Genomic DNA, 57,671 nt, shown 5'->3' with positions numbered 1-57,671 from the left:
GAGCTCCGGCAGTTGGATGCGGACGCCGTCGGACACCACCGCCGGATCAAGTTCGGTGCCGTTCAGCGTCACGCTGTGCACGGTCTCCGTGATCGCGTCGATAAAGCTCGAGGAACCCTCGACGGCGGAGAACTTCACCACCGTGGTGGAGCCGAAGACCGTGGCGCCCTTGGTCAAATCGAGGGTGACGTCATACGAGGTCACGGTGAGCAATTCTGCGCGCTGCCCGGCTTCGGCGCGCGTCAGGTTCAGGCCTGGCAAGGTTTGCCTCCAAGAATGGTTTCGAGAAGCCGGTTGGTTTCAGCCAGCTCCGGCGCTGTGAAGTCATTCTTTCACTTGATCCCGGCTTGGCAAGGAAGCTCGATCACAGTGTCGCCGGCGCGGGGTAGCGTTGGAAATATGGGAAGGATGCGCGACTCGTTGGACCTCCGGGCACTCCGCTTTGCGGTGGCGTTTCCGCTGCTGCTGGCCGGCGCGTTTGCTGTGTGCGCACTCATGCTGCGCAACAACCTTCCGGATCCTGTCGCCATCGCGTGGAACGCCGACGGCGGAATCAGCTTTGCGCCGTTCCTGGCCTACGTTTTCGGCGGAGGGGGGTTTCTGGTCGTCGCGGGTTGGCTGGTGTTCATCCAGGCTGTTCCCCTTGCCCGGCCCGTGATGATGCGCCGGGTCATGATGGGCATGGGCCTTATGGTGACCCTCTTCATCACCGCCGTGCTGGCCGCCGGCCTCGTGGGGCAAACCGGCCTCGCGGACGCCCGCAGCTCGCACGTGGATCCCACAGTCCTCGCGTTGGGCGCGGGTGCGGCGTTGCCCCTGGGCGTGGTCATGATGATGGCGTTCAAGCCTGACCCGCATTGGACACCGGAAGACGACGCCGCCCTCGAGGCCGAAAGGATCCTGACGGAAGACCCCGGCCTGGCGGAGGATTCCATGTTGCTGTGGGTCCACGCGCGGAGTTCGGTGTTCGTGATGATCTGCGTGGCCACTTTGTTCCCCGCCCTGTTGATCGCGATTGCGCTCCCGTGGTTGGGCGCATTGTTGGCGGTGGCCGCCGTCATTGGAGCGTGTTTCCTCTTCGTCCGGGTCCGAGCGGACAGGGGAGGGGTGCAGGTCTTTGTTGCGGGCGTTCTGCGGGTCCTCACGGTGCCTGCGGTGGATATCGCAGGCGCGGCCGCGCAGGAAGTCAGGGCAGCCGACTTCGGCGGCTGGGGACTCCGGCACCACGGAGGAGCCACGGCCATGCTCGTGAGCAGCGGTCCCGCCGTCGTTGTCCGCGAGGTCAGCGGCCACAGGGTGGCGTTCAGCGCCGGCACCTCGGCCACGGCGGACCGGCTCGCAGGAATCCTGAACCGTGTCGCGGCGCGTGCGCAGCGCGGCGAGCAGCCTCCGGCCCCCTGAGCGCCGGAAGGTCGTCCGGCCTGTTGGTTTCGTCTTAAGAGGTGAGCCGGGGTCCGATCCTAGTAACCTAGAACCGCATCCCTCACCGCCGCGCCCGGCTTTACCGCGTTCGCGCGCCAGACTGAATGGACTTCCTGTGACCACACCCCGCGTCCACATCGCTACGGACCACGCCGGCATGGAGCTCAGCGCCCACCTCGTAAGCCACTTGACTGCCAAAGGCTACGACGTCGTTGACCACGGCCCCACGGTGTACGACGCCCTTGATGACTACCCTTCGTTCTGCATCAACGCGGCCGCTGCCGTGGTCGCCGACCAGGAGGCTGGCGTTCACGCATTGGGCATCGTCCTGGGCGGATCCGGCAATGGTGAGCAGATTGCCGCGAACAAGGTCAAGGGTGTCCGGGCCGCACTGGCCTGGAACCTCTCCACGGCAAAACTTGCCCGCGAGCACAACGACGCCAACGTGGTTGCCGTCGGCGGCCGCCAGCACACTGTCGAGGAAGCCACCGAACTGATTGAGGCCTTCCTGGCGGAACCGTTCAGCGAGGACGAACGCCACGTGCGCCGCATCGGAAAAATCGCCACGTATGAGAACACCGGCGAAATCGTTGCATAGTGCCTGAAGGGCATTCCATCCATCGCCTGGCACGTCAGTTCCAGGATGTTTTTGCCGGCCAAGTGCTGGAGGTCTGCAGCCCCCAAGGCCGTTTCACCGCGGGTGCAGCGCTTTTGGACTGCCACGAGTTGCTCGAAGCGACGGCACACGGCAAGCAGCTCTTCCTCCGTTTTGACCACGGGGTGCTTCTGCATGTCCATCTGGGTCTCTACGGTGCGTGGAATTTCGGTGGCGATGAATCTTTCCGCGGGGCCTCGAGCATCGGGGCGCCGCGGCGGATCGGCGAACGCGAGACCTTTTCACAAGGCACAGAGCAGGATGCCGGGCCGGATGCAGGTCTCGGCGCAGGGAGCCCCGGAAGTAGCTACACAGGTCCGCCCGAGCCGGTGGGTGCAGTCCGTGTGCGCCTTGTTTCAGCGAACGGCTGGGCAGACCTGAGGGGAGCCACTACCTGCGCAGCGATCACCGAGGCAGAGGCCGCGTCCGTCCTGGCGCGCTTAGGTCCCGATCCCCTGCACAACCGCCCCGGCGACCGCGAGGAGTTCATTCGCCGCTTGCTGCGCCGTAAGACCGCCGTCGGGCTCCTGCTCATGGACCAATCGGTGGTGGCCGGGATCGGCAACATCTATCGCGCGGAGGTGCTGTTCCGCCAGCGCGTTGATCCGTGGACTCCGGGTAGCTCCCTGGACGCCGAAACCGCCGGACGCCTGTGGGATGACACCGTGGCGGCCATGTCGGACGGCGTCCGTGACGGGCGGATTGTTACGACCCCGGCGGCTTTGTGGAGCGACAGGAACGCCGGAGCGCTCGACGGCGAGGCGCACTTTGTCTACAAGCGGCAGGGACAGCCGTGCCGGCGATGCGGCGAAGTGGTGGGGATGGCCGAGATCGGTGCGCGCAAACTCTATTGGTGCCCGGGCTGCCAGAGCTAAAGTCCGGCGCAGGCGGGTGCGCACACCCGGAAACAGCGGGTGCAAACACACGGAAACACGAAGGGCCCCTCACCGAGGGGCCCTTCGTTCTTTGGAGGGGACGACGGGAATCGAACCCGCGTAATCAGTTTGGAAGACTGAGGCTTTACCATTAAGCTACGTCCCCGGGCAAGACTGCATGCACCTCTAGAGTGTTCCGCGCATCTTTCCGGTGGCTGTTGAAGCCGGATACAACTAAACCTAATTCAGGGGCCAAGTGTCAAATGTGCATTCTCCGCCGAGATGCCCGTAGACTGTCCTGTGCATTCACGGGGTGTAGCTCAGCTTGGCTAGAGCGCCTGCTTTGGGAGCAGGAAGTCGCAGGTTCAAATCCTGTCACCCCGACTCTGTGTGCCTGTCCCGATCCGGGACGCGGCAGAACCCCATCCCACAAAACCAGGAGTACTTAGACTGTGAAGAGCGCTGTCGAGAACCTCACCGCCACGCGGGTCAAGCTCAACGTTGAGGTTCCCTTTGAGGAACTGAAGCCGAGCATCGATGCCGCTTACAAGACCGTTGCTTCGCAGATCCAGGTTCCCGGGTTCCGCAAGGGCAAGGTTCCCTCCAAGCTGGTTGACCAGCGCGTTGGCCGCGGCTACGTCTTGGAGACCGCCATCAACGACGGCCTCAATGGCTGGTACCAGGCTGCCGTCCAGGAAGCCGGCCTCCGCCCGCTGAGCCGTCCCGAGGTTGAGATCACCGAGGTTCCGGACCCGTCCTCGACCGACGGTGAGCTGAAGTTCCAGGTCGAGATCGACGTCCGTCCCGAGGTTGAGCTGCCTGACTACGCCGGCATCAAGGTCGAGGTTGCCGCAGCCGATTCCTCCGACGCCGACGTCGACAAGGCCTTGGACGAGCTGCGCGGCCGCTTCGGCACCCTGAAGTCCGTAGACCGCCCGGCTGCCGATGGTGACTTCCTGACCATCGACATCACCGCCACGATCGACGGCGCCGAGATCGATTCCGCCACCGGCCTGTCCTACCAGGTTGGCGCAGGCACCATGCTTGAGGGTCTCGACGAGGCCGTCACCGGCCTTTCTGCCGAAGAAGAAGCAATCTTCGACACCACGCTGGTTGGCGGCGAGCACGCCGGCGAGGCAGCCCAGGTCAAGGTTGTTGTCAAGACCGTCAAGGAGCGCGAGCTTCCTGAGGCCAACGACGACTTCGCCCAGTTGGCATCCGAGTTCGACACCCTTGCCGAACTGCGTGAAGACCTTGCCAAGCAGGCCGCTGAGTCCAAGGTAGTCGGCCAGGGCGTCGAAGCCCGCGACAAGGTCCTGGACAAGCTCGTTGAGCTCATCGAGGTTCCGGTTCCGGACTCCGTGGTCGAAGAGCAGCTCGAAGCACACTTCAACCCGGAGAACGCCCACGGTGAAGGCGAGCACGACACCGAGGAGCACCGCGCCGAGGTCAAGGCCAACACCGCCCGCGCCTTCCAGAACGAGATCATCCTTGACGCCATTGCCGACAAGGAAGAAGTGAGCGTCAGCCAGAACGAGCTGATCGACTACATTGTCACCACGGCAAGCCAGTACGGCATGGATCCGAACCAGTTCGCTCAGATCATCGATCAGAGCGGCCAGGTTCCCATGATGGTTTCCGAGGTACGTCGCCGTAAGGCTCTCGCAGTTGTCCTCGGCCAGGCCGAGGTTGTCGACTCCGAGGGCAACAAGGTTGACCTGAGCGACTTCGTTCGCCCCGCTGGCGAAGAGGTCTCCGTCGAGGAAGCCGAAGAAGCAGCTGTTGTTCCGACCGACGACCCCGCTGCAGTGAAGTTCTAGTTTCAACTCTCGCCGCCCCCGGATCCTAGATCCGGGGGCGGCTTGGTTTAAGCCCGGGGAGCATGGAAAGCGCGCCCTTCCGCAATCGTGCGCCGTCAGCGAACAGTGCGATTTGGGAGAACAAATCGCCGTGGAAAACGGTTAGTGTCCAAGTAGTGAAGATCAGGGATGGCAAGTTCAGCAATGGCCCTGTCACCAGCGAGAGGTAAGTACTTATGTCACAGCACGCAGAGACGCCCAGGATGGCAACCGTCGATCCCGCGGCCCAGGACAACTACATCTACAACCGCCTGCTGAAAGAGCGCATCATCTGGCTCGGATCCGAAGTCCGTGATGAGAACGCCAACGCGATCTGCTCCCAGCTCCTCCTCCTCTCGGCTGAAGACCCGGAGAAGGACATCTACCTGTACATCAACTCTCCTGGCGGCTCCGTGACTGCCGGCATGGCCATTTACGACACCATGCAGTTCATCCCGAACGACGTCGTGACGGTTGCCACCGGGCTCGCGGCCTCCATGGGTCAGTTCCTTCTTTCCTCGGGCACCAAGGGCAAGCGCTACGCCACCCCCAACGCCCGCATCCTGATGCACCAGCCTTCCGGCGGCATCGGCGGAACAGCGTCGGACATCAAGATCCAGGCCGAGCTGATCCTTCACATGAAGAAGGTCATGGCCGAGCTGACGGCCGAACAGACCGGACAGACCGTGGACACCATCCTCAAGGACAACGACCGCGACAAGTGGTTCACGGCCGTCGACGCTCTCGAGTACGGCTTCTTCGACAAGATCGCCGCACACGCAGGCTCGGTTGCCGGCGGTGGCGGAACGGCCAATGCTTCGAATTCCGAGAATTCCGAGAAGTAACCGGCACCAAGAAACATTCAGATCAGGAGCAATAAAATGAACTACAACTTTGGATGGTCTGCCGGTAATCTCCCGTCCAGCCGCTACGTCCTCCCGCAATTCGAAGAGCGCACGCCTTACGGCTTCAAGCGCCAGGACCCGTACACGAAGCTCTTCGAGGACCGCATCATCTTCCTCGGCGTGCAGGTTGACGACGCTTCAGCTGACGACATCATGGCCCAGCTGTTGGTGCTCGAGTCCACGGACCCGGACCGCGACATTACGTTGTACATCAACTCCCCGGGCGGTTCGTTCACGGCCATGACGGCTATCTACGACACGATGCAGTACATCCGTCCGGAGATCCAGACCGTTTGCCTGGGGCAGGCCGCCAGCGCCGCAGCAGTGCTGCTCGCCGCCGGTACTCCCGGTAAGCGCCTCGCCCTGCCGAACGCCCGCGTCTTGATCCACCAGCCGGCTCTGTCCGGCGGACAGGGTGGACAGGCTTCGGACCTCGAGATCCAGGCGGCTGAAGTCATGCGGATGCGCACGTGGCTCGAGGACACGCTGGCCCACCACTCGGGTCGCACCTCGGAACAGGTCAACAATGACATCGAGCGCGACAAGATCCTCACCGCTGCCGAGGCAATGAACTACGGATTGATCGACCAGGTGCTCGATTCCCGCAAGATCAAGCCCCAGGCGATCGCCAGGTAACTGGCCAAAACTCGACGCCGGTGCGGTTCAGGAAATATGGACCGCATCGGCGTTCTGTTTCAACCCAAGCAGCCCATTGTGTCCTACAGTGGAAGTTGTCATGGTGGCGCCCCCGCTGCGATCTTCCGATCTTGGCGGATAGGTACGGGGCTGCACCACCCGCATGAAATGAAGGGATTCCCACATGGCTCGGATTGGCGAGAGCACGGATCTGCTGAAGTGTTCTTTCTGCGGAAAGAGCCAGAAGCAGGTTCGGAAGCTGATTGCCGGGCCCGGCGTGTACATCTGCGACGAGTGCATCGAACTCTGCAACGAGATCATCGAAGAGGAACTCGCGGAAGTGTCGGATCTTGGCAGCTTCGAGTTGCCCAAGCCGCGGGAGATCTTCGATTTCCTCCAGGAGTACGTCATTGGCCAGGAGCCCGCGAAACGTTCCCTTGCCGTCGCCGTCTACAACCACTACAAGCGCATCCAGGCGGGCCACGCGCCGAAGACCGGCCTGGGCGAAGGCGGACACCACGAAGACGTGGAGATCGCCAAATCCAACATCCTGCTGATTGGCCCCACCGGTTGCGGCAAGACCTACCTGGCGCAAACCCTGGCCCGCCGCCTGAACGTACCCTTCGCCGTAGCGGATGCCACGGCCCTGACTGAGGCCGGGTACGTCGGCGAAGACGTCGAAAACATCCTGCTGAAGCTCATCCAGGCCGCAGACTACGACGTCAAGAAGGCCGAACAAGGCATCATCTACATCGACGAGATCGACAAGATTTCGCGCAAGAGCGAGAACCCGTCCATCACGCGCGACGTCTCCGGCGAAGGCGTGCAGCAGGCACTCTTGAAGATCCTCGAAGGCACAGTGGCCTCGGTTCCGCCGCAAGGCGGACGTAAACACCCGCATCAGGAATTCATCCAGATCGACACCACCAACGTGCTATTCATCGTGGCCGGAGCTTTCGCCGGGCTGGAGGACATCATTGGATCGCGGTCGGGCCGCAAGGGCATTGGATTCGGCGCCCCGCTCAACGAGGTCAAGGGCAACGCGGACAGCTACGGCGAGGTGATGCCGGAGGATCTGCTCAAGTTCGGTCTGATCCCCGAATTCATTGGACGCCTGCCTGTGATCACCACCGTGTCCAACCTTGACCGTTCCGCGCTCATCCAAATTCTCTCCAAGCCCAAGAACGCCCTGATCAAGCAATACCAGAAGATGTTCCAGCTGGACGGCGTGGAACTTTTGTTCGACGACGACGCCCTTGACTCGATTGCGGACCAAGCCCTTGAACGCGGCACCGGAGCCCGCGGCCTGCGCGCCATCATGGAGGAAGTGCTGCTGCCGGTCATGTTCGACCTGCCCAGCAGGGACGACATCGCCAGCGTCGTCATCACTGCCGACGCCGTGGCCAAGAAGGGCCAGCCCACCATGATCGCGCACGAGGTTGTTGCGAAGCGTCGGAATAAGTCCGCCTAGCCTGGAGTTGGAATCATTGGTGCCGGACACCCTTTCGTCCGGCCAGCCGCGCCCCCTTCGTCCTATCCGAGGAGTTCCCTGTGCCCGAGCAGACCGCCAACAAGGTTGATTTCTGGTTCGATCCCATGTGCCCTTTTGCCTGGGTGACATCCCGCTGGATCGGTGAAGTGGAAGACGTCCGCGGCATCGAGACCAACTGGAACGTCATGAGCCTCTCTGTCCTCAACGAAGGCCGCGAGCTGCCTGCTGAATACACCGAGAAAATGAAGCTGGGCTGGGGACCCGTCCGCGTTATCATTGCCGCCCGGGAGTTGCACGGAGACAGCTACGTCAAGCCGTTGTACGACGCGATGGGTACCCTGATCCACCACGAAGGCATCAAGGATTTCGCCGAGGTCATCTCCAAGGCACTGGCTGAAACCGGCCTGCCTGCCGAGTTGGCCCGCTTTGCCGATTCCGAGGAATTCGATATCCAGTTGCGTGCCAGCCACGAAGCGGGGATCTCCCGGGTGGGCCAGGACGTCGGCACCCCGGTGGTCGCCGTCAACGGCACTGCCTTCTTTGGACCCGTCCTGACCCGTATTCCCCGCGGCGAAGAAGCAGGCCGGATCTGGGATGCCACGGTCACGCTGGCTGGCTACCCGCACTTCTTCGAGCTCAAGCGCAGCCGCACGGAAAGCCCCGAATTCAACTAGCCCGAGCCGTGGCGGCTCTTTGAGCCGCGGGCACAGCTATTTCAGGAACCGCGACGTTCTCCGGTCCGCCAGGATCTTTCCATTTGTCTGGCAGCCAGGGCAGTACTGCAACGCGGTGTCGGCAAAGGACACCTCGCGGATGGTGGTCCCGCACACGGGGCAGGGCTGTCCCGCCCTGCCATGGACCCGCATGGTGTTCCGCTTCGTGTCCTTGAGTTCGCTTGAGGCTTTCCCAACGGCGGCGGCCACGGCCGCACCCAGGACACTTTCGATGGACTCATAAAGGACTCGGGTTGTGTCCTTGTCCAGCGACTTGGCGATCGCGAACGGTGAAATCCTGGCGGCGTGAAGGATCTCGTCGCTGTAGGCGTTGCCGATGCCCGCGATGACGCTTTGGCTCCGGAGGAGTCCCTTGATCTGGTGCGAGCTACCGGCGAGGATTCCGGCCAGGGTTTCCGCCGTGAATGCAGGGCTCAGTGGGTCCGGGCCGAGTGTCGCGATCCCGGGAACGTCCAAGGGGCTGTGCACCACGTATACGGCCAGGCTTTTCTTCGTTCCGGCCTCCGTCAGGTCCACACCGACGTGCGTTGAGCCGTCGCTCTTGGTGAAGCCGAGCCTCGCGGCAATATTGCTGCCGCCCATCCGCAGCTGGGTCTGCGATGGCTGCTCCGTGTAGCGCAGCCAGCCGGCCTTGGCGAGGTGGAAGATGAAGTGGATGCCCTCGGCGTCGAGGCTGACGAACTTTCCGAAGCGTTCCACGCCGAGGATTTTCCGACCCTCCAGGGCCAAGTAGGGCGGATCGGCCGTCTTCAGCACGGCAAAAGAGGTGATCTGAATCTTCGTCAGTTCGGCACCGAGGAGATTCCTGCCCAGGAAGGCAGTCAGCCCGGCCACTTCGGGAAGTTCTGGCATAGCAACACTGTGCCACAAAGCACCCAACCCCAGAACCCCGGAGACTCGCCACGAAGCCCGCGAATTACATGCCAGTAGTTCCCGAAGAGGGCTTGTGCTGGCTGGGGTGCGGGTCAAGAATAGAACTTACCCACTTCGAAAGAAGAGGGACACGGAAACCAAAGATTCAGTGATATGTATCTGACGCAGCCTTCGGCAAAGTTGGATACAAGCTACCAGTGACGAGGTAGGAAGACCTGAAAGTCTGAGGATTCCGCCAGACCGCCAAGACGTCACCGGGCAGCCGAAAAGTCGAAGCCCCACCAACGGCTAAACGCTGATGGGGCTTCCCTTTTGCCCGGAAACTTCCCGGCGGGCCCGGAAAACTCCCGGGCTCTTCCAAACTAGGCCTGGGCGGGCTCCTCGGCAGGTGCCAGGACCACGTCGCTCACCGTGAGTTCGCCGTCGGCGGCCACCAGTGAAATCTCCTGTGCGTTGGCCGCGGCCTTCAGGTCTCCCAGTCCGGCTTCCAGCTGTGCAACAAACGACTCGGTGGCGCTGATGGTGGCGGAGAGGACTTCGGTGCGCTGCTTGACCTTTGCCTCGGACTTGGCCTTGCGGATGCCGCTCAGCGCGATGCCGACGGTGCCCAGCATGGTGGTGTCGCCGTCGACGATTTCCACGGCTGCCGGCCACGCCGCGCGGTGGACTGAACCCGTGCGCCACCAGCTCCAGACCTCTTCGGTGGCGAAGGGCAGGAACGGCGCGAACAGGCGGAGCAGCGAATCCAGCGTGGTGGCAAGGGCAGCAAGCACGGATGCCTGCTCGGTCTCGCCAGCCGCACCGTAGGCGCGGTCCTTGATGAGCTCCACGTAGTCGTCCGTGAACTGCCAGAAGAACGATTCCGTGATCTGCAGGGCGCGGGCGTAGTCGTAGTTGTCGAACGCCTTGGTGGCCTGCGCCACGACGTCGGCCAGCTGCGCCAGCAGTGCACGATCCAGGGGGTTGGTCAGGACGGACAGGTCCGCGCCGACAACCGAGTTCTCCGTAGCGCCCAGGTTCAGGACGAACTTGGAGGCGTTGAGCAGTTTGATGGCCAGGCGGCGGCCGATCTTCATCTGGGCGATCTCGTAGGCGGTGTCCGCACCGAGCTTGGCCGAGGCGGCCCAGTAACGGACGGCGTCGGAGCCGAATTCGTTCAGGACGTCGGTGGGAACAACCACGTTGCCCTTGGACTTGGACATCTTCTTGCGGTCCGGGTCCAGGATCCAGCCCGAGATGGCTGCGTGTTTCCACGGCGCGCTGTTCTGCAGGGCATCTGCCCGGACGGCCGAGGAGAAGAGCCAGGTGCGGATGATGTCGTGGCCCTGCGGGCGGAGGTCGAAGGGGTAGACCTTGCCGAACAGTTCCTCGTCACGGCTCCAGCCGCCCACGATCTGCGGGGTCAGCGAAGACGTGGCCCAGGTGTCCAGGACGTCGGCGTCTCCGATGAAGCCGTTGGGCTGCTCGCGCTGGGACTCCTCGAAGCCGGGTGCCGCGTCGGCGGCAGGGTCCACGGGCAGGGACTCGTCGGACGGCAGGACGGGGTTTGCGTAGTCCGGGTTGCCCTGGGCATCCAGCGGGTACCAGACGGGGATCGGCACGCCGAAGAAGCGCTGGCGCGAAACGAGCCAGTCGCCGTTCAGCCCGGAGATCCAGTTCTCGTAGCGGGAGCGCATGAAGGACGGGTGGAACTCGATCTCGTGTCCGCGCGCGATCAACCGTTCGCGGCGGTCCTCGTCCCGTCCGCCATTGCGGATGTACCACTGGCGCGACGTGACAACTTCAAGGGGCTTGTCGCCCTTCTCGAAGAAGTTCACGGGGTGCGTGATCTTCTTGGGTTCGCCTTCCAGCAGATCGGCGGCAATGAGAAGCTCAACCACTGCTTCTTTGGCAGAGAACGCCGTCTTGCCGGCAATCGCCGCGTAGGCTTCCTTGCCGGCGTCGGTGGTGATCCACTCAGGTGTCTCGGCGATGATGCGGCCGTCGCGGCCCATGATGGCGCGTGTGGGCAGCTGCAGCTCGCGCCACCAGGTGACGTCAGTCAGGTCGCCGAAGGTACAGACCATGGCGATGCCGGAGCCCTTGTCCGCCTTGGCGAGCGGGTGGGCTTTGACCTCCAGTTCGACGTCGAACAGGGGGGAGGTGACGGTCTTGCCGAACAGCGGCTTGTAGCGCTCGTCGTCGGGGTTTGCTACCAGCGCCGCGCAAGCCGCGAGCAGTTCGGGACGCGTCGTCTCGATGTGGATCTTCTCGCCGTCAGCGGTGAAGAAGGGGTAGCGGTAGTACGCGCCGGCAACCTCGCGGTCCTCCAGCTCGGCTTGCGCGACGGCGGTGCGGAACGTCACGTCCCACAGCGTTGGAGCCTCGGCCATGTAGGCGTCCCCGGCGTTCAGGTTGGCGAGGAAGGCGCGCTGGGACACCGCACGGGAGGTGTCGTCGATGGTGCGGTACGTGAGGTCCCAGTCAACGGACAGGCCGAGGGTCTGGAACAGGTTCTCGAAGACCTTCTCGTCCTCGACGGCGAGTTCCTCGCAGAGTTCGATGAAGTTCTGCCGCGAGACGACGTCGAAGTCGCGCTGGTTCTTCGCCGGCTGAGCCGGCGGGCGGTAGTCGGCGTTGTAGGGAATGGCGGGATCGCAGCGGACGCCGTAGTAGTTCTGCACGCGGCGCTCGGTGGGCAGCCCGTTGTCGTCCCAGCCCATCGGGTAGAAGACGTTCTTGCCGGTCATGCGCATGTAGCGGGCCTGGACATCCGTCTGCGTGAACGAGAACATGTGGCCCACGTGGAGCGAACCGGATGCGGTGGGCGGGGGAGTGTCGATCGAGTAGACCTGCTCCCGTGTGGTGTCCGGGTTGAACTTGTAGGTTCCTTCGTCCAGCCAGCGCTGCGTCAGGGCAGCCTCGAGGCCTTCAAGGGCCGGCTTGTCGGGAACGTTGATGGGGGCGGTGGCGGGCGTGTCTGTACCCTGCGTTGATTCAGCCATGGGCCAATTGTTTCATGGCGTCCTTTGTTCCGTGGCACGCGGACGTGCAGTAGCATGCGGGCCATGACGGAACTCAAGGATGTTTTGGCTATCAAGCGCATCTATGACGAAGCAAGCGACGACGACGGCTACCGGGTTCTGGTGGACCGGCTCTGGCCGCGAGGGGTATCCAAAGATCGCGCCCGTTTGGACCTATGGCTCAAGGAAATCGCGCCCTCGCCGCCGCTGCGCACCGAGTTTGCCCATATGCAGGAGCGCTTCGAAGGCTTCCGAAGCTCGTACCAAGCCGAGCTGGAACAGAATCCCGCCGTGGAGCAGTTGCTGGAGTTGGCGGCCGGCAAGAAGCGCCTGACGCTGCTCTACGGCGCCAGGGACCCAGAGATCAACCACGCCCGCGTGCTGCTGGAGTTCTTGCTGGGCGCCGGGGCGGTGGGCAAATGACGCCGCAGCACCCGCGCTTTGCGCGCGCTTACGCCAGGGTAGTTCCCGCTATGAACCTGCGTGGTGCCACCGAGCACCGCCGCAGCTTGCTCGCCGGACTGCGGGGCCGCGTCATTGAGGTGGGCCCCGGCGAGGGCTCGTCGTTCGGCCTGTACCCGGCCACCGTGGAAAGCGTCCTCGCGGTTGAACCTGATGATTACCTCAGGGGGCTCGCTGAAAGTAAGGCACGGTTCGCTGCTGTACCCGTCACGGTTGTTCCCGGAACCGCTGAGAACATTCCGGCAAGCGATGGCGAGGCGGACGCCGTCGTGGTCAGCCTTGTCCTCTGCAGCGTGGCGGACCAGGCGGTGACGTTGGCGGAAATCCGCCGCGTGCTTCGACCCGGCGGAACCCTGGCATTCTACGAGCACGTGCGCTCGGACAAGAGGCTTCTCGCGGCCGTCGAGGATCTGCTCACTCCGGCCTGGCAGCACATGGCCGGAGGCTGCCATCCCAACCGCGACACCCTTCAGGCGATCGGCGTCGCCGGCTTCCAGGTGCTGGACAGTGAGCGTTTCGGCTTCTCTGCCGGCCCACTGTCCCCGCCGATCGCCCACATCCTTGGCCGTGCGATCTCCCGGTGAACCACGTTAGGGTGGTGCCATGACTGAGGAAGTACAGACGAAGACCGCAGTAGTGACCGGCGCCAGCACGGGAATCGGCGAAGCCACGGTGCGGGCCCTCACCGCCGACGGATGGAAGGTATTCGCCGTCGCCCGCCGTGCGGAGCGGCTTGAGGCCCTCGGCGCCGAGAGCGGCGCTGTGCCGTTCGCAGCGGATATCACCAACGACGACGACGTCGCGGCGTTGCTTTCTGCCGTCACCGAAGCAGGGGGAGCGGACACGCTCATCAACATTGCCGGTGGCGCACGGGGCGCAGACACCCTGGCCAATGCGCAGACCGAAGACTGGGACTGGATGTACCAAGTCAACGTGCTCGGCACCCTGAAGCTGACCCGGGCCTTCCTCCCGATGCTGCGGGCCAACGGCGAGGGCACAGTCCTGAACCTGACGTCGACCGCGGGATTCACGGCCTACGAGGGCGGCGGCGGGTACAACGCGGCCAAGTTTGCCCAGCACGCCATGACCGGTGCCCTGCGCTTGGAGGAAGCCGAGAACAACATCCGCGTCATCGAGGTGGCGCCGGGGCTCGTCCGTACAGAGGAATTCGCGCTCAACCGTCTCGGCGATGCCGCTGCGGCAGCCAAGGTGTACGCCGGCGTCGAAAAGCCGCTCACGCCGGAGGACGTCGCCGACGTTGTCAAGTACGCGGTCTCAATCCCGCACCACATCAACCTGGACGAGATCATCATCCGCCCGGTGGCGCAGGCCGCTACCCACAAGTTGATCCGCAAGGGCTGAGTTCCCGGCGTCGCGCGCCCCATGCCCTCAAGTGGAGCTCGCGGCGCCGCTGCCGCTAGACTTGTGGCACAAGCTTTGACCCGGACATCACCGGTGAGCTTCCGGAAGAACGCCCCCGCCACCACGGGGGTCAGTAGAACCGGACGGGTAAGCCCGTCACAGCAGCAATGAGCGGCCGGCGCCGGATCAGCTCCTTTCCAAAAGGAGCAGAGTTGGTGCCGGTAAGTGAGGTGGTACCGCGGTACTTGCGCTGTTGGAGACAACGGCCTGGCGCCGTCCTCGCATCCTGAATGAAACTTTGTGTTCACCGGCTCAACCCAGGATGAAGAGATGACGTATTACCCCAAGGCCTCCGCAACTCCGTCCGGCACCTCAACAGGGGTGTCCGCCTCCGTGAAGTTCCCGGAGATCGAAGAGCGCATCCTCAAGTACTGGGATGAAGACGGCACCTTCCAAGCCAGCATCGACCAGCGCAGCGCTGATCTGCCCGGTGGCCACCCCGGCAGCAACGAGTTCGTCTTCTACGACGGTCCTCCCTTCGCCAACGGACTGCCCCATTACGGCCACCTCCTGACCGGCTACGCCAAGGACCTGGTGGGCCGTTACCAGACCCAGCGCGGCAAGCGCGTCGAACGGCGCTTCGGCTGGGATACCCACGGCCTGCCCGCTGAACTCGAGGCCATGAAGCAGCTGGGCATGACGGACAAGACCCAGATCGAAGCGATGGGCATCGACAAGTTCAACGACGCCTGCCGTGCCTCCGTCATGAAGTACGCAGACGAATGGAAGAGCTACGTCACGCGCCAAGCGCGCTGGGTGGACTTCGACAATGACTACAAGACCCTCAACGTCGAGTACATGGAGTCCGTCCTTTGGGCCTTCAAACAGCTCCACGAGAAGGGCCTCACCTACAACGGGTACCGCGTCCTGCCGTACTGCTGGAAGGACGAGACGCCGCTTTCCAACCATGAGCTGCGCATGGATGACGATGTCTACAAGAACCGCCAGGACCAGACCGTCACCGTGACCTTCCCCATCAAGGCAGGGGAGTCCGAACTTTCGAAGTCCCTCGAGGGTGTGCAGGCGCTCGCGTGGACCACGACGCCCTGGACGCTGCCCACCAACCTGGCGCTCGCCGTCGGGCCTGACATCTCCTACGCGGTGGTTCCGGCCGGTCCCAACGGCATCAAGGCCGCCTCCGCGGAGGCTCCGGTGACGGGCAGCTTCCTGCTGGCCGCCGATCTTCTCGGCACCTACGCCAAGGACCTAGGGTACGACGACGTAGCTGCCGCCGCCTCAGCCGTCACCGCCACTTTCACGGGCACGGAGTTGGCCGGCCTGGAGTACGAGCCGCTTTGGGATTACTTCTCCGACACCGAGAAATACGGCACCCAGAACGGCTGGCGTTTCCTCGTGGCGGACTATGTCACCACCACCGACGGTACGGGCATCGTCCACCAGGCCCCGGCCTACGGCGAAGACGACCAGAAAGTCTGTGAGGACGCAGGTATCCCCGTGGTGCTTTCCGTCGACGAAGGCGCCAAATTCCTCCACCTGTTCGCGCACGGACCCCTTGCCGAAATCTCCGGATTGCAGGTGTTCGATGCCAACAAGCCGATCACGCAGGCACTCCGTTCCGGCGGTCGCCTGGTTCGCCAGGCCAGCTACGAGCACAGCTACCCGCACTGCTGGCGCTGCCGCAACCCCTTGATCTACCGTGCCGTGTCTTCCTGGTATGTGGAGGTCACCAAGTTCAAGGACCGGATGTCCGAACTGAACCAGGAGATCAACTGGATCCCGGGCAACGTCAAGGACGGACAGTTCGGCAAATGGTTGGCCAACGCCCGCGACTGGTCCATCAGCCGCAACCGTTACTGGGGCTCGCCCATCCCGGTGTGGCAGTCCGATGACCTCGCGTACCCGCGCACGGACGTTTACGGCTCGCTCGCCGAGATGGAGGCCGATTTTGGCCGCCTTCCGATGAACAACGACGGCCAGGTTGACCTGCACCGCCCGTTCATCGACGAACTGACCCGGCCCAACCCGGACGACCCGCGCTCTCCCGAAGAGGGCCAGTCCACCATGCGCCGTGTCGAGGACGTCCTGGACGTCTGGTTCGATTCCGGTTCAATGCCCTACGGCCAGGTGCACTACCCATTCCAGAACGAGGAATGGTTCGACACCCACAACCCGGCAGACTTCATCGTCGAGTACATCGGGCAAACCCGCGGCTGGTTCTACATGCTGCACATCCTGTCCACGGCACTCTTCGACCGGCCGGCCTTCCGCAACGTGATCAGCCATGGCATCGTGCTGGGCTCCGACGGGCAGAAGATGTCCAAGAGCCTGCGCAATTACCCGGACGTCTCCGAGGTCCTGGACCGCGACGGCTCCGACGCCATGCGCTGGTTCCTGATGTCCAGCCCCATCTTGCGCGGCGGCAACCTCGTGGTCACCGAACAGGGAATCCGCGACGGCGTCCGCCAGGTCATCCTGCCGCTGTGGAACGTCTACAGCTTCTTCACGCTGTACACGAACGCCTCCAATGGTGGGGCCGGCTATGACGCCAAACTGCGCTACGACGGCTACGCCGACACCCTGGACCAGTACTTGCTGGCAAACACCGGCGACCTCGTCCGCAACATCACCTCCAGCTTGGACGAATACGACATTTCCGGAGCCTGCGATGAACTGCGCAGCTACCTGGACATGCTCACCAACTGGTACGTCCGCCGCAGCCGGCAGCGCTTCTTCGACGAGAACACCGACGCCTTCGATGCCCTCTACACGGCACTCGAAGCCGTCTGCCGTGTCTCGGCGTCGCTGCTGCCCCTTGTTTCCGAGGAGATCTGGCGCGGCCTGACCGGCGGGCGCTCGGTGCACCTGGCCGATTGGCCAGAGGCATCGCTGTTCCCGGCAAACCCGGGACTCGTAGAGGCCATGGACCGGGTCCAGCAGATCTGCTCCACCGGTTCCAGCCTGCGCAAGGCCGCCAACCTTCGCGTTCGCCTGCCGTTGCAGGAGCTCACGGTGGTGGCACCCGGTGCGGACGCGCTGGAAGGCTTCGCCGCCGTCGTCGCGGATGAGCTGAACCTGCGGTCCGTCCGGCTCCTGGACGCCGCTACGGCGTCGCCGGAGGAATTCGGCATCGAGCAGAAACTCGTGGTCAATGCCCGCGCGGCAGGTCCGCGACTGGGCAAGAACGTCCAGCAGGCCATCAAGGGTTCCAAGTCCGGCGACTGGTCTGTGCAAACAATCGACGGCGTTGCAGGAGTCGTTGTTTCAGGCGGCCTCGAGCTGGAACCGCAGGAGTACACCCTTGAGACTGTCGTGGCGGAATCTGCTGACGGTTCGTCCGCGGCCGTCGCTGTCCTTCCGGGCGGTGGCTTCGTGGTCCTGAACACCGAAGTCACTCCGGAACTTGCCGCCGAAGGCTTGGCGCGAGACATGGTCCGTGCCATCCAGCAGGCCCGCAAGGACGCTGGACTCAATGTCAGCGACCGCATCCACACCACGGTCCTGGCCGTTCACGACGTTGTTGACGCCTTGCGCGCCAATGAAGACCTGGTCAAGACCGAAACCCTGTCACTCAAGCTCGACCCCGTCGTCTCCGGCGACGCCGCCGAGCCGCAGATCACCGTTACCAAGATCGAGGCCTAGTACATGAGCGACGAATTCTCCGTAGAAAGCGTCTACGCCGAACTCCTGGGCCGCGCCCCGGAAAACAAAATGGAGCCGCGGCTGGCGCCCTTGTACCGGGCTATGGACGTGCTGGGGGAGCCCAACAAGGCGTTCCCGATCATCCACATCACGGGCACCAATGGCAAGACATCCACCGCCCGCATGATCGAGGCGGGACTTCGCGCCCACGGCTTGAGCACGGGCCGCTACACGAGTCCGCACCTGTCGAAGGTCACTGAGCGAATCAGCATCGACGGCGAGCCGGTTTCGGATGAGACCTTTGTCCGGATCTGGGACGAGATCCATCCGTACCTTGAAATCGTGGACAAGGAACTCGAGGCCGGTGGCCAACCGAGGCTCACGTACTTCGAGTGCCTGACCATCCTGGGCTTCGCGATCTTCGCTGACCAACCCGTCAATGTCGCAGTGATTGAGGTAGGTTTGGGCGGCATTACCGATGCCACGAATGTGGGCGACGGACAGGTTTCCGTGGTGACGCCGATTTCGCTCGACCACACGGATCTCCTGGGCGACACCACCGAGGATATCGCCCGCGAGAAGGCCGGAATCATCAAGCCTGGCGGCTTCCTGATCAGCGCCGCCCAGCCCGTGGACGCCGCGCAGGTGCTCCTGGAGAAGGCGCGCGAGGTTGGCGTGCCGTTCCGCTTCGAAGGCGTCGAATTCGGCGTCGAGTCCCGCAGCGTTGCCGTCGGCGGCCAAGTGCTGACCATCCAAGGGCTCGCAGGCCGCTACGAGGACCTGCTGCTGCCCTTGCACGGCGCCCACCAGGCCGAGAACGCCGCAGTCGCCGTCGCGGCCCTGGAGGCGTTCCTCGGCGGCGGCGAGAAGGAACTCGACGGCGACGTCCTGCGCGAAGCTTTCGGCAACGTCAGCTCGCCCGGCCGTCTTGAAGTGGTGCGCACCGCGCCCACGATCATCGTGGATGCCGCCCACAACCCCGATGGCATCCGCGTCTCGGCCGAGGCAATTGAGGAGGCCTTCAGCTTCAGCAAGCTGGTGGTGGTCCTCGGGATCCTGAAGGAAAAGGACGCGGAGGAAATCCTGAGGCAGCTCAAGGAATCCCTGGGTGGACTGGCGGAGGAGTTCTGTTTCACGCAGTCCAGCTCGCCGCGGGCCATCCCGGCCGCGCAACTGGCCGATCTCGCCGTCGACCTTGGTTTCGGTGCGGACAACGTCCACATTGCCGAGAAGCTGGATGACGCGATCGAGTGGGCCGTGGAGCGTGCCGAAGCCAACGACGACTTGGCTGGCGGGGTACTCGTCACGGGTTCCATCACCGTAGTGGCCGAAGCCCGCATGCTCCTTGGAAAGGCAGGTTCCTGAGCATGGCCAAACTCACCAAAGCCCAGCGCGAATGGCGGCCCGGGATGCCCAAGAAGCGCCGCTCCACCAAGGTGATGTTCGCTTCGACAGTGCTGCTCCTGGAGGCCTTCGTCGCGTTCTTTGCCACTTTGGCTGTCTTCGGACTGAAGCGTGGAGAGCCGGCGCTGGTCCTGGGCTTCGGCATCGCCCTGAGCGTCGTGTTGGTCCTGGCCTGTGCCGTGCTCAGCAAGCCGTGGGGCATCGGTGTCGGCTGGGTATTGCAGTTGGTCTTGGTTCTTTCCGGCTTCGTCGAGCCCACGATGTTCGTGGTGGGAGTCCTGTTCGCGGCGTGCTGGTGGTACGGCATCCGTGCAGGCATGAGGATCGACCGCGAGAACGCCCAGCGTGATCGTGAGCAAGCCGAGTGGAACGCCGCGCATGGGGAAGATTCCGCTGGGCAGTCCGCCTGAGCGAAACCCCGTAAACTGGCTGGGAAACCCACACACTCAACATTGGAGCAACCGTGAGCATTGAGCGCACCCTTGTACTGATCAAGCCCGACGGCGTCGCCCGCAACTTGAGCGGCAGCATCCTCGCCCGCATCGAGTCCAAGGGATATTCCTTGGCCGAATTGAAGAAGGTCGACGCCAGCCGCGAACTGCTGGAGCAGCACTACGAAGAGCACCTCGGCAAGCCGTTCTACGAACCGCTGGTTGAGTTCATGCTCAGCGGCCCGGTTGTCGCTGCCATCTTCGAGGGCCACCGCGTGATCGAAGGCTTCCGTTCCCTTGCCGGAACCACGGACCCGACGACGGCGGCGCCCGGCACCATCCGCGGCGACTTCGGCCGTGACTGGGGGCTGGCTGTGCAGCAGAACCTGGTCCACGGTTCAGACTCGGTGGATTCCGCCGAGCGTGAGATCAAGATCTGGTTCGGCGCGTAGCTTTCCGCCAAGACCAACGAAGGGGCCCATGTTCAACGCGAACATGGGCCCCTTCAGTTGTTAAGCGCTCAGTAACCAGACGTGCCGATGAAGACGTTGATGAAGGCAAAGAAAATGCTCGCGATCACGGCGACGTAAAGCAGCGCGGAAATGATCCAACCGGATTCGCCCAGGATCTTGGCCAGGCGTGCGGGCGCTGGAATGACCCCGTGCACCACGTTCCTGATGGTCACGAAGACGAAGAGCGGGATCATGCATGCCCACACCACCATGCAGAACGGGCACAGGATGTGAATGGCGTAAAGTGCCTGCGACCATAGCCAGACGATGAAGATGAAGCCCAGCGTGACGCCGGCCTGCAGTCCGATCCAGTACCAGCGGGCGAACTTGGCCCCGGCAAAGATGGCCATGGCGGTGGTGATGATCACGGCGAAGGCGACGATGCCGATGAACATATTGGGGAAACCGAAAAGGGAACTTTGCCATGTCTTCATGACACTCCCGCACGATACCCACGGATTGAGGTCGCAGGCCGTCACGTGGTTGGGGTCGATGAGAACCTGCAGCTTTTCCAGTACGAGCGCCCCGGATGCAAGCCATGCGATGGCGCCGGTGGCAAGGAGTAGCCACGCAAAGGGCCGGTCGCGGACCATGCGGGGCACGACTGCGTCTGCGGCGTTTTTCTGGAGGGAGCGGGCATCGTTGTTGGCCAGGTTCGGGCTGGCGGGGCTCGGCATGGTTGGCTGTCCTTTTCTGGAAGGCCCGGCGCAGGGCCGGGGACTGCTCTTGGGAGGATTCTATCCGCGGCGGCTGGAGGACGCGTCCAGCGAAGGTGGCGGCACGGAAGCTTTCAGGACGTGCTTCCTGCCGGGAGTGCGGGGGTGTGAGAGAATGAACATGGCCGGAAGCCGATCCACATGCGGAATCCGGTCCGGTATCTTGTTCCCAAGACCGCCAATCATATGCAGGGCATGCCCAGGATCCAATGATCCCCGGTAGGGCCGCAGTGACAATGGACGGCACCTGGTTGTGGCATTAGAACAACGGGTTTGGAGCGAAGCCGGCTTTCCGTGGATGCCGCACCCCCATGCTGGTGCGAACCGGAAAGACTACTACTGACTTCTGTCAACGCCTGCGGGTTTTGACAATATTGCCCCTCTGGGCACCGGATGTGGCGGTTGCGCAAGGGCAGGAGTGTTGCCACATATGGATAACGAGCAAGTTGTAGCCGCCGCCGAAGATGCGGCGTCCACCGAGACCACTGAAGCACCCAAAAAGGTCACCCGCGCCCGCCGCAAGGCGGCACCGAAGACGGTCGCCGCGGACGAAACCCCCGACGCCGAAGCTGCCGCAGCCGCCGTTGAGCCGCTCGCCGAGGCAGCGGACACCGAAGAGCCCAAGGCTCCTGTCCGGCGCAGCAGGGCTCGAAAGAAGGTCGAAACTCCGGAGCCGTTGCCAGGTTTCGCTGAAGAAGCTTCCACCGAAGGTGGCGAGGCGCCGAAGGCTGCCGCCGTCGTCGAAGCTGAAGTTGCCGCAGAGGCCGAAGCTGCCCCCGAAAAGCCGGTCCGCCGCCGTCGTACGACGAAGCCAAAGAGCGCCGAGCCCGTTGCCGAAGAAGCCGAAGTTGAAGCGCCGGCCGCGGAGATTGTGCCTGTGGAACTGCCGGCTGCGGAGATTGCGCCCAAGGAAACCACCGAAGAGCCGGCCGTCGAGGCGGAAGCTGCGAGCCCGATCGCTTCGTTGTTCCTGGAACCTTCCTCCATCACGTCGATGCTCTTCCAAGCACCGGACTTGAGCACGGTTGCCCGGCCGGCCGTCGTCGAAGAAGAACCGCAGGCCGATGCTGAGGAAGTCTCCGAGGACAACGAACTGGACGAAGCCGGCAGCCGCCGTCGTCGTCGCAGCCGTGGGCGTCGTGGACGCCGGGGCACCGAGCGCGATGAGGCCGGGGGAGAAGAAACCTCCGCGGAATCCGAGGACGAGGCAGAAGCCGGTACCGAGGAAGTCCTCGAAGAAGGCGTAACCTCCCGCCGTCGGCGGCGCCGTCGTCGTGGCGACGAGGACCTGGAGCTGACGGGCGGCGGAGACGACGATCCCCCCAACACGGTGACCCGTGTCCGCGCTCCCCGCGCACACGTGGAGACCACCAGCAGCTCCGACCGCGTCACCAGCGTCAAGGGCTCCACCCGCCTTGAAGCCAAGAAACAGCGCCGCCGCGAGTCCCGCGAGACCGGCCGCCGCCGCCAGGTCATCACCGAAGCCGAATTCCTGGCTCGCCGTGAGTCCGTCGACCGCCAGATGATCGTTCGCCAGCGCGACGACAGGATCCAGATCGGCGTGCTGGAAGACGGCGTGCTCGCGGAGCACTTCGTGTCCAAGACACAGCAGGATTCCCTGATCGGGAACGTCTACCTGGGCAAGGTCCAGAACGTCCTGCCGTCGATGGAAGCCGCGTTCGTCGACATCGGACGCGGCCGCAACGCCGTGCTGTACGCCGGTGAAGTCAACTGGGATGCAGTTACCCTGGAAGGCAAACCGCGCCGCATCGAAAACGCCCTGAAGTCGGGCGATTCCGTGCTTGTCCAGGTCACCAAGGACCCCGTAGGCCACAAGGGCGCGCGCCTGACGAGCCAGATTTCGCTTCCCGGCCGTTACCTTGTGTACGTGCCCGGCGGTTCAATGACCGGTATTTCCCGCAAGCTGCCCGACGTCGAGCGCAACCGTCTGAAGAAGATCCTCAAGGATCGCCTCCCGGAGAACGCGGGCGTCATTGTCCGCACCGCCGCCGAGGGTGCTTCCGAGGAAGAGCTGACGCACGATATCAACCGCCTGCGGGCCCAGTGGGAAGGCATCGAAAGCCAGTCCACGTCCACCAAGATCCTGGCCCCGGAAGTGCTGTACGGCGAACCGGACCTCACCATCAAGGTTGTCCGCGACGTCTTCAACGAGGACTTCTCCAAGCTCATCGTCTCCGGCGATGAAGCCTGGGACACCATCGAGGCCTACGTCACCTATGTGGCGCCGGATCTGGTGGGACGCCTCGAAAAGTGGACCTCGGATCAGGACATCTTCTCGGCATGGCGCGTGGACGAACAGATCCACAAGGCATTGGAGCGCAAGGTCTTCCTGCCCTCCGGTGGTTCGCTCGTGATCGACCGCACCGAGGCCATGACGGTTGTTGACGTCAACACCGGGAAGTTCACCGGCAGCGGTGGCAACCTCGAGGAAACCGTCACCAAGAACAACCTTGAAGCGGCCGAGGAAGTGGTCCGCCAGCTGCGCTTGCGCGACATCGGCGGAATCATCGTCATCGACTTCATCGACATGGTCCTGGAATCCAACCGCGATCTCGTGTTGCGCCGCTTGGTCGAGTGCCTCGGCCGGGACCGTACCAAGCACCAGGTCGCCGAAGTGACGTCGCTCGGATTGGTCCAGATGACCCGCAAGCGCATGGGCACAGGCCTGCTTGAGGTCTTCGGCGAGCAGTGCGACACGTGCGCAGGGCGCGGAATCGTCACGCACGACGAGCCTGTGGAGCACCGTCGGGCCAACGTGGTGGCCGCTGAACACCACCACCCGCGCACGGAATCGCAGCCGGCCGTCCGCCCGGAGCAGCGCAAGCGCCGCCGCGGCAGGGGCACGGGGCAGGGTACTGCTGAGCTCCCGATCACTCCTCCCGCGCCGGTCCACACTGTGGAATCCACTGATCCGAATCGCCAGGCGGCCACCCGCGCTGCCCTTGCCACGATCGCGGCTGCAGCCCACGCTGCCCACCTGCACGACGACGAGCTCCACCACGCCGCGGAATTGCTCGCCGGCGAGCACGTAGCGGATGCAACCCCGGTCCAGGCCCCCGCGGTCCCGGCCCAGGCTCCTGCCGCTGCTTCGAGTGGCGAGGAACGTTCGAAACCCGTGCTGCGATTTGGTGGCGAGGAAGTGGCGTTGCCCTTCGTCCACCACGAAGAGCCAGCGAGTGGCGCACCTGCCATGAGCCTGGATCTGTTGGCGCAGGCATTCGCGGGCCTCGGCGAGGCTCCCGACACTGCGAAGGCGGCAACCGAAGTCCAGGAAGCGCCCGCAGGGGTCCCCGCGGCCGTTGAAAGCGGAGAGTCCCCGGAGTCGGGTTCGCGTGGACGCAGAGGCCGCCGCAACCGGAGTGCCAGCCGGGCCCAGGGTGCCGCCAATGCCACCAACGTTGAGCACCACGAGGTTGCCGCGGCTGCCTCCGGTGGGGTTGCTCACGAGGCCAAGGCGCCGGACGCTGTTCCGGCTAAGTCGACGGCGGCAGCGGAACCGATCATCCTCGGAGTCGGCGTGCCCAAGTCCGAACTCTAAACGCAGTACCCTGTCCGAAGCCCCGGCCGTTCCCGCTCCTGTGGAAACCGCCGGGGCTTCGGCGTTGCCGGCCAATTCGCCGGATCGCCTCACAAGTGCGATTTCAACAGTGCGATTTCAATAGTGCGGTTGCAACAGGGCGATTTCAGCGGGCGAGGCGTGATCCGGGTTAAGCTAGGGGACTGACACGGGGTGCCGCGCACCAAGCCGGCTGAGACCAGACCCGTTGAACCTGTCCGGTTAGCACCGGCGAAGGGATGTCTCGTATGACTGTTTCGGCGCAATCAGCTGTCTACCCGCTCAAGGCCATCCAGCGCGCTATCCCCAGGGTCCTCAGCATTGCCGGCTCGGATCCTTCAGGTGGTGCCGGGATCCAAGCAGACCTGAAGAGCATTGCGGCCAACGGCGGCTATGGCATGGCCGTCATCACGGCGTTGACGGTACAGAACACGCAGGGAGTCACTGCCGTCCATGTGCCTCCCGTGGAGTTCCTGCGCCAGCAGTTGGATGCCATTAGCGACGACATCACGGTTGATGCCGTCAAAATCGGCATGCTCGGGGATGCGACCGTCATCCAGGAGGTCCGGCGCTGGCTCGGCGAGGCGCGCCCCGCCGTCGTCGTGCTGGATCCGGTGATGATCGCCACCAGTGGCGACCGGCTCCTGGCCGAGTCCGCTGAAACCGCCCTGCGGGAACTTCTGCCCCTGGCTGATTTGGTGACCCCCAACCTTCCCGAATTGGCCATGCTGCTTGGCGAACCCGAAGCCACCGACTGGGCATCGGCGTTGGAGCAGGGTAAGCGTTTGGCTGCTGCCTGCGGAAACACCGTCCTGGTGAAGGGTGGCCATCTGCAAGGAGCCGGCTGCCCCGATGCCCTGGTCAACACCGGGGGAGTCCTGAGCCAGGACGTGGTGGAGTTCGCCGGCCAAAGGGTGGAGACCCGCAACAGCCATGGCACGGGGTGTTCCCTGTCGTCGGCGATGGCGACGGCCAAGGCGCGGCTCGGCGATTGGGAGTCTGCCCTGCGCGTAGTCAAGCCTTGGCTTCAGGAAGCGCTGACCCAGTCCGAGGTGCTGGAAGTTGGAAAGGGCAACGGGCCGATCCATCATTTCCACACGCTCCAGCACGCCAATCAGCCGGGAGATTTTGCCGTCCGGATGTGGGACGCCGCCCAATCGGAACTTGCGGCCATTTACGGTTTGGATTTCATCCAGGACTTGCAATCCGGCAGGCTCAGCGAGGCGCAGTTCAGCTATTACCTGTCGCAGGATGCCATCTATCTCAACAGTTATTCCCGGGTCCTGGCACGGGCAAGCGCCCTCGCCCCGAGTGAAACCGAACAGCTGTTCTGGGCCCGCGGCTCGCAGATGTGCCTTGAAGTCGAGTCTGAGCTGCATCGGAATTGGCTCAGCGGACGCCAGGCAAGCACAGAGCTGGGACCGGTCACCAAGGCCTACGTGGACCATTTGCTGGCGGCGTCGGCGTCGGGCAGCTATGCCGTGCTGCTGGCTGCCGTGCTGCCCTGCTACTGGTTGTACGCCGAGGTGGGACAGCAGCTCCACCATGGCTATATCCAGGCGGGAGCGTCGGACGAACACCCTTACGCGGACTGGCTGCGCACCTATGCAGACGAGGCGTTCGCCGAGGCCACCCGCAGGGCGATCGACATCACGGATGCCGCCGCGCAGGCCGCAACACCCGCGGAGCGCACGGCGATGATGGAGGCGTTCTCCCAATCCTGCCGTTATGAAACAGCGTTCTTCGATGCTCCAAGGTTGCATGGCTGAGCCCGGTTCCCGGCCCGGAACTGGCGATGAAGGGCTGTTTCGGCGGGCGCCACTGCGTGTCGGGGCGGGGATCCGAGCTTTTCCCGGCCGGCAGGGTAAGGTGGACGGGCACGGTACCGGATGGCGGCATAGCCAGTCTGTGGCAGCCATCACGTGGCAGCCTCCGGACCTGGCCTCATTTGCAGCCGAAGGCGAAACTAGCGTAATCTAGATCTTCGGTGCTTACGCCAACACTTGGGTTATGCCCCTAGAAACCGTTCATTTGGAACTGACCTTTCATTTGGAACTGTTCGAGGGATGACTCATGGATTCCGTACCGGAGTCCACGGCGTTGAGGCACAGCGTGAACCAGGCCCGTTTTCGGATCGGGGTTCCGCACGCAAATTTAGTAATAAACGTCGAGAGAAGTGAGTGCCCAAGTGGTGTACGCGATTGTCCGCGCAGGCGGCCGCCAAGAAAAGGTTTCCGTTGGAGACTACGTAACCCTGAACCGCGTCCCCGGTGGAGCCGGCAGCACTCTTGAGCTGCCCGCACTGCTCCTGGTGGACGGTGACAAGGTCACCTCCGCTGCTGCGGATCTGGCCAAGGTCAAGGTTACGGCTGAGATCCTCGAAGACCTCCGTGGTCCGAAGATCGTCATCCAGAAGTTCAAGAACAAGACCGGCTACAAGAAGCGCCAGGGTCACCGTCAAGAACTGACCAAGATCAAGATCACCGGTATCAAGTAACCACTGGTTGCTGTTCAGGTTTTCAACAGATTCCCCAGAATTTAAAGGCAGGCATTTCAAATGGCACATAAAAAAGGCGCGAGCTCCACTCGCAACGGTCGTGACTCCAACGCCCAGTACCTTGGCGTAAAGCGCTTCGGTGGCCAGGTCGTTTCTGCAGGCGAGATCATCGTTCGCCAGCGCGGCACCCACTTCCACCCGGGCGCCGGTGTCGGCCGCGGTGGCGACGACACCCTGTTCGCCCTGCAGGCAGGTGCGGTTGAGTTCGGTACTCGCCGTGGCCGTCGCGTAGTGAACATTGTTGCTGCTGCAGCTGCAGAGTAATAACACGTTCTGAACGGGTGGAGCGGGCCGTATGGCCCGCTCCACCTGTCTTTTTAACCGCACTAGAATTTACTAGGGCGGGCGGCGCCGCATCAGCCGGCCAACGCACTTCAAGCAGTAATTTCCACATAGAGGAGAAACACGTGGCGACCTTCGTAGACCGGGTAGTACTTCACGTATCCGGCGGAACAGGCGGCCACGGCTGTGTCTCTGTTAAGCGCGAGAAGTTCAAGCCCCTCGGCGGACCCGACGGCGGCAACGGCGGCGACGGCGGCGGCGTCATCCTGCGCGTTGATGCCCAGACCACCACTTTGCTTGATTACCACCACGCACCGCACCGCCACGCCACCAACGGTGGCCCCGGCATGGGTGACTGGCGCGGCGGCAAGAACGGTGAAACCCTCGTGCTTCCCGTCCCGGACGGCACCGTGGTCAAGACGAAGGACGGCGTTGTCCTTGCTGACCTTGTAGGTGAGGGCACCGAGTTCATCGCCGCTGCCGGCGGCCAGGGCGGCCTTGGAAACTCTTCGTTGTCTTCGCAGAAGCGCAGGGCTCCCGGTTTCGCCCTGCTCGGCATCGAAGGCGACTCCAGCGACATCGTCCTGGAACTGAAGTCCATTGCAGACATCGCGCTGGTTGGCTTCCCCTCCGCAGGTAAGTCCAGCCTTGTCGCGGCGATGTCAGCGGCACGGCCCAAAATCGCCGACTATCCGTTCACTACCCTGATCCCCAACCTTGGCGTAGTCCAGGCCGGTGACGTCCGGTTCACCATCGCCGACGTTCCCGGACTGATCGAAGGCGCGAGCGAGGGCAAGGGCCTGGGCCACAACTTCCTGCGCCACGTAGAGCGTTGCGCCGCGCTGGTGCACGTGCTGGACTGCGGAACCTTGGAAGCGGACAGGGACCCGCTCTCGGATCTTGCGATCATCGAGCAAGAGCTGGACAGGTACGCGGTGGACATGAGCTACGCCGGTGTTGACGGCGAAGTGGTCCCCCTGAACGAGCGCCCCAAGCTTGTGGTCCTGAACAAGGTGGACCTGCCAGATGGTCGGGATATGGCCGAATTTGTGCGTCCCGAACTGGAACAGCGCGGCTACCACGTCTTCGAAGTCTCCGCCACGAGCCACGAAGGCCTGCGCCAACTGAGCTACGCCATGGGCGAGATTGTCATGGCGGCCCGCAAAGCCGTTGCCACTGCGCCTCCGAAGGTCGCAGCGCCCGTTCTCCGCCCCCGTGCCGTCAATGAGTCCGGCTTCAAGATCCGTCGCGAGGAAAAGAACCTCGAGCCGCTCTTCCGCGTGTTGGGGGAGAAGCCGGTCCGCTGGGTCAAGCAGACCGACTTCACCAACGAAGAAGCTATCGGCTACCTGGCCGATCGCCTGGCCAAGCTCGGCATCGAAAACGAGTTGTTCAAGATGGGTGCCGTTCCGGGTGACACCGTGGTGATCGGCGAAGAGGACGGCGTCGTCTTCGACTGGGAGCCCACCATGATGGCGGGCGCCGAACTCCTGGCGACGCCGCGAGGCACGGACATCCGTGTTGCCGACATCGGCGACCGCCCTACCCGTTCGCAGAAGCGAGATGAGCAGATCGAACGCCGCGAAGCCAAGGCTGCCGCGCGCGCCGAGCTCGAAGCCGAGCGCAAGGCAGGCATCTGGACTGAGTCCGTCAGCCGCCGTCGTGCTGCCCAGCCCCTGAAGGAAAGCGGCCTGGAAGCCGAAAATGACGACTAGCACGGCCCGCATCGCTGAAGCCACTGAAGGCGGCGATGCCGCCGAGCGCCAGGCGCTGGCCGGCGCCAAGCGGATCGTAGTCAAAGTAGGTTCGTCCTCGCTGACCAGCATCAAAGGCGGCATCTCGGAGAAAGCACTGACGGCACTCGTCCACGCCCTGGCCGAGAAGCGTAATTCCGGGACGGAGATCATCCTGGTCTCTTCCGGTGCCATCGCGGCGGGTCTTGCGCCGCTCGGCCTCGCCAAGCGTCCCAAAGACCTCGCCACCCAGCAGGCTGCGGCCAGTGTGGGCCAAGGGCTTTTGATGGCGCGCTACTCGCAGGCTTTTGCCGCGCATGGGGTCACGGTCAGCCAGGTCCTCCTGACGGCGGATGACTTGATGCGCCGCACGCAGCACAGCAACGCATACCGGGCGCTGGACCGTTTGCTGAACCTCGGCGTCGTACCTGTCGTGAACGAAAACGACACCGTGGCAACGCACGAAATCCGCTTTGGTGACAACGACCGGCTGGCCGCTTTGGTGGCGCACCTTGTGCGGGCGGATGCGCTGGTCCTGCTTTCCGACGTCGACGCCCTGTACGACGGTCCGCCGTCTCTGGGTGCCAAGCGCATTCCGCTCGTCGCCGGTCCCGCTGACCTCGTCGGCGTGACCATCGGCAAGGCCGGCAAGGCAGGCGTCGGTACCGGCGGCATGACCACCAAGGTGGAGGCGGCGTCGATCGCCGCAGGTTCCGGTATCCATGCCCTCGTGACGTCCACGGCAAATGCCGCCGCTGCCTTGGCCGGCGAGGACGTGGGCACCTGGTTCGCCATCAACGGCAACCGCAAGCCCGTCCGACTGCTGTGGCTCGCCCACCTCGCTTCGGTTCGGGGCCGTTTGGTGCTCGACGACGGCGCCGTCAAGGCCGTGCGCGACCGCCATACGTCGCTTCTGCCCGCCGGAATATCATCGGTGGAGGGAGACTTCGAGCCTGGCGATCCCGTGGAGATGGTTTCTGCCGAGGGCACCGTGATTGCCAGGGGCCTGGTGAACTACTCCTCGGAAGAGCTTCCCCGCATGCTTGGCCGCTCAACCAAGGAGCTCGCCAAGGACCTTGGCCGCGGATATGACCGCGTAGTTGTTCATGTTGACGATCTCGTACTGGTCCAGCCGTCCCGCTCCACTAAACTTGGAGAATGACTGAGGCCCTTACCCCTGATTCTCCTGTGATCACCGACTCCCTGACTTCCGGCAATGCCGCCCAGGCGCCGGAAACTCCGGAGCTGGGAACCGCGCCGCTCACCCACGAGCAAGTGGAGGCGGCCGTGCATTCGATCGCGGACCGCTCGCGGCAGGCTGCCCGGAGCATGGCTCAGGCGAACCGTGCTTGGAAGGACCGCGCCCTGCACGCTATCGGCGCCGCCCTCAGGGAACAGCAGGTGTCAATCCTCGCTGCCAACGCCAAGGATGTTGAGTCTGGCCGGAACAACGGAACCTCCGCTGCCATGCTGGACCGTCTGACCCTGACTCCTGCCCGCATCGACGGCCTTGTTGCGGCCCTTGAAAACCTGGCAGGCTTGCCGGATCCCGTGGGCAACGTAGTCCGAGGCCAGACCCTCCCCAATGGGCTGCGCTTGCGCCAGATCAACGTGCCCATGGGAGTGGTGGCAGCGATTTATGAAGCCCGCCCCAACGTCACTGTCGACATCGCCGGACTTGCCTTGAAGAGCGGCAATGCCGTGATCCTGCGCGGCGGATCGGCTGCTGCCCACACCAATGCAGCCCTTGTGACCATCCTCCGCGATGCGCTGGAATCCGTTGGGCTGCCGGCCGACGCCGTCCAGACCGTGGACCAATTCGGCCGCGAGGGTGCAAACGTCCTGATGCGTGCCCGAGGCCGGGTGGACGTGCTGATTCCCCGTGGCGGACGCGATCTGATCCAGACTGTGGTGAGCAACTCTTCCGTGCCCGTCATCGAGACCGGCGAAGGCAACGTGCATATCTTCATCGACGAGTCCGCCAGTGAAAAGATGGCCGTCGATATCCTGCTCAACGCCAAGACCCAGCGTCCCAGCGTTTGCAACACCGTGGAGACTCTCCTGGTGCACTCGAAATCCACTGTGCTGCCCGCCGTCGCCACCGCGCTGCGCTCTGCCGGGGTCACCCTGCATGTCGACCCCAGGATTCAAGCGGCGCTGTCCGGCTCCGTGGATACAGTCCCCGCCGACGACGTCGATTGGGCCACGGAATACATGGACCTCGACCTCGCCATTGCCATGGTGGACAACCTCGACGAGGCAGTCGCCCACATCCGCAAATGGTCGACGGGCCACACAGAGGCCATCCTGACGAACAATCTGGCGAACGCCGAGAAGTTCATCGCGGACATTGACTCCGCGGCGGTCATCGTGAACGCTTCCACGCGTTTCACCGACGGCGGCGAGCTCGGCCTGGGTGCCGAGGTGGGCATCTCTACCCAGAAGCTGCACGCACGCGGTCCCATGGGCCTCACCGAGTTGACCACCACCAAGTGGATCGTCCAGGGTGAAGGCCAGGTCCGCGGCTAGCGACGCTGTAACATAGAACAGAAGTCCTGGACGGTGGGAGGATCCGCCGTCGAAATCCTTTGAACCGCTAGGGGAGAAAATGCAGTTTCACCAGATCGCCATATCCATTCTCGCTCAAGGGGGCGAAACCGAGGCGCCGGCACCGTTGTGGGCCCCTCCCTTCGTCTTCGGGATCACCATTTTCTCCATCCTCCTGGTCCTGATGTTTGTGGCAGTCTCCTACACCAACCTCGGCAACCGTCACGACGCCGTCGATGAGCACTCGGATCCGCACCGCCAGCACCCGGCCAAGCACCCAGGGCTGGGTCACTAACATTTCCGCCGCAAAACCCTTCGAGGAAACGGGGCGAAGACTTCGCTTGGGCGTGATGGGTGGGACCTTCGATCCCATCCACCACGGCCACTTGGTTGCTGCCAGCGAGGTTGCTGCCAAGTTTCGCTTGGACGAGGTGGTCTTCGTGCCCACCGGAGAGCCCTGGCAGAAGTCGCACAAGCAGGTCAGCGAAGCTGAGCACCGGTACTTGATGACCGTTATTGCCACGGCCTCCAACCCGAATTTCACGGTGAGCCGTGTGGACGTGGACCGCCCCGGTCCCACGTTCACCATCGACACACTGCGGGATCTCCGGACCCAGCGGCCGGAGGCGGACCTGTTCTTCATCACGGGCGCGGACGCCCTGGCACAGATCCTGTCCTGGAAAGATGTCGACGAACTTTGGTCCTTGGCGCACTTTGTCGGTGTCACCCGGCCTGGTCATGTCCTTGATGGCATGGGCAGGGAGGACGTCAGCCTGTTGGAAGTGCCCGCCATGGCGATTTCTTCGACGGATTGCCGCGCCCGCGTGGGTGCAGGCAATCCGGTCTGGTACCTCGTGCCTGATGGCGTGGTGCAGTACATCGCCAAATACAAGCTGTACTCGGGCAAACCCGGCATGGGGGAGCCCCTGCATGCTATGACCGGACCAGAACACCAAGCCCGTACCGAGTGAGTTTTGAATGAGCCAGGAACAGCCCCCCATCCGTAGCCGGCGTGAGCTTCGACGAGCCCGGGACGAACGCCTGGAAGAAACCGGCGCAGGCCCGGCAGTAGCCGAGGCCGTTACCTCCGACGACGCCAACCACGTGTCCGGGGACGCTTCGGCCAATCGGGTGCGTCGGGTAGCCGATGCTCCGCTGGACGCTAAACCTGCTGCGGAACGTTCTTCGCAGGCGCGTGCACGCGATCGCGCCGCCCTCCGCGCCATCAAGGAACTCGCGGACAAGGAGCAGCAGCTTTCCCGCGGCGGTCCGCCCACGCGCCGTCAGTTGCGCCTGCAGCAGCTGCAGGAAGAAGTTGCCCCGGGCACATCAGCGATCCCCGTTGTCGCGGCACCCGGATCCGGGCCGAGGACATCCAGCATCCCGGTCCAGGCTTCCGGCAAGCAGCCTGGTTCGGCTCACACTGGAACACCGCCAGGCGGTGGTGTCCGCGTTACGGCAGGTCCGCCTACCGGTGCCCCGGAAATGACCGTGGAGCAGGCCTTGATGGCCCGTGAGCTTCTGGCTGCCCAAGCGAACAATCAGTCCAACAAGCTTGAGCACATCGCGGCAATGGAATCAGCGGTGCAGAAAGTCCCGGCCGCTGAATCTGAGGTTTCCGGCGCGGACGCTGAGCCGGAGGATCCAGTTGTTTTGGCCGAACAAATCGCCCAGGCCGAACGCGAGGCGATCCTCAACAAGAGGGCAATCGCCAAGCAGAAGCTCGCCGAGCAGAACAGCCGTCCTTCCGGTCCGGTCCGTGCGGAACCTTCTGTAGCCAGCAACCTGGCCATGGTGACGCCCCTGGAATTCGTGAAAATTCCGGGACTCGAGCGTCCCGTCATGAAGCCGCCCGGCACCACCTTTGTTCCTCTTGTGACCTCTCCTGCGCCGAAACTGAAGCCTGGGCAGTCGGCGTCGGGCAAGCCACGCAGCCTGCGCGGCCGGGCAGGAGTGCTGGCGCGCGCGGAGGCCGCTGCGAAAGCGGCAGGTCGACGCCCGGCGTCGGGCTCCGCATCCGATGGCGAGGCATTCGCGGAAGCGGCCGAACATCCGCCCATTTCGGCAAGTTCGGCTTACGGACTTGAACCGCTCGACGCCGCGACGGCGGGACTTGGGCGGGCGCAGCGTACCCGGCTTCTGGTCCTGGGACTCGTTGGCATCGGAGCCATCGCCCTGATTGCGGGCATCATCATGATCACCAGCGGACTTTCCCGCTGACCACAAAGGCTTTTGCCACCAAACAGGCTTCGTCCATTCTCGAAGCCGCATACAAGGAGTCCCGTGACTGCACATGAACAATCCGTCCTCTTGGCCCGCCACGCCGCCCGCGCGGCAGCGGACAAGCTGGCCGAGGACATCATCGCCCTGGACGTCAGCGAACGCCTGGCCCTGACTGACATCTTCCTGATCGCCTCGGCCCCGACCGAACGCCAGGTCAACGCCATTGTCGACGGCATCGAGGAAGAGTTGCTCAAGCAGGATCTGCGGCCGGTCCGCCGCGAAGGGCGTTCCGAGGGCCGCTGGGTCCTTTTGGACTACGCCGACATCGTTGTGCACGTCCAGCACTCCGAGGACAGGGTCTTCTATGCCTTGGAACGCCTCTGGAAAGACTGCCCGGTAGTGGAGCTGGAGCTCGGAGACGACGCCTCGGCGAAGGCTCCTGCCGTCGAGGAATCCTAGGCGCCAAGCCGCAAACCAACTGAATATGCCCGATTTGGAATTTTCGGAAATGCTGTTCTAAGATATTTGAGTTGCTTCGGAGGAATCCGAAAGCTGGAGGAGATTTTCAAGCCAGTTCAGGGTTCGTGAAGCAGCGAGAATATGGGGCTGTGGCGCAGCTGGTAGCGCACCTGCATGGCATGCAGGGGGTCAGGGGTTCGAGTCCCCTCAGCTCCACCATTTACCAAAAAGGGAACCACCAGATCTGGTGGTTCCCTTTTTTGGTGTCGGTGTGCCGCGAGGCGCGCCTGTCGAGGCGTCTATTGCCCGACGGGCATCGCGGATGCGGCCGCACCGATAAGCGGAGCGTCCTCGGGAAGCTCGGCGAGCCGCAGGGCCATTTGCGATAGTTCCGGACATGCGCCGATGAGGCCGGCCCGGAAAGGACGCTCAAGGATATCCCAGGAGCCTGAGATGGAGCCGCCGACGACGACGACACTGGCCTTGAAGGAAACAGCCCAGGGCGCCACCGCATCACCAAGTGCCAGCATTGAGGCGTCTATGACCGAGGTTGCCTCGGCCTCGCCAAGCCGGGCCAGCTGTGCGATCTCGTGGACGTCCAACGCCTTCCCGGTCAGCTGTCGATACCGCCCACGGATCGCTCGACGGGACACGGTTTCTTCCAAGGGCCGGCCGCGCCAGGTGATCAGGTGCGCGCTACCATGAGGGGGCACCTCTGGGCCCTCGTTCACGGGGACTCCGTGATCTATGAACGCCGAGCCGACTCCGGTGCCGAGCGTCAGGCAAAGGGCCCGTTCATGGCCGCGTCCGGCGCCGGCGGCACATTCTCCCATTCCAAAAGCATCGGCGTCGTTGAGGAACCGGACCGATAACGGGCGAGGGAGGATCGACTCGCTGAGGGCAGAACCCAGATCGAAACCGTTCAGTCCGTCGAACTTGCCGACATTTTCAAAGCGTCCGATGCCTCGTTCGTAGTTGAAGGGACCGGGCACGGCCACCCCCCATGGCAGGGATGCTGTCACTTTCAGCTTCGCGGCCGTGGCTGCCAGGACTGTCACCAACTCCGTGGCTGGGGCGTGCGCATTAAGCTGCGACCTGTATTGTTCAACAACGAATGGAGCTTTTTGGCCGATTGCGATCAGGGCCGCGGTTACGTGCGTGCCGCCGATCTCCAGAACCGGGATTTGCTCGATGGACCGGCTCATCGGATGCGTCCGTCGTGCGCAGCCCGGGCCAGTCCGCATGATGAGTCGGCTCGCGCGTACAGGGTTGCCTGCAGCGCGTGATAGAGGTCCGGCTTACCGGACCAGGTCTCGAATGCGGGCTTTCCAGACGAATCCAGCTCGTGCCACCAGCTTCCGGACTTGAGGTCCATGACGCTCAGGCTAATGTATGACCAAAACCTTCGGTACCACGCTTCATATGTCGGATCTGATGTGACCCGATAGAGGTATACGGCGGCTCCGACTGCTTCGGCCATGGCCCAATGCATTGTGTTGATATTGACTGGGTTTCCTCCCGAGTCGACCGTATAGACGATGCCGCCCGTTTTGACGTTCCAGCCGTCGCGCGTTGCGGCAGCGAACAACTGGCAAGCAGCCTCCGGAGCCCAGTTCAGCCTGGACCCGGGGAGCGCATTAAGTTGGAGGACGAGCCTGGCCCATTCGAACCAGTGACCGACTAGGGAGCCGTACGGGCGAAACGGATCGGCCCGGCCGTCGATGTTGTAGGCGGGATCCGCTACCCAGTTTTCATCGAAATGCTCAGGGATTCGCCATTTTGAGCTTTCACCGTTCCGCACGATGATGAGCTCGCTGATGCGTTCGGCGCGGCGCTGGAACTTGGAGTCCCCGGTGGCTTCGAAGGCGGCAATATAGGCCTCGGTCAGGTGCATGTTGGCGTTCTGGCCGCGGTAGCCCGGTTCAAGGACGGTCCAGTCTGCCGTGAGGGCGTCAACCACAGCACCCTCATCTTCCCTCCAGAAATGCTTGTCCAGGACTGCGTCGACGTGGCTAAGGAGGTTGGCTGCGCCGTCCAGGCCGGCTTGCGTGGCCCCTGCTGCTGCCAGCAAGACGAATGCGTGGGCGTAGGCGTTCTTGGTGGTGTCCAGTGGAGCGCCCGTTCTGGAAATGGAGTTGAACCACCCGTCGTTGTCGGTGTCTAGGAACGCCTCGGATAAAGCTTGGAGCCCGCGTCGGGCAATAGTGGCGGCGCCCGGTCGACCCATAAGGTGTGCCAAGGCGAAGCAGTACACGAGGCGCGCTGTCGCGTAAAGTTCGCGGGCGCCGTCAAGCAAAGGCTTGCCTTCGCGATCCAGTGGGGCGAAGCCGATGTCGCCGGCCAGAGCGGGCAGCTCGTGGAATTGAAGGAGACGCTCCTGTTCCCTCTTCAGCCATCTGTGATGGGCATCGAGGTCCATCCAAACGGGACCTCGTATGTTCACTGTCATGGATTTCACCCGACGGCCTTCAGGCTGGAAACAAAGAACCGTTGGCAGGCTATGAAGAGCACAACCGTCGGGAACGAGGCCACAATTGCAGCGGCGAGGGTGACGGGTGGGCCGAGACTGGCGAATCCGCCGCTGACTTCCGCTAGTGCAGCCATCACCGGGCGGCGATCTGGGCTGGTGGTTAGCGTGATGCCAAAGAGCAGGTCGTTCCAGACCCACGTGAACTGGAAGATGAAAGCTGCCAGGAGGGAGGAACGGATGAGGGGGAAATGAATGCGCCAGAAGACCGTTGCCCAGCTCGCCCCGTCCAATTGGGCCGCTTCAGTTATTTCAGTGGGTAACGTACTGAGGTAGTTGCGGACGATGAAGAAGGCAAAAGGCACGCAGATCGCGGCGTAGATCAGGATCATTCCGAGGTTAGTGTCGTAGAGACCAACGGCGACGTAGGCCTTGAACAGCGGGGCAAGGAAGATCTGCAGGGGGAGGAGCGTCCCGAGATAGATCAGCCAGAACCAAAGTGTGGGTCGCTTTAGGGGCATGATGACGACCGCATATCCCGCCAGCGCGGCAGCTAGGACTGCGAGGGCGGCAGCCGACAGCGAGTACATCAGGCTGTTGAGCAGCCCGTCACCGAATCCAGAGTCGGTCCAGGCAGTGGACAGGTTCTGGAAGAAGGCGAGACCGGTGGGCATCCAGGCAGGATTGCCGGAATATTGCTTTGCCGGTGTCATGGAATTGACGACCATCAGGTAAACGGGCATTAGCCATAGCAGGGCCAGGGCCCAGACGAGGGCGCTCCTGAGAGCACGGACGATCATGGTCAGCCTTTCTTAAGTTGCCGTTGCAGGTACAACCAGGAGGAGGCCACAACGATGATTGCTAGGACGACCGCCACGGCGGCGCCTGCGCCGTAGTCGCTGAGGATGAATGTTTGGCGGTACATGGTCACCGCCAGTGTTTCTGAAACACTTCCCGGGCCGCCCTTTGTCAGGAGCCAGATGAGGTCGAAGACTCTGAGGCTGTTGGCGATGGACATTCCGATCACCACGATCATGACGGGGCGAAGTTGAGGGAAGACGATGTGCCAGAACAGTCTCGCTCCGGAGGCTCCGTCCAGCGACCCTGCTTCGAGTGTCTCCGCTGGAATGGCCTGAAGGCCGACAAGGAAGAGGATGACGCACACTCCAGTTGCTTGCCAGGTGTTGGCGACGATCATCACCAGCGTGTTGTTCGGCCATTCGAGGAGCCAGCCGGATGAGGGCGGAGTCAAGCCGAAGAAGCGGATGGCCTGGTTGAGGGCTCCATCAGATCGGAGAATGAACCCCCAGATGACTGCCGTGGACGCCCCGGAGATCGCGTAGGGAAGGACGAACGCAAAACGGAGCCAACGGCCGCCAGGTATCGAGTTTGTCAGGATGGCTACAAGAAGACCCACTCCCACTGGCAGGATCAGTGTTCCTATGGTCCACATGAACGTATTCGCCAGGGACCGGACGAACGAGGGGTCATTGATCAGGTCACCGTAGTTTTGCAGGCCTATGAAGCTAGAGGTGATCCCGTTGTCGCTTGTGAAGCTCTGGTACACGGTTACAGCAAAGGGGACCAGCAACATGATCGCGACGAGTCCCAGCGCTGGGAGCAGGAAGGGGATGGCTTGCGCCCGTGCGCGTGAATGATTCGCCGCCCGGCGGCGGGAGATGGTCGCATCTCCCGCCGCGGACTTTGGAACTGTGGCGAGAGCCATCTATTTTCCTGCTTTCCACTTGGCCCATTCGCTGTCCGCGAGGGACTGGAGCTTATCCAGAGTGGGCGCAATGTTGGATTGGCTCGGGTTGACCATGAAGCTTGCCAGGATCTGCACGCCGCCCTCGATGAGAGCAGGGGGGCTGGCTTCCCAGTAGCGGTTCAGCTCGGTCGGCTTGGTGTTGGCGACCTGGTCGGTCACAGACTTGAGGGTGGGATCATCGGTGATTACCTTCGGGTTCGCCGATGTGTCCTTGATCTTATTGACCCAGGGGGTCTGGACATCAGGGTTGAGCCATTCATCCATGGTCTTAAGGGCCTGGTCTTTGTGCGGTGCTTTCGCTGCCACCGAGATCACTCCGGACTCCACGATGACGGACTGTTTGGCTCCGGGGTCAACCATCGGCAGGACGTAGGCCCCGTAATCCTGAGAGGTCATTCCGTTGCTTGTGAAGGTGCCGTTGCGCCATGTGCCCATCGGAACCTGTGCGACGGTACCCTTCTGGAAGAGCGAAGGCTCGCTGTCCCACGCGGTGTCAGCGGGGGTGAAGTATCCCTTGGCGGACATATCGCTCCAGATGGCCATGGCCTTCTGGGCGGTAGGGTCTGTGTACTTGGCATCACCCTTCATGAGTTTGGCGTAGAAGTCGGGGTCCAACTTTGAGAGGATCTCCTCGAACCAGATAAATGACGTCCAGCCCGCTTCCTGAGTGGAGAACAGCGGGGCTACTCCGGCCGTCTTGATCTTGTCGTTGTTCGACATGAATTCGGCCCACGTGGTTGGCGGTTTGATCCCGACCTTGTCGAAGACCTTCTTGTTGTAGAACATCACCCAGTAGCTCTTGTAGAGGGGCAAGCCGTAAACCTTGCCGTCGTAGGAGAAGCTATCCTTCGTCTCAGGAGAAACCCATCCCTTCTGGACGGCGTCGTTCCACTGGGTGGTCAGATCTTCAAGGCCGCCGGATCGGGCCAGGTCCTGGAGCCGGTAGCCGTTCCACCATTTGACCAGGTCGGTCGTGCTGTTCGTCTGCAGTGACGAGCGGATGACCTGCTGGTAGTTCTCAGTGGACGGAACGTTGCGGGGGTCGATTGTGCTTCCGCCGACCTTGGAGAGGGCGTCGCCTGCGATCTTGTAGGCCGCGACGAAATCCGATCGGTCACCGTTCAGTGTGATGGAGCCGGAGCCGGCATCCTTGGTGCTGGACGAGCCAGGGGTACAGGCCCCCAAAGCGAGGCTTAGGGTGACCGCAGCAGCGGTCACTCCTGCCCACTTGAGACTGATCCTCATACCGTTCAAAACATCCTCCTTGATGTGGACAAGCGCCGGCGCTGATGGTCGGAAGCTTGGGGGTTGTTAACGTTATCTAACGCTTTTGGTAACGATACCATTTTTGGTTTTGGGTGACTAGAGGTGAAACAAAGACGATTCGGCGAATCGGGACTATTTTGAGGTCGGAACTGTCATGCTCTGACCTGCGGCAACAAAAAGCTCGGCATTCCCGGTCACCGAGGCCGGGGATTCCTGATCGGAGAGATAGGCGGCCTGGCCTTGCTGCAGGACGTGACCGTTGAGGATGGCTTTTCCACGGGTGCAAACCGCGATTGCCGGGCCATGGAAGGAGACTGTCGAGTTGAGGGCAGGACCGTCGAATCTGGCCAGGGCATATTCAGTCACCGGCGGACGGAAGACCTCGATCCCGGCGGCTGTCGTTTCAGATGCTAGCCGAAGCGAAGAGGTTGGGATGAAGGTTGCAGTGTCCAGGAGAGCATCCACGTCCACGTGCTTCGGCGTCAGGCCGGCACGGAGCACATTGTCGGAGGCAGCCATGAGTTCGACGCCAAAGCCTTTCAAATAGGCGTGCACTACCCTGGCGCCGACGAACAGTGCCTCGCCACGTTTGAGCGAGATCCGGTTCATGAGGAATGCGACTGCAATACCGGGATCGTTTGGATAGACAACGGCCAGCTCGCGCACCGTTTGCCAATCTGACCCGGTTCGTTGCTGCGCCGCTTCAACAAGTTCATCGATCGCGGCTGCGGCTTTTCGATCGTTACTTAAGAGCCATCGCACTGTCTCTCCGAGGTGCTCCCCGGAACTGACGCTCTCGAGCAAGGCTTGCATGCCTTTGCCCCGTGAGGTCTCGGCCGCGAGTGATTCTGCCGATCGCTCTGCCGTGCGGAACCCTGCGAGTACGTCAAAACGATCGCTTAACGCCACTAGCATTTCGGGCTTGTGCATTCGGTCCTTGAAATTCCGCCTTGGCGCATCCAGTGCGATCCCGGCACGGTCTTCGCGGTCGAAGCCCTGCCTTGCTTGCTCCGAAGAGGGGTGGACCTGGAGCGAAAGCGCGGAATCTGCAGCCAGAAGCTTCAGCAGGAAGGGCAAGCGGCCTACTTGGTCGAGCGATTTCCATGCGGTATCTGGTGTGTCGATCCGCGAGGGACCGCCCGGGTGGGTGCCAAGCCACAGTTCGGCTTCGGGCTGATCAGTGGAGGGTCGGCCTTGTAGCGTGGCGATTGCTGATCGTGAGCCCCAGGCATAGGGGTGCGGGGTGTTCGAGATATCGAGATACATGATGCTCCAAGAGACGTAGGGTACTCGGAACCCTCAGCGCAGTAGCGGAGCCCAGTCCGGCTGTAACTACTTGTGGGGGCTGTTGGCCCCAGCGGTGAGGGAGGCGAACTTGGACTCGCGCTGCCGCCCGTGGTGCCCCTACTTGCCGAAGCCGGGGCGCTCGGTACCGCGGACGCTGGCTTTGAGGGTTCCGAGCTTTTGGCCTTCAGCCCCACCATGGGGTCGGATGATGTATTCGCCGACCTGGGCAGGAATGATGAAGGTCTCAGCGTAATGAACGATGAACGGTTCAAACCCGCCGGTCGGGCTCTCGACAATGGCTTCTGACCCCTCCACCAGGTTGATTACGTTGACGGTGCCCTGCGTGTCATGAAGGACCGGCTTCGTAAACCAGTGGCGACGGGTTTCGATGAACTCGAACTCGTGCAGCCCGGTGCGCTCTTCGACCCATCCGTCGCCTTCTTCGATCACTTGGACTTGGTCGACCAAGTTCTCGGTGGTCCATTTCGTGCCGCGGTCCCACTGGATGTTCTCCTTGGCGTGTTCAAGGTGGATTGGCCGTGGAATGCCGTCGAGACCCACGCGGTCCCAGTCCCACATTTTGAAGGTGAAGATGAACGGCGTTGCCGAGATTTCGAGCACCATGGAGTCGGCACCTGAGCAATGGACCGTACCTGCGGGGATCAAGAAGTGGTCGTGCTTTTTCGCCGGATACATGTTGACGTACTTCTCAGCGTCGAAGGATTCGACTCCCGTCGAGGCGGTTTCGAGCGCCGAAACCATCTCGTCAGGGTCGGTACCGTCCTTGACACCCAGGTATACAACCGCATCTTTGGCCGCGTCCAGCAAGTAGTAGCTTTCGTCCTGGGTGTAGTTCATCCCGAACGTGTCTTTGATGTACTCAGTCAGTGGATGGACCTGCAGTGAGAGGTTCCCGCCTTGCATTGTGTCGAGGAAGTCGAAACGGATCGGGAATTCCGCGCCGAACCGAGCAAATGTCAGTTCGCCGAGCAGTTCGCGCGGATGCCGGAAAACGAGGTCGATGGAGGGCAGCTCGAAGTGTTCCCCCTCGACCTCCAGCAAAAGGCTGTTCTCTTCGGGGACGCAGTCGAAGCACCATGCATAGTTTTCTTCGTCATCGTTCAGACCGCAAACATCCTTCATCCACTGTCCGCCCCAGACGCCGGGATCGAAAAACGGAACCACCCGAAATGGCTTGGAGGCGGTAAGCGCAAGGCCTTCGCGGAACGTGTCACCAGTGATTACTTTGGCTTCCGTTGTCGACGCATTGGTGTCGATCACGAAATCGAGTTTCGAGAACAGATCCTGCTTGTGCCGGTCGGCGACCCGCCATTCGATGAAAAAGCCCCGCTTGTACTTGCGCAGATTGTCTTCGTCGAAGTTCGTACTGCGCCAATTCGGGAGGCCTTTGCGCTGCCTTTGCTGAATTTCCCAGCGGGCCAGATCAGCCAAAGCGAGGACATCGCGGTTGGGCGCTGCCAGGGCCGCCCCCCACCCAAAAATGACGGTCGGGCCCTGAGTTGCGATGCGGGCGATTTCCTCGAGCCGGTCCTCGACATAGAAGCTTGTCAGGCGAAGGTGGCTCATGACACCGAACACGCGGTCATCGGTCAAATTCTGGTCGATCATCGCGTCGATCTCAGCTGTCGGCCTGGCTGCGTGTTTTTCGACATCGATGACCGTGTAGCCTGCGAAGGCAGCGCCCAATTCCTTGTGCAAGGTTTGGATGTCTGTTCCTGGGTAGCAGTCGACGACGATTGTGGGAGCAGCTGAACGGGACTCGGCTACTCGTCGGATCTCTGCCCAGGCCGCCTGACCGCTCCAGATCCGATGCGAAATTCCCATCCGCGTGGCTGGCCATTTGTCGTACTTAGACGCTGGCATTCAGGTCTCCGTTTCTTCTTCCCGATTGATAACGTTATCAAAATTGCCGAAACCGACATGCCAGAGCATGTGGTCGTAATTGTTGGTCTTTGTGTACCGCGCTAGCCGAGAAGGCGAGTCGGGAGCTGAATGTGGCGGACTTCGCTGTCGTCGTCCTCATGTTCGAGGCGGTGCAACAGTAGCTTCCCGGCCTGGCGTCCGAGCTCACGGGCGTCATGGTCAATGACCGTCAGTGCAAAGGGCATCATGTCTGACAGTTCGAAGTTGTCGAATCCAACCACCCGTAGGGTTTTCGAGGAAGCGGTTGCTGCGGCGCCGCGGAGGATTCCGATTGTGCTGCGGTTGTTGGCGCTGAAAACCGCGGTCGGTGCTTCCTCCATGCTGAGCAGCTCCTCAATGGCTTGCTGCGCGGTTGTGGTGTTGTGCTGGCCGGACTTCACAAGATCCGGGTTGACTTCCAGTCCCGACTCCCGGTGGGCCTTGACAAATCCTTCGAAACGGCGCTTCCCGGTGAAGAGAGACGTGTTGCCCACGAACGCGATGCGCTTGTGACCTTCCGCAATGAGTTTCTTGGTTCCGAGGTATGCGCCGTTGATGTCGTCGATGAGTACGGTGTCCGCTTCGAAGCCTTCAAGTTCGCGGGTTGCCAGGACCAGCGGTGTGGATCCGAGGAACTTTTCCGTGAGGTGTTCGGTGGCTCCACCGGAGGGTACGACGATAAGACCATCGACCTGCCGGCCGACAAAGTCCGCCGTCAACTGTCGTTCGCGTTGCGCATCTTCACCGCTGTTCCCAACAAGAAGCCGCAGGTTGTGCGCGGCCAGGGTTTCCTCGATCCCGAGCTGGACCTCCGCGTAGTAAGGGTTCGCGACGTTGGTGATGATGACGCCAATCAATCCTGTGCGCTGACCCGGTCGGAGGCTCCGCGCGTTTTCGTTCTTGCGGTATCCCAGCGCCTCAATGGAGGCCAGAACGCTCTCCATCTTGGCCGGCCGTACGTTCTTCCCCCCGCCGAGCACACGTGAGACGGTCATGGTGCTGACCCCTGCGTGCGCGGCGACATCGTGGAGTGTCGGAACGGCTGATGAGCGACCTTGGCGGTTCGCCTGGGCGTTCGCTGCCATGCGCGTCTACCTGCTCTTCCCCCGGAAATCTGCCGGACGCCGATGTCTAGACCCCAATGACCGTTGGTCGGCTCCTCGGGTCACTCAATACATTCATGATCATGGCACACTTTGGGATCGTTATCAAACAATATTGTTAAGCGTTATCAACATTGGCCTGCCAGAGTTTTCCACTGAAGCGACCACGCAAAAGAGGAATCAAGGTGGAATTTGGGAGCACGGTCCCGCGGACATCCAGGACGGATTCACCGCACAGCAGTCCGACTTCGCGGGCGCAGTGGCCAGAAACCCTCCAAGGTCCCGACAGAACATGCCCGGCATGTCGTCGAGCTAGTCCTCGCGGCCTACCGCTCGGCCGCGGGGGCTTTGACCGTCGAGTTCGGGAACGTCCGCGCCTGAAGCCGACGGACGTTCCCGACTTGAGTAGGTCAGGACATCTGGTACAGCCGCACGCCGAGTCCTTCGATGTCGTCGGTGTACCTGCCCTTTGTCTTACCGAGGCTCCGGCGTTCGTAGAGCACCTGCACCGGGCCGTTCCCCGGTGCGGCGAATGAGACGGTGCGGGCTTCTTCGGACAGGTTGACCATGAATAAGTAGTCGCCGTTACCAAAGCGTCGCGTAGTCCACCGCAGCTCATCATTGCCAGCGACCCGGATCGACGGCGCCCGTTCTGTGGAGAGGATGACCGGTGAGAGCTCCCGGATCTGGGTCACGACCGTTTTCGCATTGTCCAGTAGCCTGCGGTACGGGACACCGCTGACGTCGTTCTCGATGTCGAATCGGGAGTAATACAGCAGGCCGGTCGCACCGGCCACGATGGCCTGCCACGACATGCTCCTGACCTCGGCCAGGTTCGGTGGACGCACCCCGAAGTGCTTGTAGTTGCCGAGGTTGTGCAGCTGGATGACCGGCCAGATCGCGGTGTTGGGCAACTCCCGCACGGTTGCTTCGGTGTGGGTGAAGACACGGCGCGGGATGTCGGTCGGCTTGCCGAAGATTGGATACGGGTCCGTACCGAAGGCGTCGGTGACATACTGGGCGTCGTCACCGGCCCACACGCGGTAGTCGACCGAGTAGCTCGGGTGGTTGGGATCGTTGTCAGTAACCGACGTATATCGCGGACGGAGGCGGCTGGCCTCGCCGTCAGCGGGGGTCTCGTCATTGATGTACCAGCCCAGGAGTGAGGGGTGGCTCTTGTACTGGTTGATCTGCTTGGCGTCGGCATTCTGATGATTGAACAGGGTCGTCATCCCGCGCGCTTGGGTCTCGTCGAGAATCTGCGGGGATGGTACGTGGTAGGACAGGACAGTGGTGAACCCCGCATATCTGAGATCGTCGAGGTTCTGCACGGTGGTCGGCCCGTTGTACGCCCCGATCGGGAAGTACAGCTCGCCATTGCGCCGAACCCTTCCGTGCGAGTCGAGATAGCTCGTTGGCACTTCATCCACACGGAGCTTCCGAAGGGCGAACGTCTTCTCCGAGGCGGTGGCGCCGTCGCGGTTGCGCACGCTCACCCGCAGTTGGTAGGACCCGTCGCGCAGCCTTGAGACCGGGCTGGTGTACCTCAGCTGGGGCGAGCCCTTGAAGGACTTGGAGTCGACGCGCTTGCCGGCGGCGTCACTGAGTTCGACCTGTACCTGGTAGTCGGTGGCACGGCTGCCGGACGGCGGGAACACGCCGATCCGTAGATCGATTTCCTGGTGTTCTCCGGGAATGAGCAGGCCGCGATAGGCCGGGGCCGCGAGGGTCGCCCGCAGGAGGCGCGGCGTGTATTTGGTGATGGTGAGATCGTCATACCAGGCCGTCCCCGTGGCGCCGCGACCAAGGAAGAAGATGGCTTTCATGTACGCGGCTCCAGTCGGTGCCACCTGCGGCGGGACCGTCAGCTGCACCCACTCGGTGGATTGGGTTGTGCCCGTGTAGCCGCCGGTGAGGAAGGTGCCGTCTTCGGCGTACCACTCCACGCAGACCGATGCCCCGCCGTTTTGCATGCCGGCGGTCTTCACCCAAACGGAGGCCGATACGGGAACGTACGCGTCGGTGGTCCCCGGGATCTTCCTCCCGGCAAAGACGTAGGTGGTGCTGTCTGCCCGGGTGTAGCGCAGCGAGGCAGCGCCGGTGCGGTGCTGTGCCGAGTCGTAAGCGGTGTAATCCGATATCCATTCAACGTCCAAGTCCTCGAACGAGGTCTGGTAGACGACCCCGGGCGTCGTGTCCAGCAAGTTCGCCCTAGGCACCGAGGCGGTCTCCTGGCTTGCTTGAGCGGAGCCTGGAAACAACGCCGGACCGATGAGCCCGAGCGCCGCGCCGCCGAGCATCAGCGTTCGTCGGGAAACTCCGGATTTCCGGCCTTCGTCGTCCGGGGTCGCGGCGTACGGGTGACTGGAGTCATTCACAATTTCTCCTGTGCGGTCGATATGGTGCGTTCTGTATGGGAGGTGCTATGGGTGCAGTTCGAAGTTCACGCTGGATCCTGCACATCCGGCGGTAGGCACGCGCAGCGTGAGCGTCCCTGTTGCGTCGCGCTCCAGTTGGACCCTCGCTGCAGAATTCACGCGCTTGAATTTGGTTCCGGCGAGGATGAGAACCACTTCGGCGGCAGATCCGGTCGGATCCGACACCGCGAGCTTGGCGATCCCCGGTGACTGCCAGCACAAGACGACGGCGGCTTTGTCGGAAGCGAGTTCTCCCACCTGAGCCGGCTGCCAGAAAGATACGGCCAGTAGTTTGCCGATTCTCGCGCCCTGGGCCTTCGCATCGTTGCGGAGTACTTGCGGCACAGTCCACGAAGCTGTCTGCTCCGGAGTTGCGCCGGGCATGAGGGCGTAGGCGTAGGACGCTCCTGTCGGCCCTGCACCGTGGTCGATGACCATCGTGGCGTACTCCCTATCGAGGATCTGGGTAGGGCCGTTGCTGTTGACGTCCCGCCAGGCGCCCGAGCGTCGCTCCCGCTGGACTGTCAGCGGCTCGGAGCCCAGAAGCAGATAGCCGCCGACGCCTTCTACGTGCGCCCAGCGGGCGGCTGGGTGAACTGACGGGGCGCCGGATGACGCTGGCAGCACTGCTCCGTCGATGGTGATCTTCCTGCCACCAGTTGCACCGAGGTTCCGATGCTCCACCACGCTCTCTACGCTGGCTCCGCTGCCGGTGTGGATGTCCGAGCCAAGGGCCAACACCATCTCGGGCGTGAAGAACCAGGACTTTCGCGCGCTCAGTCCTGTCCCTCCCGGTCCCACGAGATGGAAGCCGACGGCACCGAATCCGTCCCGGGATGCGCCGCCGGTCCATTCATTGGCGGGAGCCCTCGAAGCCCATTCGCCTTCGACTTTGGGTGGCAGCGGGGTGGTGTCCGCCGTGATGCCGGGCAGGCGGTTGAGGTTGGCGGTTGGCCAAAAGTTGTCGTCCCAGTGTCCTGCGTCGGCACCGTAGAGGTAGAGGAGTCCGGAGCCGGTGTGGTAGCCGGTGTTGTTCTCACCGTTTCCGCATTCGTACCATGCGATGCGGCGGCTTGACAGGCCAAGCGCTGTAACCCACCCGTCGCCGCGGAACACTGAGCGGTCCATGGCTGGGAAATATGTGTGGCCCGTTGGTTCCGGCTCGGCCACGGTCGTTGTGGCGAAGAGCTCTTTGATGAGGGCGACGCGGGTGATGCTGGCCCAATTCAAGGGACGAGTGACAGTGTTGCGGTGAAGCCAGCCCAGGCAAAGGGAGCGCCAACGTGCGGACGTCGCGGCATCGACACCGCGCGCCAGCCAGAGAATCGCCTCGATGGCCGCGATGCCATCGTCAAATCCGCGTGAATCGGCTCGGGAGATCGCCCGTCCGCGTACTGAGTCCATCATCAAACCGTCGTGGATGAACGGCGCAAAGGAACGTTCGACAACATCGAATAGGATGCTGCGGGAAGGGTCCGAAACAGGGTAGGCAGATGGTCCCAGCAGGGAGAACAGCCGGGCCAGCCCATTGAGCAGGACGACGCCGTACGTACCCGTGTATCCGAGCTTGAAGTGCTGGATGAAGGAACCGTCTGGATAGAAGCCGTCGCCCTTGGTGACGTATTGCCAGGTCGGGCTGAGCGCTGTGATCGCCGCCTGCAGTCGGGCCGTGTCCCCACCTACTATGGACCGGATGATGATTGCCCGGCAGATGTCCACACGGTTGGCGCCCTCGGAGATCACCTTGCCGCGGCTGTCCGGGAACTGAAGCGTCGGGTCCGGGATGAAATGATCTATCGCCGCGCAGTATTGGGCCACCTGCGCTTCGCTGACATGTTCCCGGACTACTGCCAGTGCGTCCGCGAGGGCATTTGGTGTGCCGATCTCCCAGTTCCACCAGTTCCCGAATTCCTGCTGACTGTCGTTGTAAACAAGCCGGTGACCGTCTTGAAGCCCGGCTAGGATCTCGGCCAGCACCGTGGGGCTGCCTTGATGCCTAGAGCCGGGCGTGGCCCAGGCTGTGGCCATCTGTGCCAGGCGCTCGTATGTAATGGTGATCTTTGGATCGGCGCTGAGGTCGGCGTCGGTGAAGATCCTGGTCCTGGAGTCAACGGTGACAAGCAAGGATCGCGAGCGATCCACCACGCTGTCCAGACGCCTCAAAGCGCTGACGAGGTCCTGGTCCGCCGTCGTTATCACTGTACGACCGGTCAGCTGGTCCACCCAGCGTTGCCGGAGCATTTCGAGGTCCGCGTCCGGAGCGGCGTTCGCGATCGGGGCGAAGGCGCTGCCCAAAGCAACAGCCAGGGCCAGGGTTCCGGTTCCGCGGAAGAGATTGCGTCGGGAGACATTTAGTTCAGACACGGTAACGCTCCTTGTTAGTGGTTGGAATCAAATAGTCCAGCCCGGTTACGAGGGAGAAAGAATAGGGATGCAGGGCTGGCTAAGCCGAGTAGGACAGGAATTCGGGCTTTACCTTGCCAAGTAACGGCCTTTCGCCAACGAACCGGCTGACTTCGCGGAAGGCTGCGTCCCCGAGGCGGCGGAGTTCATTGCCCTGTGAACCGGCAATATGGGGCGTGAGAAGCAGGTTGGGGGCTTCGAACAGGGGCGAATGCCTGGGAAGCGGATCTGGGTCAGTGACGTCAACGACGGCGTTTAGGCGCCCCGAATCCAGTTCGGCCAAAAGTGCATCGGAGTCCACCAAGCTTCCCCGTGCGGTATTGATCAGGGTTGTGCCTGAGCGCATCAATGAGAGAGCGGCCGAGTCGATCATGTGGAAGGTTTCAGGGATGGCCGGCGCATGAAGACTGACGACGTCGCTCGTGCGAAGCAGCTTATCCAAGGTCACGGGCCGTGCGCCGAGAATTTCGTGAGTGACGAAAGGGTCGTAGAACACTGGGTCCACATCGAAAGGTGCAAGCAGCTCGATGACGCGTCGTCCGATTCGTGAGGCACCGACGATGCCTACTTTGAGACCGTAATTCCCCCAGAAATATGGTTCCTCTTCAAAAGGCCGGAACTGCTTTGTTGTTCGGTAAGCGCAGGCCAGTTCGAATACTCGCTTGCCCGACATGAGAATGGCTGCGAGGGTGAATTCGGCCACTGGGAGTGCGTTGATGTCCACTCCTGAGGTAACCGTGATGCCGCGCCGGAAGAGTTCGTCGGTCGCAAAGCCCTTGACGGAGCCGGCCGTGTAGATGACCGCGCGCAATTGGGGCATTCTGGACAGCGTCCGTTCGTCAAGTAGCGGGCATCCCCACCCACCAATAAGCAGTTCAAGTTCATCCAGGTCCGCATCGGTAGCGATCTCCTGGGTAATTGGCTTCGGATGAAGCTGCAGCATGGCATCAAGGTCGTGTCGTACCTGCCGGGAAAACAAAAGCTCCGGGAGATGTGGGTGCATGGCCAAGGCGGCCTTCGGCCGCTTAATGGTCGCTAATTCGTTCATGGGTACTTGAGTGCTCCTTGTCAGTGCCGGATATGCCCGAGTAAAGCGACAATGCGACCAACCTGGCTTCCGGGGAGGCATGCACGAGGGGCTGTGTCCTGCCGCCCGGGGGCTCGTGTGGTGACGCGTGCGGTGAAATGCGATGTGGGGCTCTCGTCCGCTTCTTACACGTCCGTCTCGCCCCAACTTCATGGTGGTGACGGACGCCGAAGCGGTCAACCACAAACGATCAAACAATCAAATATGGTCTGAAATTAAATGAATTTATCCGCCGGTCGGGGCAGGTCCGACATGATCGTTTGATCGTTTCCGCTTGACCCGTTCATTATTTCCCGATCACCATGGGTGTGACTAGGGACACATCGAAAGGGGTCACTATGCGAAAATGTCGCAGAGCACTCATGATTGCCATCGGGATGCTTACAGCCGTGGTCGTGGCCGGCTGCTCCTCCGCTGGCGGGACTACTGACACTGCATCGAAAGAGACGACGGAAATTACGTTCTCTTCCTGGTTGAGGGGATCGAAACAGGTAGTAGACGCCTACAACAGCGCGCAGAACGAGGTGCACGTTACATTCAAGGAGGTGGCGAGCGCCGGGGATAACTACACCCAACTGACGAACCAGGTGAAGGCTGGAAATGCTCCGGATGTGGTCACGGTTGAGTACACGAGGGTCACTGAGATGGCAAGCCAGGGAGTCCTTAAGGACATCAGCAAGGAAGCCGGAACCCTAGTCAAAGACAGTTACCCTCCATTCATTCAGTCGTTGGTGAATTTCGGGGGCTCGACCTGGGCGGTGCCGTTGGACGCAGGCGTCCTGCAGCTTTACTACCGCGCAGATCTTTTTGAAAAGTACGGCATTTCCGTGCCGGCGACATGGGAGGAGTACAAGGCCGCGGCCAAAAAAGTAGCAGCTGCAGACCCGGAGGCGCGGATTGGCGCAAGCGCTGCCGGCGACTCCGTGCTCTATGCTGCACTGGCTTGGCAGAACGGCGCCAAGTGGGCTTCTCTAGAGGCAGATGGCTGGAAGATCAACATCGACACCCCGGAGACCCGGGAGGCGTTCAAGGTTCAGCAGGATCTGCTGGACGCCAATCTCGTATGGAGCGACAAAGGTCCGGTCTTGAAACAGAAGCAGGCCTCCGGCAAGATCCTGTCCGTCATCAGCGGATCCTGGTACGCAGCCGGTCTGCAGGCCAGCTTCGCAGATCAGTCCGGCAAATGGCGCGTTGCACCGTTGCCGTCCCCGACATCGAAGCCGTCCGCGGCCCTCTATGGCGGATCGACGTTCGGCCTTTCGCGGAACAGTTCAAAGGCCGATGCCGGGATGAAATTTATCAAATGGATGACCACCAACGCCGATGGGATCAAGGCACGCGTTGCCGGCGGTTCGTCCAGTGTCTTCCCTGTGAATGAAGAAGCTCGCAAAGCCGCAGCAGAAGCCTTCAAGACGGAATTCTTCGGTGGCCAGAACATCTACGAAGTTGCCACGAAAGGCATGGCCGCCGTCCGGGAAGGCTGGGTGTGGAGCCCTGCCTACGCCACCACGGCTGCAAAACTCGAAGACGAGAGCACCAAGGTGGAAAGCGGCGCATCCAGGTTTGCGGATATCTTTGGCCCCGCGCAGCAGGCAACGGTGTCCGACCTGAAGAACCGTGGCATCTCCGTAAGATAATCACTCCGCGTGGCTGCCGATCTGATGGTCGGCAGCCACGCCAAGGCACACCGGAAGATGCGCCTTCCGAAGGGAAATTCAATGCTAACCGCCACCACAACCACCCAAACCAAGGTCGCCCGCCGTTCGCGACGCAGATCGGGCACGCACGCTCTCCTGTTCCTCGCTCCGTTCTTTGTCCTATTCATTTCTTTTACCATCGCTCCCGTTGCCTATTCCGGTTTTCTCAGTCTCTTTACGGAGAAGACCAGTGGGCTGGGCTTTGGCGGGGCGACGAAGGCATTCGTCGGCCTGGCAAACTATCTTCGCGCTATTCAAGATTCCGGCTTCCTTTCGGGGTTCCTGAACATCGCCATGTATTGCTTGCTGTACATCCCAGTCATGATCGGTTTAGCGTTAGTCATTGCGCTCCTCCTGGATTCCGCAGCGGCACAGGCGAAATCGTTCTTCCGCTTGGCCTTCTACCTGCCAAACGTCGTCCCCGGACTCATAGCTGCAATCATCTGGATGTACCTGTACACCCCAGGCATCAGCCCCTTGGTCGATGTATTTGAAACAACCGGGGCGACGTGGGACTTGGGAAGCCAGTTGGCCGCACTGTTCTCCCTGTCCAATCTCGCCATCTGGCTTCACACCGGGTACAACGTCATTCTCTTCTACGCCGCACTGCAAGCCGTACCGGAGGATATCCTCGAAGCCGCAACCGTCGATGGTGCCGGGGCCGTCCGGATAGCCCTTGCCATTAAGGCGCGCATGATCTCAGGCGCAGTCACGGTTGCCACTCTGTTCACAGTCGTCGGAGCCATGCAGCTATTCGCGGAGCCACTCCTCCTCAAATCACTCTCGAGGGCCATCGACGGCGGCTGGACACCAAACATGTTCATCTTCCAGACTGCCTTCGACAGGCACGACTTCGGGTACGCAGCAGCCACCTCGCTGTTGTTTGCAGTGCTCATCGGAGGACTTTCCTGGGCTGTCACCAAACTCGGATCAAAGGTGAATTCATGACTCCCGCTGCCCTCACTACGCAAACGCCACAAGCGCGGCGAACCCCACCACGGGAGCAGGGGCGGGATTCAGCGTGGCGGCCGCAACGCGGCATGAACTGGTCGTCGAAAACGGTCGTCAACCTCGTGCTTGTGCTCTTCTGCCTTTACACCGTCCTTCCACTGACATGGCTGCTGATCGCAGCAACAAAGAACACCTCCGACCTCTACGGCACCCCCGGGTTCACCTTCGCAGATTTGAATCTGGTGGATAACCTGATCGAACTCTTCACTTGGGAGGGCGGTACATACTTTCGGTGGCTGCTTAATACCTTTGCCTACGCAGGCCTTGGGTCCTGCGCATCTGTGGCTGTATCTTTCCTGGCCGGCCACGCTTTCGACAAGTTCGACTTTCCTGGCAAGGAGCGCTGGTACGGGTTTGTCCTGGTGGGGGTTCTGGTTCCGGCCGCGGTCACCACCATGCCCTTGTATCTCATGGCGTCCGGCATCGGGCTTGTCAATACTTTCTGGGGAGTGTTCCTCCCCGGCATAGCCAGCCCATTCGGCGTATATATTGCGCGAATCTTCAGCTCAAGCTACGTGCCCAAGGAAATGATCGAGGCTGCGCGGCTGGACGGAGCAGGGGAGTTACGGATATTTCTCAAAATTGCAGCCCCGTTGATGAAGCCAGGAATAGTGACGGTCTTCCTCATGTCATTCAGTGCGACCTGGAACAACTTCTTCCTACCGTTGGTGATGCTCAGCGATTCCGATCTCTTTCCGGCCGCCCTCGGCATCTACACCTGGCACAGCCGGGTGGGGGCCGATCCTGAATTCGCGCACCTGGTGGTCATCGGTTCCCTCGTCACTCTCATCCCCGTCGTGGTGCTCTTCGCTTCGCTCCAGAGATTCTGGAAAGCAGGCATAGGGTCAGGAGCCCTCAAATGACCATGATCCCCCCGATGCGGGCGAATGAGGAGATTTACTGACGAAATGATGCGCAAACGATCAAGAACTGTATCATCAGCTCAAACTCTGGGTCAGCAAGCGGCACGCTCGGTAAATCCTTCGGAGGTTAGGTGAGGGCAAAGGACCGGTACGCAGCCATTGAACGGGAACTCCGTTTGCACGGCAAAGCCAACGTGAATTGGTTGGCGAAGGCTCTGGGAACATCGGTAATCAGCATCCGCAGAGACCTGAATGTGCTTCAGGAACGCGGTGTCGCGAAGAGGGTGCACGGCGGCGCGGTATTTGTGGGAGATCCGCTGCGTCCGCAAAGCGTTCCACACACCGGTCCAAACCATTCTGGAGCAGACGCACAGGGCGCCGGGGTGTTCGCAGAACGATCTCCGAAACGGGATGAAGAAATCATCGGACTGATCGTCCCGGGGGCAGCGTACTACTATGCGGGGGTCATCGCCGGAGCAGAGGAGATGGCCAATTCTCTGGGATTCAGGCTCGTTCTTGCAGTATCTGGGTATTCCGGAGAACGCGAGCGCAAGCAAGTTGAGCGCCTCATTGAGATCGGAGCCAAAGGTCTCATCATCGCCCCTTCGGTACATGCCTCCGAGGACGGCACTACGTATGACCTGCTGTCCGGCCTGAACATTCCGGCCGTCCTCATGGAAAGGAACGCCGACCTCCAGAGACTTGACGTGGTTTACTCCGATCATGCCGTTGGAGCCGCCGAAGGACTGAAGCACCTTGCCGACCTTGGCCACATGGGTGCAGCCCTAGTCGCAGGGGCGCACAGCCCCACGACACCGGGTCTGGCTTCCGGCTTTGAGCGCGCCCAAAAGTGGTTTCATCCCGAGCGTTGCCGCATATTCCTTGTGCCTTCAGTTCTCTGGGACGAGGAAAGAACGAAGCAGCTCCATGACGCCCTGGACTGGTGTCTGGCACACGGAACCACAGCCGTTCTCGTCCATTCCGACGAGATGGCTCTCCTGTTTGCGCAAATTGCCGTGGCCCGAGGACTCAGGATACCCGCGGATCTTTCCATCGTCGCCTATGACGATGAAATTGCAGCCCTAGCTGACCCACCCTTGGACGCAGTGTCCCCGCCAAAGCGCGAAGTAGGCCGCCAAGCCGTGAAATTGTGCTCTGAACGATTGGAAGCAGGCGCCGCCGCACCACCGCGGCACATAGGGCTTCTTCCCCAATACATCCATCGCAGATCCACCGCACCGCCGCAGCAGGGCTGACTCGCATGGCCGTCAGGATCTACAGGAGCGCGATCCACATCCGACGGAAAAGCTGAACCGCATGCTCGCTTAGCCGCCGAGTGTATGCAACAGTGGGCTCAGCATGCCTCCACCAATTTGCCAACCGATTACGGTTTACTATGAGGCATCACCGTCCGGCGGACTGCGGTTATGCGCGGGCCTATCGCCGACCAGTCACCGACAATGCAGGGGGATAGTCCTTGGTAACTATGGCCGATGTTGCGCGAGTAGCCGGCGTTTCCAGGAGCACTGTGTCCTATGCCCTCAGCGGTGTCCGGCCGATTGCGCCCGAAACGCGTGAGCGCATCCTGAAGGCCATGTCCGACCTTGGCTATACGCCGAACCTGCTCGCCCAGGGTTTGGCTGGCAAGCGGACCGGCATTGTCTCTTTGATTTTTCCGGTCGGGGAGCAGGGCATGAACACTACGGAATTCGAATACGTTCAAGGCGCTGCCGAACAAGCGCGCGCTGACGGATACCATCTTCTTTTGTGGCCGATGGACCCTGACGACCTGGGCGAGATGCATCGGGTTGTTGCGCAGGGCCTGGTGGATGGAATCCTCCTTATGGAAGTCAGGTCATTCGACGAACGGATTCCAGTCCTTTTGGAAACGGGGGTTCCATTCGTCACGATCGGACGGCCAGCGGACGCCGCTGGCCTGACCTTCGTGGACGCGGATTTTGAAGCCATGGGGGAGTTGGCAGTGTCGCACCTCGTCAGCCTGGGGCACACGGAGATCGGCCTCGTGACGCATTCGCGTGAGTCCCTGGAAACCGGCTACGGCCCGATGGTCCGATCCTGGGATGCCGTGGCAGCTGCCGCGTCACGGCACGGGATCACTGCTCGGCTGTTCCCAACCACGAGCTCGCTTGCCGGTGGTCGCGACGTGTTCGGACAGATTCTTGAGGCGTCCCCGGAAACAACCGGACTCGTGATGATCAACGAAGCGGCTACTGCAGGCCTTCTGGGTGCTGCGGCGGCCCATGGTTGGCAAGTCCCTGAGTCTCTCTCCATTGTCGCGATCAACACCAGTGCCGGGTCCGCGGAGCGCTTCATGCCCGCCCTGACGACGGCGTCCGCCGAACCCAGCGTCATGGGGCGCGAGGCAGCACAATTCCTTACCCGGCGCCTCAGGAGCGAAGGTACGGATGCCCTGCAATGGCTTGCAGAACCGGTGCTGACGTTGCGCGGAAGCACCGCCGCGGCGCGCGCCTCGCAACCGTAAATTCAGCGCACCGTCCGGGTGTAATCCGCGAATTCGAGGCATTCATTACGCGCTCCCATCGCACGTGATTGTGACATTTGACACACCGTTGCGCCGCCAACTACTGTCGAGCCATCGACCCGCGTCGACAAGGCGCGTCGACGAACGGCGATGAGATTCCTCCTAGTACAACATGGCGGATGGTCACCGATCAGTGTTCCCGGAGACTAAGGAAGTAAGTCGTGCTTGGAATCATTCGGTACCGATGCTCGGAGTTGAAAATGCGGTCGATGTCAGGCCGCCCGGAACGGGAATTCCCAGGCTTTCGCCGCGGGTCCACGAGCAACAGCGTCCCCTTATTCCAGGGCCGACAAGGCCCGGAATAGTGCGAGGACGGTAGCCGGAGACCGCCACCTGCGTCTGAGTTTCAGGACCGGGCGCCGGAGGGGCCAATGTTGCCCGCTCGAAATATGTAAGCGCTTGCCCTGCGCCGGTGGTGCCGCAGAAGCCTCCTCACCGCGCGCCCCAGTGGTCCCACCCCTAGCCAGCATCCCCAATCATCACAACAACCTCTTGGAGGTACCCCGCATGGAAACGTTGACCACACCGGCACTGTCCGCGTTCGAAGGTGGCCGGAAGTGAAAGCGATTCGACGGTTCACGGTCCGAACGGTTCTGCCGGAAGCAATCGCCCCGTTGGCACGATTGGCGAAGAACTTGCGTTGGTCGTGGCATTTGCCGACACGTGAACTGTTTTCCGCGCTGAATCCCGAGGCCTGGGAACAAAGCAAGCATGACCCCATGACCTTCCTGGGCCTGGTCAGCCGCGAGGAATTGCATGAGCTCGCAGAGGATGCCGGAGTCGTTGAGGGTGTGCAGCACGCGGCTGCGGATCTGGACCGGTACTTGAGCGAGCCGCGCTGGTACCAGGGCCTGGGTCCGGATGCTCCGGCGTGCATCGCGTATTTCTCGCCCGAGTTCGGGATCACGGAGGTGCTTCCGCAGTATTCCGGCGGCCTGGGCATCCTGGCCGGGGACCATTTGAAGGCCGCCTCGGATCTGGGTGTGCCGCTGATCGGCGTCGGGCTGCTTTACCAGGCGGGCTACTTCAAGCAGTCCCTCTCCCGGGACGCCTGGCAGCAGGAAACCTACCCGGTCCTTGACCCGGACGGCCTGCCCTTGACACTGCTGCGTGAGGAAGACGGTTCGCCGGCTCTAGTCACGCTTCCCCTGCCCGGTGACCGGAAGCTGCGGGCGCACATCTGGCGTGCCGACGTCGGGCGCGTGCCGCTTCTGCTGCTCGATTCCAACGTTCCCGCGAACGACGACGCGGCCCGCGGGATCACGGACCGCCTCTACGGCGGCGGCGGTGACCACCGCCTGCAGCAGGAACTGCTGCTGGGCATGGGCGGGGTGAAGGCGCTGCGCGTCTACCAGCGCCTCACCGGCACCCCGGCCCCGGAAGTGTTCCACACCAACGAAGGCCACGCCGGGTTCCTGGGCATCGAACGCATCCAGGAACTCATGTCCTCCGAAGCCCC

General features: G+C 62.4%; 47 protein-coding genes, 3 tRNA genes and 1 riboswitch (1 of these 51 running past the window's edge). Of the genes, 34 read left to right on the top strand and 16 right to left on the bottom strand.

Annotation, left to right across the window (positions count from 1 at the left end; genetic code table 11):
• On the bottom strand, positions 1-261 hold the 5' portion of the coding sequence (gene pepN / locus NFJ07_RS18200) for an aminopeptidase N (RefSeq protein ID WP_269996428.1). The gene continues 2,301 nt to the left of window position 1, outside the view; only the first 261 of its 2,562 coding nucleotides appear in the window; the start codon lies at positions 259-261; its stop codon lies beyond the left edge, outside the window.
• A gap of 138 nt (positions 262-399) precedes the next feature.
• On the opposite strand from pepN, the gene NFJ07_RS18195 reads away from it, so the two are divergent.
• The 3 genes from NFJ07_RS18195 (at position 400) to NFJ07_RS18185 (ending at position 2,952) form a co-directional block, all read left to right on the top strand.
• On the top strand, positions 400-1,401 hold the full coding sequence (locus tag NFJ07_RS18195; RefSeq protein ID WP_269996426.1) for a hypothetical protein: 1,002 nt from the start codon (positions 400-402) through the stop codon (positions 1,399-1,401).
• Positions 1,402-1,537: 136 nt separating this feature from the next.
• Complete coding sequence (locus NFJ07_RS18190) at positions 1,538-2,020, top strand: ribose-5-phosphate isomerase (protein WP_269996424.1); 483 nt, start codon at positions 1,538-1,540, stop codon at positions 2,018-2,020.
• The gene (locus NFJ07_RS18185; protein ID WP_269996422.1) at positions 2,020-2,952 is read left to right on the top strand and encodes an Fpg/Nei family DNA glycosylase; all 933 of its coding nucleotides are present in this window, start codon (positions 2,020-2,022) and stop codon (positions 2,950-2,952) included. The genes NFJ07_RS18190 and NFJ07_RS18185 overlap by 1 nt, the downstream gene beginning before the upstream one ends.
• Positions 2,953-3,044: 92 nt before the next feature.
• On the opposite strand, the gene NFJ07_RS18180 is transcribed toward NFJ07_RS18185, so the two are convergent.
• Positions 3,045-3,118 (bottom strand) — tRNA-Gly (locus NFJ07_RS18180).
• A gap of 143 nt (positions 3,119-3,261) precedes the next feature.
• On the opposite strand from NFJ07_RS18180, the gene NFJ07_RS18175 reads away from it, so the two are divergent.
• From NFJ07_RS18175 to NFJ07_RS18150, 6 genes are all read left to right on the top strand, one after another.
• Positions 3,262-3,336 (top strand) — tRNA-Pro (locus NFJ07_RS18175).
• A gap of 68 nt (positions 3,337-3,404) precedes the next feature.
• A complete protein-coding gene (gene tig / locus NFJ07_RS18170; protein ID WP_269996419.1) occupies positions 3,405-4,772 on the top strand; it encodes a trigger factor in 1,368 nt (455 codons plus the stop codon).
• Positions 4,773-5,014: 242 nt separating this feature from the next.
• On the top strand, positions 5,015-5,635 hold the full coding sequence (locus NFJ07_RS18165) for an ATP-dependent Clp protease proteolytic subunit (protein WP_269996521.1): 621 nt from the start codon (positions 5,015-5,017) through the stop codon (positions 5,633-5,635).
• 36 nt (positions 5,636-5,671) lie between these two features.
• Complete coding sequence (locus NFJ07_RS18160) at positions 5,672-6,331, top strand: ATP-dependent Clp protease proteolytic subunit (protein ID WP_018777832.1); 660 nt, start codon at positions 5,672-5,674, stop codon at positions 6,329-6,331.
• Positions 6,332-6,515: 184 nt separating this feature from the next.
• A complete protein-coding gene (clpX, locus tag NFJ07_RS18155; RefSeq protein WP_269996412.1) occupies positions 6,516-7,802 on the top strand; it encodes an ATP-dependent Clp protease ATP-binding subunit ClpX in 1,287 nt (428 codons plus the stop codon).
• Between the two features lie 125 nt (positions 7,803-7,927).
• The gene (locus tag NFJ07_RS18150) at positions 7,928-8,497 is read left to right on the top strand and encodes a mycothiol-dependent nitroreductase Rv2466c family protein (RefSeq protein WP_269996519.1); all 570 of its coding nucleotides are present in this window, start codon (positions 7,928-7,930) and stop codon (positions 8,495-8,497) included.
• Positions 8,498-8,533: 36 nt separating this feature from the next.
• Here the strand turns inward: NFJ07_RS18150 and NFJ07_RS18145 are convergent, their stop codons facing one another.
• Together NFJ07_RS18145 and valS are read right to left on the bottom strand one after the other, a co-directional pair.
• Complete coding sequence (locus tag NFJ07_RS18145; protein WP_269996410.1) at positions 8,534-9,409, bottom strand: Fpg/Nei family DNA glycosylase; 876 nt, start codon at positions 9,407-9,409, stop codon at positions 8,534-8,536.
• A 383-nt stretch (positions 9,410-9,792) separates the two neighbouring features.
• Entirely contained in the window at positions 9,793-12,414 is a 2,622-nt protein-coding gene (gene valS, locus NFJ07_RS18140) for a valine--tRNA ligase (RefSeq protein ID WP_269996408.1), read from the bottom strand.
• A 63-nt stretch (positions 12,415-12,477) separates the two neighbouring features.
• Here valS and NFJ07_RS18135 point away from each other — a divergent pair, with 63 nt between their 5' ends.
• The 7 genes from NFJ07_RS18135 (at position 12,478) to ndk (ending at position 20,203) form a co-directional block, all read left to right on the top strand.
• On the top strand, positions 12,478-12,855 hold the full coding sequence (locus NFJ07_RS18135) for a DUF488 domain-containing protein (protein ID WP_269996406.1): 378 nt from the start codon (positions 12,478-12,480) through the stop codon (positions 12,853-12,855).
• Positions 12,852-13,478: a class I SAM-dependent methyltransferase gene (locus tag NFJ07_RS18130; protein WP_269996404.1), complete on the top strand. Its 627-nt coding sequence runs from the start codon at positions 12,852-12,854 to the stop codon at positions 13,476-13,478. Before NFJ07_RS18135 ends, NFJ07_RS18130 begins: the two co-directional genes overlap by 4 nt.
• A 19-nt stretch (positions 13,479-13,497) precedes the next feature.
• Positions 13,498-14,256 (top strand): SDR family oxidoreductase, encoded by a 759-nt coding sequence (locus NFJ07_RS18125; RefSeq protein ID WP_269996402.1) that lies wholly within the window; start codon positions 13,498-13,500, stop codon positions 14,254-14,256.
• Positions 14,257-14,586: 330 nt separating this feature from the next.
• Positions 14,587-17,916: an isoleucine--tRNA ligase gene (ileS, locus tag NFJ07_RS18120; RefSeq protein WP_269996400.1), complete on the top strand. Its 3,330-nt coding sequence runs from the start codon at positions 14,587-14,589 to the stop codon at positions 17,914-17,916.
• Between the two features lie 3 nt (positions 17,917-17,919).
• Entirely contained in the window at positions 17,920-19,281 is a 1,362-nt protein-coding gene (locus tag NFJ07_RS18115) for a bifunctional folylpolyglutamate synthase/dihydrofolate synthase (protein WP_269996398.1), read from the top strand.
• 2 nt (positions 19,282-19,283) lie between these two features.
• Complete coding sequence (locus NFJ07_RS18110; protein ID WP_269996396.1) at positions 19,284-19,730, top strand: DUF4233 domain-containing protein; 447 nt, start codon at positions 19,284-19,286, stop codon at positions 19,728-19,730.
• A 53-nt stretch (positions 19,731-19,783) separates the two neighbouring features.
• Positions 19,784-20,203, top strand: a complete 420-nt coding sequence (ndk, locus tag NFJ07_RS18105) for a nucleoside-diphosphate kinase (protein ID WP_269996394.1) — start codon at positions 19,784-19,786, stop codon at positions 20,201-20,203.
• A gap of 68 nt (positions 20,204-20,271) precedes the next feature.
• Here the strand turns inward: ndk and NFJ07_RS18100 are convergent, their stop codons facing one another.
• Positions 20,272-20,940: a vitamin K epoxide reductase family protein gene (locus NFJ07_RS18100; protein ID WP_269996392.1), complete on the bottom strand. Its 669-nt coding sequence runs from the start codon at positions 20,938-20,940 to the stop codon at positions 20,272-20,274.
• Positions 20,941-21,409: 469 nt separating this feature from the next.
• On the opposite strand from NFJ07_RS18100, the gene NFJ07_RS18095 reads away from it, so the two are divergent.
• The 12 genes from NFJ07_RS18095 (at position 21,410) to NFJ07_RS18040 (ending at position 34,576) form a co-directional block, all read left to right on the top strand.
• Positions 21,410-24,538: an Rne/Rng family ribonuclease gene (locus NFJ07_RS18095; protein WP_269996390.1), complete on the top strand. Its 3,129-nt coding sequence runs from the start codon at positions 21,410-21,412 to the stop codon at positions 24,536-24,538.
• A 178-nt stretch (positions 24,539-24,716) separates the two neighbouring features.
• Positions 24,717-24,813: riboswitch (TPP riboswitch) on the top strand.
• Complete coding sequence (gene thiD / locus NFJ07_RS18090; protein ID WP_269996363.1) at positions 24,805-26,325, top strand: bifunctional hydroxymethylpyrimidine kinase/phosphomethylpyrimidine kinase; 1,521 nt, start codon at positions 24,805-24,807, stop codon at positions 26,323-26,325. It overlaps the preceding riboswitch by 9 nt.
• A gap of 419 nt (positions 26,326-26,744) precedes the next feature.
• Entirely contained in the window at positions 26,745-27,053 is a 309-nt protein-coding gene (gene rplU, locus NFJ07_RS18085; RefSeq protein WP_028267456.1) for a 50S ribosomal protein L21, read from the top strand.
• Positions 27,054-27,113: 60 nt separating this feature from the next.
• Positions 27,114-27,377, top strand: a complete 264-nt coding sequence (gene rpmA / locus NFJ07_RS18080; protein ID WP_003803426.1) for a 50S ribosomal protein L27 — start codon at positions 27,114-27,116, stop codon at positions 27,375-27,377.
• Positions 27,378-27,520: 143 nt separating this feature from the next.
• Positions 27,521-29,110: a GTPase ObgE gene (gene obgE / locus NFJ07_RS18075; protein ID WP_269996347.1), complete on the top strand. Its 1,590-nt coding sequence runs from the start codon at positions 27,521-27,523 to the stop codon at positions 29,108-29,110.
• Positions 29,100-30,290, top strand: coding sequence for a glutamate 5-kinase (gene proB / locus NFJ07_RS18070; protein WP_269996345.1), 1,191 nt, complete (start codon positions 29,100-29,102; stop codon positions 30,288-30,290). Before obgE ends, proB begins: the two co-directional genes overlap by 11 nt.
• Positions 30,287-31,657, top strand: a complete 1,371-nt coding sequence (locus NFJ07_RS18065) for a glutamate-5-semialdehyde dehydrogenase (protein WP_269996343.1) — start codon at positions 30,287-30,289, stop codon at positions 31,655-31,657. The genes proB and NFJ07_RS18065 overlap by 4 nt, the downstream gene beginning before the upstream one ends.
• Before the next feature lie 79 nt (positions 31,658-31,736).
• On the top strand, positions 31,737-31,970 hold the full coding sequence (locus NFJ07_RS18060) for a hypothetical protein (RefSeq protein ID WP_269996341.1): 234 nt from the start codon (positions 31,737-31,739) through the stop codon (positions 31,968-31,970).
• Entirely contained in the window at positions 31,912-32,646 is a 735-nt protein-coding gene (nadD, locus tag NFJ07_RS18055; RefSeq protein ID WP_269996339.1) for a nicotinate-nucleotide adenylyltransferase, read from the top strand. Before NFJ07_RS18060 ends, nadD begins: the two co-directional genes overlap by 59 nt.
• A gap of 7 nt (positions 32,647-32,653) precedes the next feature.
• The gene (locus NFJ07_RS18050; protein ID WP_269996337.1) at positions 32,654-33,895 is read left to right on the top strand and encodes a hypothetical protein; all 1,242 of its coding nucleotides are present in this window, start codon (positions 32,654-32,656) and stop codon (positions 33,893-33,895) included.
• Positions 33,896-33,958: 63 nt separating this feature from the next.
• Complete coding sequence (gene rsfS, locus NFJ07_RS18045) at positions 33,959-34,357, top strand: ribosome silencing factor (RefSeq protein WP_269996335.1); 399 nt, start codon at positions 33,959-33,961, stop codon at positions 34,355-34,357.
• Positions 34,358-34,500: 143 nt separating this feature from the next.
• Positions 34,501-34,576: transfer RNA gene (locus NFJ07_RS18040), tRNA-Ala, on the top strand.
• Between the two features lie 80 nt (positions 34,577-34,656).
• Here NFJ07_RS18040 and NFJ07_RS18035 read toward each other — a convergent pair.
• The 11 genes from NFJ07_RS18035 to NFJ07_RS17985 form a co-directional block, all read right to left on the bottom strand.
• A complete protein-coding gene (locus NFJ07_RS18035; protein WP_269996333.1) occupies positions 34,657-35,562 on the bottom strand; it encodes an ROK family protein in 906 nt (301 codons plus the stop codon).
• Positions 35,559-36,806 (bottom strand): AGE family epimerase/isomerase, encoded by a 1,248-nt coding sequence (locus tag NFJ07_RS18030; protein ID WP_269996331.1) that lies wholly within the window; start codon positions 36,804-36,806, stop codon positions 35,559-35,561. Before NFJ07_RS18030 ends, NFJ07_RS18035 begins: the two co-directional genes overlap by 4 nt.
• 5 nt (positions 36,807-36,811) lie before the next feature.
• Positions 36,812-37,624, bottom strand: a complete 813-nt coding sequence (locus tag NFJ07_RS18025) for a carbohydrate ABC transporter permease (protein ID WP_269996329.1) — start codon at positions 37,622-37,624, stop codon at positions 36,812-36,814.
• Between the two features lie 2 nt (positions 37,625-37,626).
• A complete protein-coding gene (locus NFJ07_RS18020) occupies positions 37,627-38,550 on the bottom strand; it encodes a carbohydrate ABC transporter permease (protein ID WP_269996327.1) in 924 nt (307 codons plus the stop codon).
• Positions 38,551-39,837 (bottom strand): ABC transporter substrate-binding protein, encoded by a 1,287-nt coding sequence (locus NFJ07_RS18015; protein WP_269996325.1) that lies wholly within the window; start codon positions 39,835-39,837, stop codon positions 38,551-38,553. It lies immediately after the preceding gene.
• A 153-nt stretch (positions 39,838-39,990) separates the two neighbouring features.
• Complete coding sequence (gene manA, locus NFJ07_RS18010) at positions 39,991-41,124, bottom strand: mannose-6-phosphate isomerase, class I (RefSeq protein WP_269996322.1); 1,134 nt, start codon at positions 41,122-41,124, stop codon at positions 39,991-39,993.
• 138 nt (positions 41,125-41,262) lie between these two features.
• Entirely contained in the window at positions 41,263-43,029 is a 1,767-nt protein-coding gene (locus tag NFJ07_RS18005) for a class I mannose-6-phosphate isomerase (RefSeq protein ID WP_269996320.1), read from the bottom strand.
• Positions 43,030-43,130: 101 nt separating this feature from the next.
• Positions 43,131-44,153 (bottom strand): LacI family DNA-binding transcriptional regulator, encoded by a 1,023-nt coding sequence (locus tag NFJ07_RS18000; protein ID WP_269996318.1) that lies wholly within the window; start codon positions 44,151-44,153, stop codon positions 43,131-43,133.
• A gap of 428 nt (positions 44,154-44,581) precedes the next feature.
• Positions 44,582-46,549 carry a hypothetical protein gene (locus NFJ07_RS17995; protein ID WP_269996316.1) on the bottom strand — a complete coding sequence of 656 codons (1,968 nt, stop codon included), beginning with the start codon at positions 46,547-46,549 and terminating at the stop codon, positions 44,582-44,584.
• Between the two features lie 45 nt (positions 46,550-46,594).
• Entirely contained in the window at positions 46,595-48,952 is a 2,358-nt protein-coding gene (locus NFJ07_RS17990; RefSeq protein WP_269996314.1) for a polysaccharide lyase 8 family protein, read from the bottom strand.
• Between the two features lie 79 nt (positions 48,953-49,031).
• The gene (locus NFJ07_RS17985; protein WP_269996312.1) at positions 49,032-50,039 is read right to left on the bottom strand and encodes a hydroxyacid dehydrogenase; all 1,008 of its coding nucleotides are present in this window, start codon (positions 50,037-50,039) and stop codon (positions 49,032-49,034) included.
• A 416-nt stretch (positions 50,040-50,455) separates the two neighbouring features.
• On the opposite strand from NFJ07_RS17985, the gene NFJ07_RS17980 reads away from it, so the two are divergent.
• The 6 genes from NFJ07_RS17980 to glgP form a co-directional block, all read left to right on the top strand.
• Positions 50,456-51,715 carry an ABC transporter substrate-binding protein gene (locus tag NFJ07_RS17980; RefSeq protein ID WP_269996310.1) on the top strand — a complete coding sequence of 420 codons (1,260 nt, stop codon included), beginning with the start codon at positions 50,456-50,458 and terminating at the stop codon, positions 51,713-51,715.
• A gap of 9 nt (positions 51,716-51,724) precedes the next feature.
• Positions 51,725-52,723, top strand: a complete 999-nt coding sequence (locus NFJ07_RS17975; protein WP_269996308.1) for a carbohydrate ABC transporter permease — start codon at positions 51,725-51,727, stop codon at positions 52,721-52,723.
• The gene (locus tag NFJ07_RS17970; RefSeq protein WP_269996306.1) at positions 52,720-53,649 is read left to right on the top strand and encodes a carbohydrate ABC transporter permease; all 930 of its coding nucleotides are present in this window, start codon (positions 52,720-52,722) and stop codon (positions 53,647-53,649) included. Before NFJ07_RS17975 ends, NFJ07_RS17970 begins: the two co-directional genes overlap by 4 nt.
• A 131-nt stretch (positions 53,650-53,780) precedes the next feature.
• Positions 53,781-54,905, top strand: coding sequence for a substrate-binding domain-containing protein (locus NFJ07_RS17965; protein ID WP_269996304.1), 1,125 nt, complete (start codon positions 53,781-53,783; stop codon positions 54,903-54,905).
• Between the two features lie 230 nt (positions 54,906-55,135).
• Positions 55,136-56,152, top strand: coding sequence for a LacI family DNA-binding transcriptional regulator (locus NFJ07_RS17960; RefSeq protein WP_269996516.1), 1,017 nt, complete (start codon positions 55,136-55,138; stop codon positions 56,150-56,152).
• A 617-nt stretch (positions 56,153-56,769) separates the two neighbouring features.
• Positions 56,770-57,671: alpha-glucan family phosphorylase (gene glgP, locus NFJ07_RS17955; RefSeq protein WP_269996299.1), on the top strand; the 902-nt coding region annotated here is incomplete at its 3' end.

Origin of the sequence: Arthrobacter sp. B2a2-09 (assembly GCF_027587375.1) — a bacterium.
Classification (GTDB): Bacteria; Actinomycetota; Actinomycetes; order Actinomycetales; family Micrococcaceae; genus Arthrobacter.
Note: the sequence above shows the minus strand (reverse complement) of the source record. Positions and strands in the feature narration are given on the sequence as shown.

Bases quoted from the DNA above. Each gene is read 5' to 3' on its own strand.
- NFJ07_RS18100 (WP_269996392.1), bottom strand. From the start codon at position 20,940: ATGCCGAGCCCCGCCAGCCCGAACCTGGCCAACAACGATGCCCGCTCC.
- NFJ07_RS18035 (WP_269996333.1), bottom strand. From the start codon at position 35,562: ATGAGCCGGTCCATCGAGCAAATCCCGGTTCTGGAGATCGGCGGCACG.
- NFJ07_RS18150 (WP_269996519.1), top strand. From the start codon at position 7,928: ATGTGCCCTTTTGCCTGGGTGACATCCCGCTGGATCGGTGAAGTGGAA.
- proB (WP_269996345.1), top strand. From the start codon at position 29,100: ATGACGACTAGCACGGCCCGCATCGCTGAAGCCACTGAAGGCGGCGAT.
- manA (WP_269996322.1), bottom strand. From the start codon at position 41,124: ATGTATCTCGATATCTCGAACACCCCGCACCCCTATGCCTGGGGCTCA.
- thiD (WP_269996363.1), top strand. From the start codon at position 24,805: ATGACTGTTTCGGCGCAATCAGCTGTCTACCCGCTCAAGGCCATCCAG.
- NFJ07_RS18125 (WP_269996402.1), top strand. From the start codon at position 13,498: ATGACTGAGGAAGTACAGACGAAGACCGCAGTAGTGACCGGCGCCAGC.
- NFJ07_RS18065 (WP_269996343.1), top strand. From the start codon at position 30,287: ATGACTGAGGCCCTTACCCCTGATTCTCCTGTGATCACCGACTCCCTG.
- NFJ07_RS18135 (WP_269996406.1), top strand. From the start codon at position 12,478: ATGACGGAACTCAAGGATGTTTTGGCTATCAAGCGCATCTATGACGAA.
- nadD (WP_269996339.1), top strand. From the start codon at position 31,912: ATGAGCACTCGGATCCGCACCGCCAGCACCCGGCCAAGCACCCAGGGC.
- NFJ07_RS18165 (WP_269996521.1), top strand. From the start codon at position 5,015: ATGGCAACCGTCGATCCCGCGGCCCAGGACAACTACATCTACAACCGC.
- NFJ07_RS18160 (WP_018777832.1), top strand. From the start codon at position 5,672: ATGAACTACAACTTTGGATGGTCTGCCGGTAATCTCCCGTCCAGCCGC.
- NFJ07_RS17970 (WP_269996306.1), top strand. From the start codon at position 52,720: ATGACTCCCGCTGCCCTCACTACGCAAACGCCACAAGCGCGGCGAACC.
- NFJ07_RS18060 (WP_269996341.1), top strand. From the start codon at position 31,737: ATGCAGTTTCACCAGATCGCCATATCCATTCTCGCTCAAGGGGGCGAA.
- NFJ07_RS18050 (WP_269996337.1), top strand. From the start codon at position 32,654: ATGAGCCAGGAACAGCCCCCCATCCGTAGCCGGCGTGAGCTTCGACGA.
- NFJ07_RS18110 (WP_269996396.1), top strand. From the start codon at position 19,284: ATGGCCAAACTCACCAAAGCCCAGCGCGAATGGCGGCCCGGGATGCCC.
- ileS (WP_269996400.1), top strand. From the start codon at position 14,587: ATGACGTATTACCCCAAGGCCTCCGCAACTCCGTCCGGCACCTCAACA.
- NFJ07_RS18025 (WP_269996329.1), bottom strand. From the start codon at position 37,624: ATGATCGTCCGTGCTCTCAGGAGCGCCCTCGTCTGGGCCCTGGCCCTG.
- NFJ07_RS18020 (WP_269996327.1), bottom strand. From the start codon at position 38,550: ATGGCTCTCGCCACAGTTCCAAAGTCCGCGGCGGGAGATGCGACCATC.
- NFJ07_RS18145 (WP_269996410.1), bottom strand. From the start codon at position 9,409: ATGCCAGAACTTCCCGAAGTGGCCGGGCTGACTGCCTTCCTGGGCAGG.
- NFJ07_RS18005 (WP_269996320.1), bottom strand. From the start codon at position 43,029: ATGCCAGCGTCTAAGTACGACAAATGGCCAGCCACGCGGATGGGAATT.
- NFJ07_RS18000 (WP_269996318.1), bottom strand. From the start codon at position 44,153: ATGGCAGCGAACGCCCAGGCGAACCGCCAAGGTCGCTCATCAGCCGTT.
- clpX (WP_269996412.1), top strand. From the start codon at position 6,516: ATGGCTCGGATTGGCGAGAGCACGGATCTGCTGAAGTGTTCTTTCTGC.
- NFJ07_RS18195 (WP_269996426.1), top strand. From the start codon at position 400: ATGGGAAGGATGCGCGACTCGTTGGACCTCCGGGCACTCCGCTTTGCG.
- valS (WP_269996408.1), bottom strand. From the start codon at position 12,414: ATGGCTGAATCAACGCAGGGTACAGACACGCCCGCCACCGCCCCCATC.
- NFJ07_RS17985 (WP_269996312.1), bottom strand. From the start codon at position 50,039: ATGAACGAATTAGCGACCATTAAGCGGCCGAAGGCCGCCTTGGCCATG.
- NFJ07_RS18015 (WP_269996325.1), bottom strand. From the start codon at position 39,837: ATGAGGATCAGTCTCAAGTGGGCAGGAGTGACCGCTGCTGCGGTCACC.
- rpmA (WP_003803426.1), top strand. From the start codon at position 27,114: ATGGCACATAAAAAAGGCGCGAGCTCCACTCGCAACGGTCGTGACTCC.
- NFJ07_RS17960 (WP_269996516.1), top strand. From the start codon at position 55,136: ATGGCCGATGTTGCGCGAGTAGCCGGCGTTTCCAGGAGCACTGTGTCC.
- NFJ07_RS18115 (WP_269996398.1), top strand. From the start codon at position 17,920: ATGAGCGACGAATTCTCCGTAGAAAGCGTCTACGCCGAACTCCTGGGC.
- NFJ07_RS18095 (WP_269996390.1), top strand. From the start codon at position 21,410: ATGGATAACGAGCAAGTTGTAGCCGCCGCCGAAGATGCGGCGTCCACC.
- NFJ07_RS17980 (WP_269996310.1), top strand. From the start codon at position 50,456: ATGCTTACAGCCGTGGTCGTGGCCGGCTGCTCCTCCGCTGGCGGGACT.
- NFJ07_RS18130 (WP_269996404.1), top strand. From the start codon at position 12,852: ATGACGCCGCAGCACCCGCGCTTTGCGCGCGCTTACGCCAGGGTAGTT.
- NFJ07_RS18030 (WP_269996331.1), bottom strand. From the start codon at position 36,806: ATGACAGTGAACATACGAGGTCCCGTTTGGATGGACCTCGATGCCCAT.